We start from the raw sequence: 44989 nt of genomic DNA, 5'->3' as shown, positions 1-44989 counted from the left end.
ATAAGGAACTTATGGTGGAGCTACCTTTACGACAAATCTTCCAAACACCTACTATAAAAGGAATTGGAGAATATATTGACTCTACGAAAGAAAGTGTATATGCATCGATCAAAAAAGTAGAAGAACAGGATTATTATCCGCTCTCATCTGCCCAAAGAAGACTCTACATTTTAAACAAAATAGAGGGTAGCGGAGTATCTTATAATATGCCTTTCGCTATGAAAATAAAAGGTGATTTGGATGTTCATCAGCTTGAGAATGCATTCTATAAACTAATCGAAAGACATGAGGCTTTAAGAACTTCTTTCGTAATGGTAGATGGTGAACCAGTTCAAAAGATTGAAAAAGAGATAGATTTCCAAGTGACGTATAGAGAAATGGGTACCAATAAGCTAGATGATATGATTAATGGATTTGTTAAACCATTTGATTTGGAGAAAGCTCCTCTTTTACGGGTTGAAATCATACATGTTACAGATGATGAGCACGTGGTGGTATTAGATATGCATCATATCATTTCAGATGGAGTTTCAATGAACATTTTAAATAGAGAGCTCTGTAAACTGTATGAAGGGAAAGAGTTATCCCCATTGGACCTACAGTATAAAGATTATGCAGTATGGCAAAAAGACTTGTTTACTCAAGAGGAAATGAAGAAGCAAGAAGAATATTGGATAAATGTTTTTAAAGAAGAAGTACCTATTTTAAATATGCCAACAGATTATAAAAGGCCGCCGACACAAAGTGTTGAAGGGGCCCGAAGAAGTTTTGAAATAGATAGTGAGTTGACAAAGAAGCTTAATAGAATTGCAAAAGAAAATGGGGTTACCATGTATATGCTTCTGTTAGCTGGATATACAACTTTACTTTCAAGATATACGGGTCAAGATGATATTGTGGTAGGATCTCCAATTGCAGGAAGAGGCCATCATGATTTTGAAAATATTGTCGGAATGTTTGTGAATACCCTTGCGATGAGAAATTATCCAAATGAAGATAAAACATTTCGTAATTATTTAAGAGAAGTAAAAGAAAATGCATTAAAGGCTTATGAAAATCAAGATTATCCTTTGGATGAATTGGTTGAAAAGCTGGACTTACAAAGAGATATGAGTAGAAGTGCATTATTTGATACGATGTTTGTGCTACAAAACTTAGATACCTCTAATGAAGAGATTAAAGGGTTAAGTTTTGAAACATATGATAGTGAACTTAATATAGCAAATTTTGATTTGACATTATCAGCAGTAGAAACTAATAACATCATAAAATTTGATTTAGAATATTGTACAAAATTGTTTAAGAAAGAGACAATAGCTAAAATATCAGAGCACTTTGTTAGTATTTTAAGAGAAATTACTAATAATCTGGAAGTTTGTTTAGGTCAAATAGATATGCTTTCGGGAGAAGAAAAGCACATTCTTTTGAATAAATTTAATGAAACTGATATAGATTATCCAAAGAATAAAACCATTTATCAATTATTTGAGGAGCAGGTAGAGAGAACTCCAAACAAGGTTGCCGTAGAATTTGAGGGGCAACAAGTTACTTATAAGGAGCTCAATGAAAAATCCAATCAAGTAGCTAGATTACTTTATGATAAGGATGTTCATCCAGAAATGATTGTAGGAATTATGGTGGAACGTTCTTTAGATATGATTGTCGGTATCATGGGGATATTAAAATCAGGGGCAGCGTATTTACCAATAGACCCTGAATATCCTGAAGAGCGAATTAAATATATGGTAGAAGATAGTAACACAAAGTTCGTATTAACGCAGACTCATTTATACGATAAACTTCATTTTATCAATAATGAATGTATAACTAAAATCTCAATTGATGATGAAACAATAAAAAATCAAGAGCAAATTAATATGGAAAGGCGTAATAATAGAAATGATTTAGCCTATGTCATTTATACGTCTGGTTCCACGGGTTTACCAAAAGGGGTGTTAGTGGAACATCATTCCTTAGTCAATTTATGTAATTGGTATGTAGATTTTCATAAAATAACAGAAAGAGATCGAATTACAAACTATTTGAAAGTCTCATTTGATGCATCTATTGGAGAAATTTTCCCTTGCTTAATCACCGGAGCTACTTTGCATGTTTTAGGCAAAGATATTAGGCTTGATCTAGATAAATTAAATGAATATATGAATAGTAAAGACATAACAGTTGCAACATTCCCATCTAAGGTAAGTGAACAATTTATATTACAAGATAATCATTCTTTAAGAATGTTAGTATCCGGTGGCGAAAAGTTAATTTTAAATAAGAATACCCGCTATCAGCTTGTAAATGCCTACGGTCCAACCGAAAATACAGTAGTAACTACAAGTTTCTTAATGAATAAAAATGATGATAATATTCCAATTGGAAAACCGGTGTATAATACTAAAGTTTATATAGTTAATAAGTATAATCAGCTTTGTCCAATTGGAGTAACAGGAGAGTTATGTATATCTGGAGTTGGATTGGCAAGAGGTTATTTAAATAATCCAGCTTTAACTGCCGAGAAATTTGTGGAAAATCCTTTCGTCAGTGGGGAAAAAATGTATCGTACAGGTGATCTTGTAAGATGGATGCCTGATGGAAATGTTGAATTCATAGGAAGAATTGACCATCAAGTAAAAATACGTGGGTATAGAATAGAACTTGGTGAAATAGAGATCCAGTTGTTAAAACATCAAGATATAAAAGAGGTCGTAGTAGTAGCAAAAGAGGATAAGGAAAATCATACGTATCTAAGTGCTTATATTGTGTCTGAAAAAGCAATATCTTCAGCCAAGATAAGAGAATTTTTAGAAAAGGAACTCCCTGATTACATGATTCCCTCTTATTTTGTTCAACTTGACCAGTTACCACTTACATCAAACGATAAAGTGGATCGAAAAGCACTTCCAGAACCAGATAGAAGTAGTCAATCAGGGGTAGAATATGAGGCACCAAGAAATGAAGTTGAAACACATCTTGTTGAGATTTGGAGGGATATCCTAGGCATAGAGGATATAGGGATAAATCATCATTTCTTTGTATCAGGTGGGGATTCTATTAAGGCTCTGCAAATTGTGTCCAGGTTGTCTAGAATAAATCTTAAGTTAGAAGTGAAAGATCTATTTGCAAACCCTAAAATTAAAGATCTTAGTAAGTATGTAAAAAAGCAAAACAAACGGTTAAAACCTTATGAAATAGTTACAGGAGAAGTAATATTATCTCCAATTCAAAAATGGTATTTTGAGAAAAATAAAGAAGAACTAGATCATTTTAATCAATCATTTATGCTATTTAGGGAAGATGGATTTGATCAAAAGAGAATAGAGAGAGTCTTTAATAAGATATTAGAGCAACATGATGCCCTTAGAATGATTTATAGAGAAAATGATGGAAAGATCATTCAGTATAATAGAGGCTATAAGGATAACCTCTTTGATTTATACGTTCATGATGTTGAGGGAGTAGAGAATAAGGAAGAGAAAATATATGAATTAGCGACAAATATCCAAAAGAAATCTTCCATCAAAAATGGTAAACTTGTTAATCTTTGTTTATTTAAAACGAATCAAGGTGATCATCTGCTTATTACCATTCATCATCTTGTAGTAGATGGAGTATCATGGAGAATAATATTAGAAGATTTTGAAACTCTATATTCTCAGGATTTAAGAGGTGAGAAGTTAAACGTTGGATTCAAAACTGAATCCTTTAAAGAATTTTCCTCTAAGCTGAGGGAGTATGCTAGTAGCAATAAATTATTAAAGGAAAAAGAGTATTGGCAAGAGATAGCAAATACTGAAGTTGCATTTATACCTAGAAAAAAAGAGCTCAAAAGTGACACATTCGAAAATAGTAAAACAGTTAGTATTTCTTTAAATAAGGAAAAGACTATAAGTTTATTAAGAAAATCCAATAGAGCATACAATACAGAAATAAATGACATATTGTTAACTTCCTTATTATTAGGTGCTAGAGAGATAACAAGTGAAAATTGTATAAAAATAAATATGGAGGGACATGGAAGAGAAGATATCTTAGAAAATGTAGATATTAGTAGGACTGTAGGTTGGTTTACAACTATGTATCCAGTACTTATAGATTTAGGCAATGAGACCGATCTTGCTACTAATATAAAAATGGTAAAAGAAATTTTAAGGAAAATTCCTAACAAGGGAATCGGATTTGGTATACTAAAATATTTATCAAAAGAGAAGTATCTATTAAATGAACAAAAAGCACCAATTTCATTTAACTATTTAGGTGAAATGGATAATGATGTTAACAGAAATGAATTTTCTGAATCAAAATTTTCTTATGGGGAAACAATTGGAGGAAAGATTTCAAGAAATAATTCGATAGAAATCAATTCGATAATTATTAATAATGAATTGGTTATAAATACTACCTTTAATGAGCTAGAGTTTGATGAACTAACAATCAGGAAATTAAATGATAAGTTTAAAGAAAGTCTTGAAACTATAATTGATCATTGTGTTAGTCAAATAGAGGTGGAAAAGACGCCTTATGACTATGGGGATACTAAATTAACTCTAAGTGAACTTAAGGATATTAAAGAGAAGTATAAAGATTTTGAAATTGAAAAGATTTACCCGTTAGCAAATATGCAAAAGGGAATGCTGTTCCATGCTTTGGAAAACAAAAATTCAAAAGCATATTTTGAACAAACTGTCATGGATATAACAGGATACATTGATGTAGAGATATTAAAAACAAGTTTTAATAAAATCATGCAAAGATACGAAATACTAAGAGCATCATTTGAATATGAAATAGTTGAGGAGCCTAGACAAATAATAATAGCGGATAGAGAAATAGGTTTTCAATATTGCGATATAAGTGAAAGAGGAACTATAGAAAAAGAGTTATTCATAAAAAATTATAGAGAAGAAGATACAGAAAAGGGATTTAACTTAAGTAAAGATACTTTAATGAGAGTATGTTTGATTAGAACAGATGAAAACTTATATAAATTGGTATGGAGTCATCACCATATTTTATTGGACGGTTGGTGTCTTGGCATCGTATTAGGTGAGTTATTCACTGTATATGGAAAATTAATAAATGGTGAAGAATATGAGTTAGAAGAAACGAAACCTTATAGCGATTATATAAAATGGCTGGAAGAGCAAGATAAAGAAGAAGGTAAAAGTTATTGGGAGCAATATTTAGATGGTTATGAAGAGAAAGCGCAAATACCAAAATTACAGATTACTAAGAATAATAGTGAGTATTTAAGAAGAGAAAAAGTAATTGAATTTTCGAACGAACTAACAAATAAGATTACACAGCTTGCTAATAGGAATAGCGTAACCTTTAATACAGTATTCCAGAGTATTTGGGGTATTATTTTGGCGAAGTATAACAATACAGACGAAGTAGTATTTGGAACTATTGTATCGGGAAGGGAAGCACCAGTAGACGGAATTGAAAAGATGATTGGTTTATTTATTAATGCCATTCCAACTAGAATAAATCTTGGAAAGAATCAGAAGTTTAAAGAGGTTTTAACGGTTGTACAGAGTGAAGCTATAGCTAGCAATAATTATAACTATATGAATTTAGCTGAAGTTCAAGCAATGAGTAAATTAAAGAATGATCTTATTGATCATATAATTGTGTTTGAGAACTATGCTGTTGATAAACGTATTGCCGGAAATGAAAAAATGGATATAGGTTTTGAGGTAGAAGATATACATGCAGAAGAGCAGAGCAATTATAGTTTTAGTATTGCTGCAACTCCAGGTGAGAAGTTAAATTTAGTTTTAACTTATGATGGCAATATTTATGATGACAAAATAATAGATAATATCGAAATGCACATTAAAAAAGTAACTGAACAAGTGATTGCAGATGAGAATAAGAAAATAAATGAAATAGACATAATTGCAGAAGAAGAAAGAACAACTTTATTGTATGAATTTAATGATACAAAAGTAGATTACCCAAAAGAGAAGACGATCCATCAATTGTTCCAAGAACAGGTAGAAAGGACACCTGAAAATATTGCAGTTGTGTTTGAAAATAAACAATTGACTTATTGGGAACTTAACGAAAAATCTAATCAAGTCGCTGCTCTGCTAAGAGAAAAAGGTGTGAAATCTAATACTGTGGTTGGTATTATGGTTGAACGTTCGATTGAAATGATAGTTGGTATGATGGCGATATTAAAAGCCGGGGGAGCATACCTTCCAATTGATCCTGAGTATCCAGAGGATAGAAGAAGATATATGTTAGAAGACAGTGGTATAGAAATATTGTTAAAACAAGAAAATAAACATGTAGATTATGATTTAACTTGTATTGATATAAATGTACAAAAGATTAAGGATAGATTTACAGAAAACTTGCCTAGTCTAAATAAGTCCTCTGACATGGCTTATATAATATACACTTCAGGTTCAACTGGAAAACCAAAGGGTGTTATGGTGAATCATAAATCTATTCTCAATACGTTATGTTGGAGAATAGAATCATATCAATATAGTGAAAGTGATATTACGTTACAGATGCCTTCTTTCTCTTTTGACAGCTCTGTTGAAGATATTTTTACTACTTTGCTTTCTGGAGGTAAATTAATTTTAATAGAAGATATAAGAATGAATTTCAGTAAATTTATAAATATTATTCAAAATAATAAAGTAACTAATTTGTTAGCTGTTCCAAGTTATTATAATAATCTATTAAACACTATTGATAAGCCTTTAGTAGATTTGAGATTTGTGACAATTGCAGGTGAAGGTTTTAATGAAAATCTAATTACAAAACATTTTCAGAAAATGCCTCACGTAAAATTGTTTAATGAATATGGTCCAACAGAAAATAGTGTTTGTTCTACAATATGTGAATTAAAACAGGAAGATCAGAAGGTACTTATTGGTAAACCAATAAGTAATAACAGGGTTTATATCCTTGATATGGAAAATAATTTAGTGCCATTAGGAGTTGCAGGTGAACTTTGTGTAAGTGGGGAAGGTTTGGCACGTGGTTATTTAAACAGACCAGAGCTCACAGCGGAGAAGTTTGTTCCAAATCCATTCATTCCAGGGGAAAGGATGTACCGGACAGGAGATCTTGCAAGGTTATTGCCTAATGGGAATATCGAATTTTTAGGTAGAATTGACCATCAAGTGAAAATTCGAGGTTTCAGGATTGAACTTGGTGAGGTAGAGAATCAACTTTTGAAACAGAAAGAGATTAAAGAAGCCGTTGTCATCGCAAGAGAGGATAATAATGGTCAACCATATTTATGTGCTTATTTTACGTCTGAAACACGTAAGAAAGAATCTAAATTACAAGAAATTCGGAAGGATTTGGCGCAAGAGCTTCCAGAGTATATGATTCCTGCGTTTTTCGTTCAGTTGGATAAACTACCACTTACAGCAAATGGAAAAGTGGACCGAAAGGCCTTACCAGAACCTGATGAAAGTGCAGTTGTGGGAGTAGAGTATGAGGCACCAAGGAATGAAGTCGAAGAAAGACTTGTATCCATTTGGCAGGAAATTTTAGGAGTAGAAAAAATCGGTATCAACCAGCATTTTTTTGAAATAGGAGGTCATTCTCTTAAAGCAACTACGATGGTTTCTAAAATCCATAAGGAACTTATGGTGGAGATACCTTTACGACAAATCTTCCAAACACCTACTATAAAAGGGATTGGAGAATTTATTGACTCTACAAAAGAAAGTGTATATGCATCCATCAAAAAAGTAGAAGAACAAGATTATTATCCACTTTCATCTGCACAAAAAAGACTCTATATTTTAAACAAAATAGAGGGTAGCGGAGTATCTTACAATATACCGTTCGCCATGAAGATAAAAGGTGATTTGGATGTTCAGCAACTTGAGAAGGCTTTCCATAAATTAATCGAAAGACATGAAGCTTTAAGAACTTCTTTTGTAATGGTAGATGGTGAACCAGTTCAAAAGATTGAAAAAGACATAGATTTCCAAGTGACGTATAGAGAAATGGGTACCAATAAGCTAGATGATATGATCAATGGATTTGTTAAACCGTTTGATTTGGAGAAGGCTCCTCTTTTACGGGTTGAAATCATACATGTTACAGATGATGAGCACGTGATTGTATTAGATATGCACCATATCATATCAGATGGTGTATCAATGGGGATCTTTACACAGGAATTAGCTGAGTTATACAACGGGAAAGAATTATCTCCATTAAGCATTCAATATAAGGATTATTCTGTATGGCAAAGAGAATTGTTTACTCAAGAAGAAATGAAAAAACAAGAAGAGTATTGGATGCATGTATTTAAAGAAGAAGTACCAGTACTAAATATGCCGACAGATTATAAAAGACCGCCAATTCAAAGTACAGAAGGTGACCTTGTACATTTTGAAATCGATAGTGACATATATGTTAATCTTAAGAAGATGGCGAAGGAACATGGTGTGACGCTGTATATGCTTCTGTTAGCTGGATATACAACTTTACTTTCAAAATATACGGGGCAAGAGGAAATCGTAGTGGGATCTCCAATCGCAGGAAGACCTCATGATGATTTGAAACAGATTATGGGTATTTTTGTTAATACTCTTGCAATGAGAAATTATCCAAAACGAGACGTTTCATTCCAGGATTATTTAAAAGAAGTTAAAGAGAATGCTTTAAAAGCCTATGAAAATCAGGATTATCCATTTGATGAATTAGTTGAAAAATTAGATTTAAAGAGAGATATGAGCAGAAGTGCTTTGTTTGATACAATGCTCGTCTTACAAAACTTTGACTATGATGATTTTGAAATACAAGGTTTAACTTTCTCACCATATCAAATGAAGGCGCATGTTTCTAAATTTGATTTAACACTTACCGCTGTTGAAGAAGAGCGTAGTATCACATGTGTATTAAATTACAGAACTAAATTATTTAAGAAGGAAACTGTAGAAAGATTAGCTAAACATTTAATCCAGGTTTTTAAAGAAATTATTGAGAAGCCAGAACAAAGCATTCAGGATATTATGTTGCTTTCAGAAGAAGAAGTGCAGATGCTATTGCAGGATGATAAAGATACAAAAGCTGATTATCCGAAAGATAAAACAATTTCACAATTATTTGAGGAACAGGTGAAACGAACACCTCACCATGTAGCCGTGGTATTTAAAAATCAGAAACTTACGTATCTGGAACTGAATGAAAGAGCGAATCAAATGGCAAGGTTGCTTCAAGAAAAAGGAGCAAAGCCAGGGATAACAGTAGGTATGTTAGTGGAAGAATCTCTTGAAATGATTATTGGAATTATGGCCGTATTAAAAGCAGGAGCTACTTACTTACCAATAGATCCTGAACAACTGGATAAAAGAACGAATGTCATTTTAAAGGACAGTAATGCTAGCCTATTGATAGTAAAAGGAGAAAGGAAAGAAACTCTCCAATTTAATGGAGAAGTAATCTCCATGGAAGATGATTCTATAAAAGAGAGGGATACATCAAATTTATTAGTCAATTATAAATGGAATCATAATGCGTATATCATCTATACATCAGGTTCGACTGGTACACCTAAAGGTGTATGTGTTCAGCACAACAACGTTGTAAACTACATGACTTGGTTTACAAAGGAAGCGAATCTAAAAGAAACAGATAAGGCAATGTTAGTATCTTCCTATGCATTTGACTTGGGCTATACAAGTCTATATTCATCACTTTTAAATGGATGTGAACTGCATCTCGTTACAAAAGAAGTATATACTAATGCTCAGAAAGCATTACAGTATATAGAAGAACAAGGGATTTCTTATTTGAAATTAACACCGTCTCTCTTTAACGTCTTGGTGAATGATCCGAGTTTCTCAAATAATCAGAGCTGTAAAACTTTGAGATTAGTCGTGTTAGGTGGAGAGAAAATCAATCCAATAGATGTTGAAACATTCTATACACATTACCCAAATCATGCGGTAATGAATCACTATGGACCTACAGAGGCGACAATTGGTTCGGTATATCAAGTTATTGACTATGATACAATGGTAGCTTTCAAAGAATGCCCTGTGATTGGAAGACCAATTCAGAATATGAAGGCTTACGTAGTGGATCAACAAATGAAACTTGTCCCAGAAGGTGTTTATGGTGAATTATGCTTATCAGGAGATGGCGTAGCAAGTGGATATTTAAACAGAGCAGATTTGACAGAAGAAAAATTTGTTCAAAATCCGTTTGAACCAAATAAAAAAATGTATCGGACAGGGGATCTTGCTCGAAGACTATCAGATGGTAGAATTGAGCTTGCAGGTAGGATTGACGGTCAAGTGAAAATAAGAGGTTATCGAATTGAAACAGAAGAGATTAAGCGTCATTTAGTTAAACACGAACAAATTAAAGAAGCATTCGTGATTGACCGAGAAGGTCAGGACGGAAGAAGATATCTATGTGCATATATTACGTCCCAGAGGGACCTATCATTTGAAGAATTAAGAGCGTACTTAAAAGTAGAAATCCCTGAATACATGATTCCATCTTATTTTGTTCAGATGGAGCGTATTCCACTTACGGCAAATGGAAAAATAGACGAAAAAGCCTTACCAGAGCCTGATGTGAGTAAGGGAGTAGATTATGAAAAACCAAGAAATCAGGTAGAAGAAAGACTTGTGAAGGTATGGGAAGATATATTAGGAGTCAAGCCAATTGGGATTAGCCATAACTTTTTTGCTTCGGGTGGAGATTCTATTAAAGCTTTACAAATTATCTCACGTTTATCACGAGAAGGTATCACGTTAGAGATGAAAGATCTATTTACCTATCCGGAAATCAAGTTTTTAAGCAACTATGTCAATATTGAGACCATACAAGAAGGCTCTTATGAAATTGAAACAGGAGATGTGTTGCTCACTCCAATCCAAAAAGCGTATTTTATGAATGGAAAAGAAGATGTAAATCATTATAATCATGCAGTTATGTTGTATAGGAAAGATGGATTCCGAGAGGAAATGATACAAGAAGTTATGGAAGCAATTTTTGTACATCATGATGCTTTACGAATGATTTATAAAGAGGAGAATAATGAAGTACTTCAATTTAATCGAGAAGTGGAAAAGAATCAATTTGGTTTTTATGTTTATGACGTTTCGAGAGAAGATAATCCAGATGTGAAAATTCAAGAACTTGCGACAATATTACAGAAGAAAATTGATATACAAGAAGGACCTCTTGTAAATGTAGCACAGTTTAAGACGAATGTTGGAGACCATCTGTTACTTATTATTCATCACCTTGTGGTGGATGGAATCTCTTGGAGAATCCTATTTGAAGATTTTGCACTTGGATACAGCCAGCTAATGAAAGGCGAACCAATAGCGTTTTATCCAAAAACGACTTCTTATAAAGAGTATGCTACTCAGCTCAACGAGTATGCTAAGAGTGCAAAAATCCTTAGAGAAAAGCAATATTGGGTGAACACATTAAAGGATAATGTTAACTTTTTAGAGAAAAAAGAGGAAGTTGGACTATTCCGATATGAGGATAGTGATACTTTTAGTACCGCTCTCGGAATAGAGGAAACAAGCCGATTGTTAAGAGAAACAAATCAAGCATATCATACTGAAATCAATGATTTACTGATTAGTGCTCTTTTAATAGCTACAAGGAGAGTAACTGGTGAAAATAAAATTAGGATTAGTCTAGAGGGCCATGGTAGAGAACGGATTATAAAAAATGTAGATATTAGCCGAACAGTTGGATGGTTTACAACCAAATATCCTGTATACATCAATTTAGGAGATGAAAAGGACCTTTCAATGACTATTAAAACAGTGAAAGAGTCTCTTAGAAGAATTCCGAATAAGGGAATAGGCTATGGGGTTTTAAAACAATTGAGTGGAGATTCAGATTTATGGAATATTGAACAGCCACCTATTCTGTTTAATTACTTAGGTCAAATGGATGCAGATCTCAATAATACAATCTTTTCTTCTTCTTGGATATCGGCAGGAGAGTCGATTGGGGGTAAACATACAAGAGAAACACCTATAGAAATGAATGCTATTGTCTTAGATGGAAAGCTCACTATTGATACGACTTATAATACAAAAGTATATGCAGAGGATGTCGTAGTGGAGTTTACAGAAGCTTTCAAGGCTGCTCTTCGTGATGTAATCCATCATTGCATTTCTAAGGAACAGGCTGAAAAAACACCATTTGACTACGGAGACAAAGAATTAAGCTTCGAACAACTAGAGGAAATCAAGGCGAAAAATAGGTGGGGAGAAATAGAAAAGATTTATCCATTAGCTAATATGCAGCAGGGTATGCTATTCCATGCATTAGAAGATCCACAATCAGGTGCATACTTTGAACAACTTGTCATTGATGTCAAAGGGTTTATTGATGTCAATTTATTCGAGGAAAGCTTGAACGATATTATGAAAAGACATGAAATCCTTCGGACAGCAATTGAATATGAAATTACAGAAAAACCAAAAAATGTAATTATAAAAGGTCGAAAGATTGGCTTTAGATACCGAGATATTAGACAGCAAGGAATAGATCAGCAAAAAGAAAGTATAACAACCTACATTGAACAAGATCGAGAAAAAGGTTTTGATTTTAGTAAAGATGTCTTAATTAGACTGGAACTTATTCAAACTGATGATAAGGCTTATACAATTATATGGAGTAATCATCACATCTTGTTCGATGGATGGGGCAGAGGTATTATTTTGGGAGAATTGTTCCATATCTATGGAAACAAACAAGTAGGACAGTATCCTAATTTAGAAGAGCCAAGACCATATAGTGATTATATTAGATGGTTAGGAGAACAGGAAAAAGAAGAGGGAATTCAATATTGGAAACAATATTTAGCAGGATATCAAAAACCTGCGAAAGTTCCATCGTTCAAAATTGATAGTACAAGAGAGTACCATGGACAAGAGACGCTCATTGAATTTTCAAGGGAATTTACGAAAAAAATGACTGAATTGGCTAATCAAAATAATGTTACGTTAAACACTGTGCTACAAACTTTATGGGGGATTATTTTAGCCAAGTATAATCATACAGACGATGTTGTATTTGGTTCTGTCGTTTCTGGTAGAGATGCCAAAGTAGCTGGAATTGAAAAAATGGTTGGATTATTCATTAATGCAATTCCAACGAGAATTAATATAAAAGAACAGAAGAGCTTTAAAAATATTTTAAAAGAGGTACAGCAACAAGCAATAGAAAGCCAAGCATACAACTATATGAATCTTTCAGATATACAGTCTCTTAGTGATTTGAAAAGGGATTTAATTGATCATGTAATGATTTTTGAGAATTATGCACTTGATGAACGTTTACTTCAGGAAGAAGAAAGTAAGAGTAGTTTCGTGTTTAAGGATATTAAAGGGATTGAACAAACCAACTATGGATTTACAATAGTTGTCGTTCCTGGTGAACAGCTTGTTCTCAAAATATCATATGATGGAAATCTCTATTCAGAAAAACTCATCCAGAACATAGCAAATCATCTGAAAAATGTTATAGACCAAGTTGTGCAGGATGAACATAAAAATGTGAATCAATTAGAAATCCTTTCAAAAGAAGAAAAGCATTATTTCTTGAATGAGTTTAATGAAACAAAGGCAGAGTATCCAAAAGAAAAAACAATTCATCGCTTATTTGAAGAACAGGTAGAACGGACTCCAAATAAGGTAGCTGTGGTATTTGATAAGCAGCAACTTACTTATAAAGAACTTAATGAAAAATCTAACCAAATAGCTAGGATACTCCAGAATAAAGGAGTTCAACCAGACACAGTTGTAGGTATCATGCTTGAACGTTCTCTAGAGATGATTATAGGAATTATGGGGATTTTAAAATCTGGAGCAGCATATTTACCAATAGATCCTGAATATCCTGAAGAGCGAATTAAGTATATAGTAGAGGATAGTGGAACAAATATAATACTTACAAAAGGTAAAGATGCAGTGAGGTTAAGCAAAGAAATAGTATTTTTAGATGAAGAGTATAATCATTATTCTACTGAAAATATAAAAGTAACAAGTAATACTAACAATCTAGCTTATATGATTTATACTTCGGGTTCTACAGGTATGCCAAAGGGAACTATGCTGAAGCAACGAGGCCTAGTCAATTATATAACATGGGCAAATAAGGAATATGTCAAAGGAGAGGCCTTAGATTTTGCCTTGTATTCATCTTTCTCATTTGACCTTACAATTACATCATTATTCACACCATTAATTTCTGGAAATAAAATAGTTATTTACAATAATGATGGGGATGAACCAATTATAAGAAAAATCTTTAAGGATAATAGAGTAGGTATAGTAAAATTGACACCATCCCATTTAAGGTTGATAAGAGATATTGATAACTGCAATTCAAGTATAAAACGATTAATAGTGGGTGGAGAAGATTTAAAGACTGAGTTAGCAAGAGAAATTTCAAAAAGTTTCAATCATAATATTGAAATCTATAATGAGTATGGTCCGACAGAAACAACAATTGGCTGTATGATTTATAAATATAGCCTTAATGACGATAAACACATATCGGTACCTATTGGGAAGCCAATTGATAATGTTCAAATTTATATATTGGATGATAATCAAAAGATATTACCAGTAGGAATAGAAGGAGAACTTTATATAAGTGGAGATGGTGTTGCTACAGGTTATTTAAATAGACCTGAATTGACAGCAGAAAAATTTATATCAAATCCATATGTACCTGGAGCAAAGATGTATCGAACAGGGGATCTTGCAAGATGGTTGCCTAGTGGAAATATCGAATTTATAGGGAGAACTGACCATCAAGTAAAAATTCGTGGTTATAGAATTGAATTAGGAGAAATAGAGAATCAAATTCTAAAATTAGATAATATAAAAGAAACAAAAGTTGTTGCAAGAATAGACGGTGAGAATAGTCAGTATCTTTGTGCATATGTTGTTTTAGAGAATAAAGAAAAAGCAATTACTGTTACAGAGATGCGAAGATATTTATCAAAAGAACTTCCAAATTATATGATACCGGCATTTTTTACACAGCTTAAGGAATTACCGTTGACAACAAATGGTAAAATAGATATAAATTCATTACCAGCACCAGATGGAAATGTCAAATATGAATTAGAATACGAACCGCCAAGAAATGATTTAGAAGAAAAAATTGTTAGCATATGGGAAGAGATTTTAAATATCAAAAAAATAGGTATGAATACTAATTTATTTGATATCGGAGCGAACTCTTTAAACGTTATGACATTTGTTTCAAGGATAGTTGCAGAGTTAAACTTTAGAGTACCGTTTAAAGATGTATTTGATAAACCTACAGTCCGAAGTTTTTCAGCGTTCTTAGAAGGTGCAAAAGAAATGTTAAAGGATTATACAGAGGATTGTATTCAACTTAGTAGCTCAACAAGCACCAATAAAAAACTATTTTGTTTCCCACCTGCTGCTTCAATAGGAATAGCATATATGGGGTTAGCAAAGCATATTGAGTCATATTCGGTTTACAGTTTTAATTTTATTAAATCTGAAAATAGAATTGCACAATATGTTAAAATAATAAAAGATATTCAATCAGAAGGACCATACACATTAGTGGGATATTCAGCTGGTGGAATTCTTGCATTCGATGTGGCAAAAGAATTGAATAGACAAGGTTTTGAAGTAGAAAATCTTATTCTTATTGATTCAAAATACCGTACGATTGTAGAACAGAATCTTTATACAGAGGAAGAGTGTAAGAGAGAACTTCATGAAAAATTCAATCTGAAAAAATATAAAGATTTAGAAAAATTAGCTAGTGATTATTTGATAGAATTAATTATGAAGTCTTATATGTATGTACAGAGTACAACAACAAATGGCAGTATTGATGGAAATATAAGTTATATAAAATCAGTAAAAGAAAAAGAAGATGAAAATAATTTACTGTGGGAGAATGCTACTACGAAGAATTTCAGGATAATTCAAGGGTACGGAACCCATATGGAAATGTTATCAAATTCAAAGCTAGATATTCTTAAAAAGAATGCTAATATAATAAACGACATATTGGCGTTTGAAACAGTTTAATTTTTGAGAATTGGCATTTCTTTAAAGAAATGCCAATTTTCTTATTTTGATGACTTATAAATTAAAGAGAATAAGCGCAATAATTTTGGACATGTATAATAGAAATTATGAAAGCAGGTGTTATTTTGCGAGAAATTAAAATTCTTATAGCAGATGATGAAAAAGAAATTAGAGATTTATTAAAAAAATATATGGAGCGAGAATTATATAAGGTTGATGTTGCTATAGATGGCGAGCACGCTCTTTCGTTATTTAATAAAAACAAATATGATCTGTTTATATTAGATCTTATGATGCCAAAAATTGATGGGATTGAGGTCTGCAGAAAATTAAGAGAAAAAACGAATGTTCCTATTCTAATGCTCACTGCTAAAAATCATGAAACTGATAAGATATTAGGTTTAAGTATGGGCGCAGATGATTATATTACAAAACCTTTTAGTATAAATGAGGTAGTGGCTAGAGTTAAAGCTCTTATGAGGAGATTTTTAGTTTTAGGAAGTGAAGCAGGGGATGGAGAACAAACACGTATAGAGTTTAAAGAAATCTCAATTGATATGAAAAAATATACTGTTTTCAAAGAGGGGGAAGAGATTCCTTTAACTGCAAAAGAGATGGAACTACTAAGGTTTTTTGCTTCAAATCCGGAGCAAGTGTTTACAAAATCTCAGTTGTTCCGTAATGTTTGGGGGGACAACTATTTAGAAGATGATAATACTGTCATGGTCCATATTCGAAAACTTAGAAAAAAAATAGAAGTGGATCCCTCTAATCCTCAATTAATACAAACAGTTTGGGGAATAGGATATAAGTTTGTAGGTGACCAAAATGTATAGCGATAAAATTATCTTACTTAATATTCTTCAATTATTATGTATTATAGGACTTTTTTTTACAGATTTAAATAATCAGCTATTAGGAATAAATAAACTTGTTTTGTACATAGTACTATTTTTCTTTACGACTTTTCTCTTACTTATAAGGTTTCACTTCGTTAATCGTTTGAAAATAATGATTGAGGAGTTACAACGTGTAATTAAAGGGAATTTAACAACAAGGTTAATTGTAAATGAAGATAATGTATTTAATAAAATGATATTTTCTGTGAATGAATTAATTGAACAGTTAGAGAGAGTTCAAATCGAATCCATTAAAGCTCAAAATGCGAGAAAAAGGCTCTTATCAAGTATTTCTCATGATATCAGAACTCCTCTTACATCTATTATAGGATATATTGATGCTTTAAAAGATGATATAGCTGTTTCTCGAGAAGAGAAAAAAGAGTATCTTGAAATTATTTCAAAAAAATCCAGCAACTTAAAGCAATTAATCAATGAAATATTTAATATGGCAAAGCTAGATGCAGATGAAGTTTTAATAAATCCTGAATCTCTAGAGTTAACTGAAATTACCAGAGAAGTATTAATTGAGCATTTGCCTGAAATCAAGAAGAATAATTTGGAGTTAAAGCTTAGTTTACCAAAAACAAAATGTTTTATCACGGCTGATTATCTAAGTATTATAAGAATTATAGATAACCTAATAAAAAATGCTATTTTATATGGGAAAGAAGGAAAAGTACTTGGAATAGAACTCATGGAATCAAATCAAGAATTCCAATTGCTTGTTTGGGATAAAGGACAGGGAATCGCGGAACATGATTTAGATCATGTATTTGAACGAATGTATCGTGGTGACCAATCAAGAAATTCTATTAATGGAGGTAGCGGATTAGGGCTTGCTATTGCTAAATCCTTAGTAGAAAAAAACCAGGGCAGGATATGGGTTGAAAGTAGTCCATGGAATAAAACAGTTTTTGGTATCTCTTTTCCAAAAACAGAAAAGGTTTAATAAATATAGATAATATAGGGTTTAAATTAAAATTTGTCCCAAATAATGTAGTAAAGTAGTTATACAATATAGGTTTATGTATTAGTGACCTCTTAAAACTAAAGGTTGCAGGCTTGAAAGGGAGTTATATCTTAATGCTTGAAATGAAGAGCGGTAAGCAGTAATGTATCTAGATTACTGCGGCATTAAGAAGGGATTTGTAAATCATATGTATATGCAGACAAAGAATATAGCCTTGCTTATAAAGAAATTTATGTGAATAGAGTTGTTTAATTTACAATAAAGTTGTTTAATTCTTATTGAACTAACGGTGCAGGATAGTTGAATAAGGATGATGATATACTTAAGGGGGAATTTACTTTATTTATTATTTATGAGGTGGAAAATGGACTCTTTAGAATTAAACAAATCTAAATATATTGTCTCTAATATCAAAGAAATTTTGCATAAAAAGCTTATTCTTGATAAACCGTTAACTAAAGATGAGGTGAAAAAATTAAACCTAGTTAATCCCCCTGTATACGAAAATGAGAATTACCTCATTCAAAAACGGTGGTTTTATAGTATTAATATCGGAGAATGGGAAGATGTGGATATTATTATTCAAGGGAATAATGAAAATCCCGATGTGGAGATTATCGAAATGTCAGAAAAAACATTCGATGAACTCCATCTATATATAAGCTGTGCATTAAAATATTTACAGAAATTCTTCCCTAATCAAGAAATGAAGAACTACTATCTATCCACAATATGTTTTGGGAAGATGGTTAATTTTGAAAATTATATATTTTCTGGGTTTAGTTTAGCTTTTATTTATGATGGTCACTTTGAGTTTCAGTATAAAGTAAAATTTAAAGACGATGGATGGCCTATTGGTTTTGAAGGTGGGCCACTTTAATAATAATAGATAATTTTTTCTTATTGAACTAACTGGTGCTTTAGTTCAATAAGATTTAAACAACTTTATTATTAATTTTTGTCTACAAGCACATTTTAAATGAAGAGGATCCAAATGAAACCTTAGCTTATAAAAAGCAAAGAATTCGAAGGTTATTTGTAATGGATGAAATTATTATTGCAAAAGATATTGATACGGATAAAACATTGGGAATAGAGAGTATGAACGTTACACCAGGTAGTTTTTTATCGAAATATCTATATGGTTCTGAAAAACTAACAGGTTTATTATCTAAGAAAGCATTGGAGTATAACAGCAAGCAGCAGAGATATCACAAAAGGTTAACTAGATATCTAAGTTGGCGTTGGCGTATTCAACAATCCTATCAACATCTAACTCATTTATATAGTATTGGTGGTCCTAAAGGGCTATTACAAGTAATGGAGATAAGTATGAATAGAAAACCTAGCCTAATAAGACAAGTTTTCGAAAAGATGTTAGATGATCTTATGAGAGACCAAGTAATTCAAGAGTGGAAATACTCTCCTGAAATTGATGAAGAAAAATGTAAGGGGAAAAACTGGTTTGAGAATTACTGGCTAAAATTAAAAGTAATTATTTCTCCGACAAATGAACTTGTTAAATTACAACAAGAGTTGATTACTAAGAAAAGTAAGCTGCAGTCACCATTAATTATCGAGATTGAAGAAAAGCCACCTGTAATTGAAGAGAAGCCAATAAGTATACCAAATCAAGAAATACCTAATAGTATTGAGTTCTATATTGAAAAAATGAACACGTATAAAGAGAAGAATAATAAAAGTATTCGTGAGTTAGCGAAAGAAATCGATATTTCATATTCAACACTTTCAAGGATGTTATCCGGTAAAAGAAAACGATTAAATGATGATACGAAGAATAAGCTAGATAAGTGGATAGAAAGACAAGAAGTAATGAATTTATTGTAGGATAATACAATGAGTGAACTACTCGCCACTTAGCAAAACTTGAAGTGGGAGCTTCTCAGTTCCACGACGAAAGCAACCTTTCGTCTCCCTAAGCGTTACTTCGGGGTGTTCCACCCCTAGATGTCCAACGCTTGGAAGCTCTTTTGGTATGGTTGATATTTTACGCAGGAATCGAATGGCTTGGTTTTCACACTCTATTTTCTTCCTGCAACCTCATATATCAAGTTATCCAAGAACTTCATATAGCTAGTTTATCAAAAGTTTTTGGCTATGCCAAACCGAAATTCACCTCCCACCTACCGTTGGGGTATCGCCCTTCACATGCTCGAGGAAGGAGAATTCTTTCGGATGATTCGTTAAAAAAATCGAGATTATGGATTAGAGTGGTAAAACGGGAACACAGACATGTTCGATTTATCCCTTCGACGAAGTTGGGGAGTTAAATCAGGACATGTCGGATAAATCCCGCGGATTTATCCGAGCCGGCTCCCTTTCTTAGTTTTTGCTTACTTCTTCTTGTCCTGGTTCTTCTTCGCGCTCTCCTTCCTGTTAATGTTACCTTCACAGTTGGGATCGGGGTGAGCGTAAACAATCTGCACCATTTCGTTAGTCCCATTATAAAAATAGAGACCCATCGTTGTCATTCCCTCCCCGTTGTTGTTTAGTAATTTGAAAATTGTTCAAAAATTGGAACGGTTTAATGCATGATCAGGATTTTAAAATTAAACAAATTTATTGTAATTGCACATAATCAAGCTAAAGCCACCTATAGTTATTCTGGACACAATAATATACAATAACCTTCATCATCCCTGTAATATTGGCAGGGAGGAGGAGCTATGGGGCATGGACGGTAAGGATTAAAAAAATAATAATATGGTCTCATAGGACGAGGATTTGAATTTATAGGATAATAATATGGATTTATAGAGTATTGACGATAAAACAAGCCTATCCCTCCTTATCTTATTCTTCATTACTTAGAATGTATTTGAAAGTTTATGTTCTTGTAGATTGTCTATATATAATTGTGTCTTTACCTATATAACGAAGATAGAAGAAAAAATATTAGACCTGACTCATACCAATCCCTATGGGCGATTATTTGTTCAATTTTTAAATTTTCCTATTATCATCAAGAATTTTGCTCTTGTTTTTCTACTAACTGTACTTGAAAAATGTCAGAGTCTCTTATGTCTAGAACTCACATTTCTTTTTTTAAGATATATTTTCTTCCATTAGCTTGATATTCAGAAAGCCCTTCTAAGCTGCGCATAGTTGATAATAGGCGTTTAATATCCTGGTTCTTTGTTTATATCTATCGGAGCATTATAGAATCCTAGAAAGCTCTTAATACATGTGTATTTTTGTTTTAAAGAAGAAGCAGCATATTTAGATTTACTTGTAAGGGAATCTAAATATTTTTGTATGTCATTGCTAGTTAATGAATTTAGGCTTTCAGATGAGACATCCTGGTGTTTCTCTAGCCATTATAAAAATAGAGCAAGTTCATAAAGGTAGGTAGTGATAGTAGATTGTTTTCGGCCCAATCCACTCATATATAAAGAATATTCATCAATGAGCTCAGTGTGAGACATTTTTATATACTCCTTTTTGGTCAAAATTGCGCACCTCATTATTTTATAAAATAGAAAAATCCTCACAATGGGGGCTTCTTCTCTTTGTTACTTGTATTTTTTATACTTAATCATTGTGGTAAGAACTAGCACTTATATTACCTTGTTGTATAACAAATGATAGGCATGGGTAGATTTCACTACTCTTAATAAAGTTGTATTTTCTAAAATTTCTTACAAAGGAAGGAATTATATGGATCAAAAAGTAAAAGAACTTATAGATATTAAAAGAGCCAACGAAAATGTACTACTAAGCAAGCCCAATGTCATAGGTGTCGATGTAGGATTTAAATATGTGGAGGGAAAGCGAACTGACGAGATTACCATACGTACATTTGTAAAAAAGAAGGAAAACGTGAATCCAGAAGATGAAGTTCCTCGAACAATTGATGGGGTAAAAACAGATGTTATTGAAGAGAAAGAGGTAGTATTACAAGTGTTAGAGGTTCCAGTGGATACACCCGTTCTTGAAGTTGAAACAGGCAGGTTTGAACCTTTAATCGGTGGAACTAGCGTAGGTCCGTGTAGAACCTTTACTAATGAAGAAGGCAATCAAGTTACCTATGTTGGTACACTTGGAGCTATTGTTCAGAAAGAAGATAACAAGTTTTACGCATTAAGTAATTTTCACGTCATGTGCGTTGACAGTTCATTTGCCCGAGGGGATGAAATGACACAACCAGGTAGACCTGACGGTGGTAGATGTTCAAATGATTTAATCGGAAAATTAGATAATGCATGTCTTAGTAATAAATTCAACTGTCAAAACCAGCAAGTTGATGCCGCTATTTCTACTATTGAAAATAGGTCAGTATCATCAGAAATTCTAAATATTGGTAAGGTAAAAGGGAAAGCCTCGCCAGCTCTCGGCACGGCTGTTCGTAAGCATGGTCGTACGACTAAATTGACCTTTGGAACTGTAACTGGTCTTGATCGTACTGTTTCAATTCCTTATGGACATAGTATTGGTGTAGTGACATTAACAAATCAAATTACCATTGCACCGGATACTACCAGAAATCCTAGATTTTCTGATCGAGGGGACTCAGGTTCAGTCATTGTCGATGAGCAAAATCGCGTCATAGGATTATTGTTTGGTGGAACTATAGATGGATCAAGAACTTTCGCCAATCATTTTAGTGATGTTGAAGAGGCCCTCGGGATTGCACTCTTTACTGAGGTTCCTGTTCACACGTAACTTAGAAACATAAATAATTATTGGAAATTTAAGGAAATTAAGTTTCTTCTTACAAATCATAACGAGTATGTGTGAAAGCTTAAATGGAGAATATGTATTATTTTATAAAATTAGATTAATTACGGAATGGGACAGTAGATATTATTAAAGAAAAGAAGGTGGATGGGTATATGTCACTTCCGATATATGGTGTATTTAAGGGGAAAGGTAGTACTATAGATGAAATTAGATGTGAAACTCCACGAGAAGGTCCAAATCAAAAGCTAGAAGGACAAGTTATATGTACAAGAGATGAAAAGGATAATCCTCACTACAGCTTTAAGGTTAAAAGCGCATTAGAAGATGACTTTGGAATAGAAATTAAAGTTAATGTAAGGTCTTCGTCGACAGATAATAGATTTACACGTAATTTGTACTGTTATTTTGTAGACGACTTCCAACCACAAAATGCAATGAATTTTTCTTTAGAAAACCTTAAGCAGATAGACTATGGTCTAACTATTTTAGATTTTGATGGCCAAGCTAGAAAAGAAAGTGGGATTGCACTAGATTATCTTCGCAGTAGTATATTTACTCTAAGTCATCCAACTAATTTAAATGAATTATTTGTCGAAGTGCCAACAACTAAAGATAGTGAACAAGGGGAATACAATGATTTAAATGAGTTCATACATGATCGAATTAGAAAGGCACAAAAAAGCGATGCTGATATATATTTTTTTGGAGATGCATATCCACGAACACCCAGAAATTTTAGATATCCAAGAAATATTTCAAATGAAGAAGAAAGAAGGATCAAACTGGAGTTTCTAAACAGAAACGGGCTTAAAGGGATGCATGATGTTCATATGAATCAAGGGAACACTGGCACAGAAGAGTGGATAGAAGATAATGGTGTGTTTCAAGACGGAGCATTGATAATTCATTTTAAACATGAAGATAAATGGTCCGCTATTTTCTTAAGATTCGCTACGCAATGCTTAACAACAGATAATTCTACAGGTGAATGTTTACGTTAAGTTTATAAGGCGTTTCTATTGTAACAACCGCTTTATTTCCTTAATTAAGACGTTATTGGGATATTCACCTAGTCAAATTACAGGCTAGGTGTTTTTTTACTTAATTATCTGATTGAGAGATAATAATAAATCGTCTTTTAAGGTTAGTTAATAACTTCATTTGACCAAGACGCCTCCAAAAATAAACCTTGTTAAGGATTATAACCGCAACTATCTACTCCTTCTTTTTGGGTATTATTTTAATCCGAAGCTATGTATCTTAGACACTCACCCAATTATGCAGAGACAATCATCTAAAGTGGGTATATCAAAATATACTAGTAAGAAATAAAATTTGATAAAGTTAATTAAATTGTTTTAAACGCCTTAGAAAGGTTTGATTTTATGTATTATTATAATTATTTTCCGTTATATAGAACACACGGGGCAATTTTTTTCAATGGAAGGAATTCACCGGAAGAACCTATTTATGCTGGTTTATACGATTTTCCCTTAGGAAGTGTCACAGCTTTATCAAGAATCCCAGGGAGCATGGAAATATGGTGGATTGGAAAAGACGGTTCCATACAAAACGCCTCTTGGTATGAAGGTAGACGATGGACCCGGCAGGAAATCGCCCCAGCTGAGAGTGCTTCCATTCATGGAAGTATCACAGCTGTGTCAAGATTTCCTGGCAACATGGAAATATGGTGGATTAAGAAGGATGGTTCCATACAAAATGCCTCTTGGTATGAAGGCGGACGATGGACCCGGCAGGAAATCGCCCCAGCTGGCAGTGCTTCCAATCAAGGAGCTATTACTGCTGTGTCAAGAACCCCAGGGAGTATGGAAATATGGTGGCTTGGGAGAGGGACTGGGGTACAAAGTACCATACGCTATGCCTCTTGGTATGAAGGTGGACGATGGACTCAGCAAGAGATTGGACCAGTCGATAGTGCTTCCCCAGATGCAGGTATTAAAGCTGTCTCAAGAATTCCAGGGAGCATAGAAATATGGTGGATTGGTCCACGTGGTTCCATACAAAACGCCTATTGGTATGAAGGAGGACAATGGAATTTGTGGGAGTTCGCCCCAGATCTTAGTGCTTCAAACTCTGGAAGAAGTATCACAGCCGTTTCAAGAATTCCAGGGAGCATAGAAATATGGTGGATTGGGTGGGACGATTCCATACAATACGCCTATTGGTATGGAGGCGGACAATGGAATCGACAGGAAATTGCCCCAGCCGGTAGTGCTTTCCGCAGTGGAAGTATCACAGCTGTGTCAAGAATCCCAGGAAGCATGGAAATATGGTGGATTGGAAAAGACGGTTCCATACAAAACGCCTCTTGGTATGAAGGAGGACAATGGAATCGACAGGAAATCGCGCCAGCCGGTAGTGCTTCCTACAATGGAAGTATCACAGCTGTCTCAAGAATCCCAGGAAGCATGGAAATATGGTGGATTGGAAAAGACGGTTCCATACAAAACGCCTCTTGGCATGAAGGAGGACAATGGAATCGACAGGAAATCGCGCCAGCCGGTAGTGCACCATGCACTTTAAACTGGGAACAGTACTGTCCCTGATATTTTATGTTTGTGAGTGGACCATTTGCAATAGCATTACTATTTTTAAGTTGTTGTAATTCTCTATCAAAAGGTAATTAGGGCACTTTTCTTTTTGAATATTATCTTTCCTTCTTGAATGAATCTTAAGGAAGTTAAGCCTTAAAGTTAGAACGCTCGAGCTCTGTGACTCAATTCATTTTTATTTGCTGTTATTTTGGGTTGTTCTACCTTATACACCGAAACTAATAAGCAAGTAAACAAAAATTAAGAAAATGACCTTGTTCAACTATCAGAAAATTAACTTCTGTTCAGGGGGAAAAAAGCAATACTCAAGTAGACGAAGCTCATTCATTTTTTTATAAACCACCTCTTCTAATTGTCTGTCTTATTAGTCATAAATGTTGTTCCCTTTCTATCCTCCCTTAGTTAAACTATCCTCCTGTTACTTCAATAACCTTTTCCTTACCAATGGGAGGGGACTTAATGCTTCTCACTTTGCTTAATATTGGTCACATCTTGGTCACGAACTAATTATAATTAGATAAATTCATATGGAACTTCCTACTTGGATGAAGCGTCACTGCACTTTTTTTACAAAAATCAATCCATTCGTCCATCAGTTCTATGTCTTCTTGTTTTGCATATGGATAATATAAAAACTCTCGGTATCTTACATTTTAAAGGAGGCATTGTCTCATGGTAAGGACAGAAGGGCTAACCGGGCGTGTAATCCTGCAAGGAGAAGGCGGCTATGACGAGGCAAGATTCAATTACAACGGCCGTTTTAACAAATTCCCCAAAGTGATTGTTTACTGTGAGGTCGTACAGGATGTTGTCAACGCGATCTTATGGGCACGCAAGCAACAGATTCCTTTTCGCGTGCGCGGCGGCGGACATAGCTATGAAGCATTTTCCAACGTCGACGGCGGTCTCGTCATTGATGTTAGTGGGCTGCTACGGTTGGAAATCAATAGAGATGTCGGTACGGCGCAGGTTGGCGCGGGGTTCCGTTTGATGGATTTGTATGAAGCACTTTGGAAGCAAAGAGTGACCATCCCAGGCGGGACTTGTCGGTCGGTTGGTATATCTGGATTAACGCTTGGAGGAGGATACGGGTTGTTGTCCAGGCTTATGGGAATGACCTGTGATAATGTACTCGGATTGGAAATAGTTACAGCGAAAGGCAAGATCATCTATGCCAATGAGGGTCAGCACAGTAACCTGTTTTGGGCTTGCCGTGGTGGGGGAGACGGTAGCTTTGGTGTGATTACATCCTTTACCTTTCGTGTGCATCCGATCAAGAATGTCGCTCGTTACAGAATGACATGGGACTTTTCTGATCTCGAAAAAGTGGTGCGTTATTGGCAGGCGTGGGCTCCCCATGTCGATGCCCGTCTGACATCCCTTCTATCACTTACTGCGAAGGGCAGGCTCCGTTCCAACGGCGTATTTGTCGGCTCGGAACAAGAGCTCAAGCAGATTATGCGCCCTTTGCAAGAGGCGACTCGGCCCAAGACTTGTGAATTCCACTCCACTACTTGGATTGAAGTTGCTCGCCGGTTTGCGGCACTACCGGTAAAGCAAGAAAAATTTAAAAATTCTTCCGCCTATGCCTACGAACCTCTGTCAGATGAGGCACTGGGCGTATTAATCCGTAACTTGCAAGCCGCCCCTGGCCCAACTAATGTGGTCGCATTTGACGCCTATGGTGGTTCAATTAGCGAAGTGCCCACCGACGAAACGCCATTCGTACACCGCAAAGCCTTGTTCGTGATACAATACCTATCGTACTGGTCGGAGGATGCTGAAGCGGATAAAAATATCCGATGGATCGAGAAATTCCGTGAATCTATGCTCCTCTATACCCACGGCGCATATCGCGACTACTGCGATTCAAACATCCCTGATTGGCCTATTGCATATTTTGGAGAAAACTTCGCTAGGCTGAAGAAGGTCAAACGAATGTACGATCCCGAGAATCTATTCCGTTTCGAACAAAGCATTCCGAAATAAAAAATATTAAAAATTCAAGTCGTTTTAATACACTCTAATAGGATAGAGTTAATTCCCAAATAACCCCTAATTCAACTATATCAATAAAAATCCAATAACTTGTTATAATGAGAAAGCCCTTGAAACACAAGTGGTTTCTAGGGCTTGTGATAATGACCCCCGATTGGGTTCGAACCAACGACCTTTACCCTGTTAAAGGGGGTAACATTCCCATTACGATTTCTACCATTAGTTCTGTCTGTAAAAAATTCCATTAATATTGAAATATCACTAATAAAGTAAAATAACATAATTACTGTAAGCATATACTTTTGCATTATTACTTACTCCTAATCCTAAATTTTTATTTTATATTGTAATTACACATTGTTTTTATCCTCGTTATTTTCGTTAGCCTTGCTAACTCTTTAAGGTAATAATGTTCGCATATTCGCTCTACATCCTGGCGATTCGGTTAATTCTGGCTGGACGTGGAAGCGAAGCGACAGGGCCGGCACTCACAAATGTAGCAGGACGGATCTACATGGCTTGGAGAGGTATTGATGACGACGAAGGCATCTACTGGTCAACTCTATAAGTTTTTAGCAGACGATGCCAAGTTCGGTGGGTGTTACTTTGAAATAAAGTCGTATAGTTTTGAATAAAGTTTAACCGTTTATAAAAAAATGTACTGTTTTTAAAAATGTTTGAACAAACATCCTGTATTTCAAGTAGTTCTCGACAACAAGCGAAGATCGATGGTCAATTCCATTTTATTAGACATAAGAAATCACCCCACAGATTTATATAATCAGTGACCTGAATGTGTGATGGTTCTGTTCTATTTCTTCCTTAATACAAAAACTAATTGAGAAAATAATAGTTATAGGGAGGTGATAATTCATGAACAATCAAACGGAAGGTACCAACAAACAGAGCGTCGAACGAGGTGTAATGTGTAAATATGGTGAGGACTTTTATCCAGATGGGGTCATAATTTGTATCAATGGTAAGAATAAGAAATGTCGTAATGGTCATTGGGAATCTTTAGGTACAACCTGTAGAGATATGGATTAATTAAACATTAATTAGGTAATTATGGAGCAATGCATTAGAAAATAATTAAATTTTTTTATAAAAAATGATTCAATTGAATTATTAAAATCGTGTTTTGATTAAACTTTTTTCAATACACGATTTTTCTTTCTATTCATTTATCCGGTTTATTAGTATCATTTTGATCAAACTTTATTAAAAATAACAGCTGACCATATATCAAATTCTTAGCGGCTGTGAGGTTGCTTTTATTTGAACTTTCTTTCAAACCAACAGCTGCTTGTATAGAAAAAAATCCATTATTTATGGAAGCGTATGTAGAATTAATCAATCATAAGTTTGTTATTTCTGAATTAGTTGTAGAGATCTCCTCTGTTCTAATAGAATTAAAATATTTTATTCAATTATCTTTGCCACTGCTTCAAAATAGGATTTATTCCCAAGAACCTTATTCTGCTTCTCTTTAGCAAGCGAGTTTAGTTCTTGTTTTATCATTTAATTATTATATATAATTTAATTATTATCTGAATAATTAGACATACTGTGTGTTCAAGTGAAACTAAGGCTGTTAATATAAGAGTATCTAGTCTTAGGGTATCTCCTTCTTTCTACAATAACTCGACAGGGGAAAGGAGCTTCCTTTTTTGTGATTTGGTAGTGTTTTTATATAATTATATAAACTGATATTTATCAAGTGTGTACGCCTCTCTGAAAGGAAAATAATTACAAATGTATGTATAATATAACCTGAAAAGGGAAAAATGTGTTTTGAGGTTTATATATCTAACTGCAAATTTGTAGAATAGTATTTAAGGAGGATTTGTATGCCATCAATTAAAGATGTTGCCGATCAAATAAATTCGAGACTAAATCTAATTGCCACAAATACTGCCAACATAGCCAAAAATACGTCAGAAAACTTGGTAGTTTCTCAAGACATACGTAAGGAACTAAACCAGACAAATGGCCAATTATTGCAAATTGACAATAAATTGGATGTGGGATTTGCAAGCTTATCCCAGGGGCTTTTCGCAATGCTACAGGTACAACATGCTTCTTTGGAATTACTTGACTATAACCGCCAGCAGAACGACACAATTATCTGCGAACTAGTAAATAATAACAAAATTCTTTGCAACATCATGCGCAAGTTGAGTCACCAGTTACAGATGAGCGAGAAGGGGCTCGAATCAGTTGTACGTATTGAAGGCATCACTGAACGCATTCATAGCAGTGAAGCAGTTGATTACGACCGTCATCACGAACTGAATAAGAAAATTGAACAATGCTGTCCACCTAAACCAATTCCAGAGGAAGAATGCCCAGAGGTTTGTGAGACCCCGATTTATCGGGAGCGTAAGCTAGAGGGTCAGGATTGGAAACCATTGCCGAAACCACAAAGACCGGATCAAGTGAGGTAATGCTATGGCTATGTTCATTTTAAAAGACGCAAAGGGAATCGGTTCAAATGAATTTGATACCAATCAGGGTTTTGTCGACCTCGCTATCATAGCCAACGACGTCGGACTCGGTCTAAACGATCCGGTCAATGGCAAACAACAGGTGACCTACAAACGATCAATGGAAATGGATGGAGCACCTCAGGTGCGCCTTGATGAATTAGTGAATAAAGTATTTACTCCTAACTATGGCAAAGATGGAAAAGGACCGGGAAATGTGGACATCGTTGTAATTCCGGCGTTACCCGGATTTACTCTCAAGAATGGAACTCCAATCCAGAATAACGCATTTGCATTACCACCATCAAACAGTAACTGGGATGGGGCAAATCTGAATCCAACTAAAGACTGCCTAATTATCTACGACATAAAGCAGGATATTTGTGTCGCACGTGCCGGAACAAATGGCGTTACAGATTTACCAATTTCAAATCCGGTCGTACTTTATCATGAATTTTCCCACGCTTTTCGGATCGTTAACAACAAAGTTAAGCAAACGACTTTTGAATGTAAACCGTCATCCCCGGAGGAAGAAGCAGCAATCGTTGACGAGAACGAATTGCGGACGCAAATCGCAAAACGTAATGGAGTAACACCGGAGCTTCGAGACCCTAAGATTTACTGTGGATCTACAGGATGCGGTGGTACATGGATTGGCGGAGGCGGAGGCTGCTGTATTATCGCGACCGTTGCTTCAAAGTCATTGACCTCTCCGCAAGTTCAGTACCTCAGATTCATACGAGACCATTTCGTACGTAACACGGAGGTCGGGTATGCGTTTTTCGAGAAGTTTTTTTATGACTACTACGCGTTTTCACCGCAGGTTTGTACTATCATGGCAGGCCATCCAAACATTTCTGAAATATTGTTGGAGGGTTACATAGATCCTTTGCTGGAGTTCTGGAAGATAATGATCGAAAGGTCCAGTCATCAGTTCAAGGATTTTGATTTAGGTACGGTATTTGTACGTAATCATACGGACCGGGCACAGTCGAAGTCTCGCTTAGAAGCTCTACACCGTACAAACATATACTGGCTGAATCAGCAGGTTTCGGACAACAGTGATGATATATCTCAAGAGCTAATTGCACTCCTGAGTGAGCTCGCATGGCCTAGTGACTATATTCAATGGTCATTAGTTGCTCCTGTCCGAATTTATCATGATTTGTTGACTCTTTTCTTTGATGGTGCCAACGAACAGACTATTGGGCGCGAGTTCAATCGTGCACTGGAGTCTTGGATTCCGGAGGTTCCAATTAATATGGTTTGGGCATCCTTATCAGCGGAACAAGTGGCCAAGGAACTGGAGTTTTGTGACACCGTCTTGCTGCAATCAGCAAGTAACAGAAAGCGTTTTCGTCAACGGCTTAAAGATCAGTTTAGCGATATTACGTCAGTTAAAGTTATTTTGGACAATGAGGAAAATATTAAAGGAGGGGCATAATGACTGATAACAATATCTATCCAGACGCCCTAAAGGCTTCAATCAAATCAGCCAAGCGAACAGACGAAAATATTGAGCTAGTCGTTCGTTTATCGAATACAGCTACTAGAGCGCTACACTACATAGTCGATGTTCGTACTAGAAAATACGATCCGGAAACCAGGACACTTACATTATCCCTTTCGGATGAAGGAAGAGAGGTTATTCCTAGCGCATTCGCTACATTACCGGAGTTTCGTTACATTGACCCTGAAAGTGACGCGGAAATTTTACTGAAAGTGCCAGAAAAGCTGATCATACTGTCAAGTACTGATCCTCTGGGTGAACTGGCATTCGAAGTCCATCAATTATCTGATACCGAGGAGGTTGTAGTCGAAGTCGGTTGTGCTGATGTGCCTTTCTACAAGGACACACGTGTAAAGGTTGATATGCAACTTCCCGCCGCTCGATGGCAGCAGCACAAAGTCCGGGTAACAAAGCGGATGGAAGAGCTATGGCCCAAGAGCTAATACTGTAATTGTAATGTGAAGGTCTTGTCTACTTTGACCTTCCAAGTCGTACCTCTTATAGGTGTGTGAATTGAGATCGTTAGCGCTCCACTTTTAAAGGAATTGTATGGCGTCACGCCTCTAGTAGGTGCATGAATTGAAAGTGTAAAACATTTGATAGTAGTTTATTAAACTTTAACGCATTACTCAAATACCTTGTGACTATTGTCCTTCACAAGTCTGAGGAATAAGGATTCTTTTGGATAATGCGTTAATTTTAATTAATAATTCTTGAAATCTATAATGTTGTTATGTAATATATAGGTATATTGTTAGTTTATTTGATTCCGTTTATTCCCACACCTTTTTGTGTTGTGGTTGAGTTGTAGAAGCAAGTTGCGTCTTGTTTTATTTGTGAAAGGGCTTCTTTGAGCCGATTAGTGTATATATAGCTTATTTTGCTATGCACATTATTAATCGACTTGAAGAAGCCCTTTTTGTGTTGTTTTCAAGTTTGCAGGCAGGGTTATGAATCATAACAAATTACAAAATAGAGGAGATATGAAAATGAAAAAAGATTGTAGACACTTACGACTAGTACCAACAGTAGAGGAACATAAAACACGAATGGAAAAAAATCAGAAGTCATATGCTGCACCAGCCATGTCATCTGAATCCAGAGCAAGAGTAAATCAAATGAGAGGGTGTTTTGAAGCAGAAATTATATTACCAGATGGTAAATTTCAATATTTCAAGCCACATGTTCTTAATGAAAAAGAAGCCATTCAAGAAATCGCATTATATATTGAAGGAATACAGGAAATGAAGGTAGGCTATGTCATCTTATGGCGCTTTGTTGGGCAACGAAGTTTTTATAGTGGTACTAAGATCGTAGCTGAACCAAAGTTTCGTAAAATCATGCGTAAGCTGAAAGATTTTTTCTTCGATTATGAAGAAGTGGTTTATGAAACTGAAAAATAAGAAAGATAGAGGGATATGAAGATGAAAAAGGATAACATTTGGACAATATTAGACGATCCAAAAGAGCAGGAAACAAACGAGCAATCCCAAGAGCCGGATGATATATTCGCTGGTTTGGATGAGCTATCGGAGATTACAGATGATTTACTACCGTTTTAATAAAGTCGAGGTAGTGTATAGAGGGTAAAAGGAAGAACTAAGTGATGTATTTACTTGGATCTTCCTTTTTTTATTGTAAAAAAAGAACTTGGAGGTAACGATTATGCGTTTAGGAAATGATTTAGCGGCGGGATTTTATCCAACACCACTAACAGAAGGGAAACACTTAGTACAACTATTACAAATGGAATCAGAGCGAGCTTATGCTTGCTTTGATCCATGCTGTGGAGAAGGGACAATTTTACGAAGTTTTGCAGATGAAATGAAGCAGGCGGGAATCCAGTTTCATACGTATGGCGTAGAGCTGGATGCAAATCGATATGGCAAAGCAAAAGAGCAATTAGATGTAGTGGTACGCTCAAGTTTTGAAAGCATGATGATTAGTCATGACTACTTTCCGCTTATTTTTTTAAATCCTCCTTATAATACGGAGCTTCGTACAGAAAATACAAAATCAGAGAAAATGGAGTTCAATTTCCTAAAGCGTGCTCATCTTTATTTACAAGAAGGTGGAATTATGGTGTATGTCATTCCATACGACAGATTCGCTAGAGACGATATCAGTTATTACTTAGCAAAGAATTACGAGGAAATAGGATTAATGCGTTTTGGTGATGAAAATGACGAATTTGAGCAATTTAAGCAATGTGTTTTTATCGGCCGTAAGCGTGCAGCTACGAAAAAAGATACATATTTCAATGATAGATTTGCTAATTTTTGTGAAAATATGTCCGATCTTGCTTTCGTAAGAAAACATGTGAATAAATTAGCAGAAATGGTGACTCATAAAAGTTGGGTTATACCTGAATTGCGACATCGAAATAAATTAATTTTCACATCTCGCGTGGATTATAAAGATGCTTATAAAGGTATAGGCAAATCAGAGGGAATCGCATCATTAAAGAAGCGTTTAAATAGAGGGAATGGCTACTCACTTCAAGGTGAGAAAACAGCTGCTGAAAGAGCAAAGATGCCGATTGCTTCCGGACAATTAGGACTATTGCTGATAACAGGTGTGGCAGATGGTTTGCTTGGTGAAGGTGATACACTCCATGCAGTTCGTGGATCTGAAAATGTGTATTATGAACATTCATTTGAGCAATTGGAAAAAACAACGAAAGAAGTTGTTTTACAAAAACGTCGCGCTAAATTTATCATTGCAACACCAACTGGTGTAGTCAAAGAACTTGTCTAGGAAAGGAAGAAGGCTATGTCTGTACTATTAGGAATAGGAGCATTATTTATCGTATGGGAATTTAGTAATCGTATGTTTCGTATTGCTATTGTACTTACAGTCATTTGTTTATGTGCTTCTCAATTAGTTGCAGGTACATATTTGGAAGTATTAGAGCAATTCTCTGTCTTTCAAGGTGCAGGTGATATGCTACATGCGGCTGAACAGTCATTACCAGAGTGGAAACAGTTTATAGATTTTTAGCCAATAAATTGAATGAGTAGGACATGAAACGTATCGAATAAGATGCGTTTTTTATTTTAGGAGGGAAACTTATGTTACAAGAAATGATTCAACAAGATACATTTGATCAGGAACAAACACCAGCGATGTTGCAATTAGAGACGGGAACTGCCTCACATACAGCTTTTTGTTTTGCAATGGCAGTAAATCGTCATCATCAAATCCAATTTGTAGTACTAGGTGGGAATGACAGTACATTAAAGTCATTTCGTGCTGCCATATCAATGGGAACTAGTCGCTTGTATTTTGGAGAAGGAAAAAAAGAAGAATTACATTACATAGTAGATAAAAAAGTGAATGTAAATTCAAAAGGTCAGTTTGAATTTATTAATACGCAAACAATAAATAAAAAGAAGGCAATTATTGCATTTTCTAGAGAATTAGAAGAAAAGTATATTGTTGCAATTGATGAAGCACCAGAAATGCAAGTAAGAGATTTCTTAATGGCTCCTCCATACGGTCTCCCAATCTTAGAAGAATGGGCGAAGCCAATATACGAGGAGATGCTAACTAGAAAGTTATTACAACCGTTAGAGGTGTATTTCGATAAGAATGAGTTTTCTGCTCTAACGATTGCACAAGTCTTACTAAAAGAAAAGGATTGTAAAGAGTTTTTATCAGAAATGATTCGCTCTGGAAAATGTCAATTTTCAAAAGAGGGTACAGGTGAAAAAATCAATGAAATACAAGATTTAAATGAATACCTATTGGAATATTCGCCTGTCATGCTTGATAAGGTAACGAAATTAGATGAGCCTTTACATCAACCGATGAAAGAACAGGCATTATCTCATTTTGATACGTACCAAAGACCATTATTCCCTGTACAGGCACATGTAGCAACAGGTGCAGCAAAAGCATTACAAGTACAAAAAGGAATCATTATACAGGGGGAAATGTCGTCCGGAAAAAGCGCAATCATGACAGCGACAGTAGATGGATATTTCCATTTAACCGGAAAAAAAGGGTATCGTACCTGCGTATTTGTTCCACCGACTCTTACTGAGAAGTGGGCAAAAGAAGAAATACGACACTTAATACCAGACGCAGACGTACATCTGATTAAACGTACAGAGGATTTAATTTGCATTCATCAATCTTGGATTCAGGCAGGAAGACCAAAACCAGAAAAACCAACCTTCTTTGTCATTAGTTTTACAACGATGCGAGGGGATGCTATTAAACAAATGCCATTACCTTATAAACAAATTGTACTTTCCAAGAAATCGAAGGAAGAGGTGCAAAGATATTATAAGAATGGCTACTACTGTCCAGATTGTGGTGCTAAGTTACGTAAAAAAACGTCTTCTATTATGGTTCAACAAGCTAATGGTGATCAGAAAGAAGTCTGCCAGTATAAAGATTTCACAGGAAGTGACTTAGATTCGAAAACAAATAAAAACAGTGTATGTGCTGATTGTAATTCAAACATTTGGAGTCCAAAAGTAAAAACGAAATATGCGAGTTTTAAAGATTGGACCAAATATGAAAATAAATTAGTGCAAGCAATAAAAGAGGGAAATAAACCGCTGCAAAAGCAACTAGAGCTAGAGAATCGTGTGAAGCCATATGATGCGAAACAATCAGGACGAGCATATCGAAAGGTAGCTACTGTTGAGTATATTCGTAGAAAAATGAAACACTTCTTTGATGCTTTAATTTGTGACGAAGTCCACGAATTAAAAAGTGAAACAGCACAAGGAACTGCACTAGGAAGTTTAGCAAAGGTTTGTAAGAAAGTTGTAGCTGGAACAGGTACATTATTCGGTGGGCGCGCGAGCGACGTATTCTATACTTTATGGCGTTTATTCCCACAAAAGATGGTGAAAAGTGGCTTTGAATATAGTTCTTTAATGGAATGGAATGAAACCTACGGAAACATAGAGAGAACGTATTATCATGACGGTGAAGTGGTATCCAACGTTGCTTCACGTGGTGCACAAGGGATGCTAGATAAAACAAAAGTTGTTCCTGGTATTTCACCATATGTGTTTACTCAATTCTTAATGGATACAACCATTAATGTACGCTTAAAAGATGTTTGGCCAAATCCTGTAGAGTTAATTAATGTACCTACGATTCTTGTCGAGATGTCGGAAGAACAAAAAAAGGCTTATGAGCATATGAAAGGGTCTTTTGAGAAGGCGATTGAAGGGGCGAAAGGTACACCAGATGTTGGGAAGCTATGGCTCTCTTATATTCGTACAGGAAATTCGTATCCAGATAATATGAACCACTATCCAAACTATCACTTAGATAACGCGGAAAAAGAATTGGTTTGGTCCAACGAGGAATTCAGATTTGATGAGGATTGTATACAGCCGAAGGAGAAGAAGTTACAAGAAATATTGCAAACTGAAATCTCTGAAGGCCGTCCAACCATCATTTATGTATCTGATACAGGATCTACAGTGAAAGAACGAGACATTCAGCCTCGTTTACAGAAGGTTGCAGAGCAAGTACCTGGTGCAAAAGTATCTATTCTTCGCACGAATACAGTTGCTCCGCCAAAGCGCAGTGCATGGTTAAAAGAGCAAGTAAGTAGCGGTGTGAATGTAATCATCTGTTCACAAGAATTAGTTAAGGTAGGGTTGGACTGTGCGACAAGAAGTCGCTAATAAATAGTGCTTCATTATGAAGTCACCTTAGTCATGAAAGGTGTTCCCGCTCGAAGCTGCTATCTGAGTAATCGGATTGTTGGGTTGCATGAGAGTTAAGTGTCCAACGGATAACGTTACACAGACGTTTGAAGGGGCTAGGGAAAGTTTAAGAATGTGTAAGCGTAATGCTGAATCTTTGTAATCTTCGTCACCTACAACGAGTGTACTGTGATTGAACAAGCTCGTAGATGCAGATAGGAAAGGCTCGACGGTCAAAGAGTCGTATAATGACCCATAGATCTGCCGGAGTAAAGAAGGACACTTACCTTAAACGAATCTATTATTAGTGGAACTTGTTAAGCCCTATGAAGTCCTCATAAATCGTGTGAATCGTTTTAGCCGAGAACACTATGAATAAGGTAATCAAACCGTAAGGTGCGACTAATTCTTCAGAGGGTATAGGAGGTTGGAGAAAGCGAATGCCGCTATATCGAAAGATAGCAGGAAATCATAACTGAGCGGATAGTGTCTTTTGACATAACTTGAAAAAGTGCTGAATTCCAACTGGTCTTCAACACGAAAGAAAGCGGAAAGAGGAATCTTATAAAGGAGGAACATGTTATGAATACTGTCAATATGAAGTCGGCTGTTTCTCCACAGGTAACTCAATGGAACTCCATACAATGGAAGGAAATTGAAAACTATGTGAAGAAACTTCGACAACGAATCTATCGTGCCGAACAATTCGGTAATAAACGTAAGGTGAGAAAACTTCAACGTCTAATGTTGAGAAGTAAGGCGAACCTGTTATTAAGTATTAAGAGAGTAACGCAAATCAATCAAGGAAAACGTACTGCTGGAATTGATGGGATTACTACTAACACACCAGAGGATAGAGTTAAATTGTTCCACTTATTAAAAGGGTATAGTGTTAGAAACATTAAGGCATTTCCAGTGAAAAGAGCTTATATTCCTAAGAAGAATGGAAAGAAAAGACCTTTAGGGATTCCAGTTATCAAAGATAGGATATTTCAAAATATGGTTAAAAATGCACTAGAACCTCAATGGGAATGTCGCTTTGAGTCTATGTCTTATGGATTTAGACCCAAACGAAGTGCTCATGACGCTATGGCAAACCTTTTCCTTAAATTAAGTAGAGGAACTAATAGAGCATGGATATTCGAAGGTGATTTTCAAGGTTGTTTTGATAATCTGAATCATGAGCATATTTTGTCCTGTATAGAAGGTTTTCCTTATAGTAATGCAATTAACCAATGGTTAAACGCAGGATGTATAGATAATAAAACCTTCTACAAAACAGAAACTGGTACTCCACAAGGGGGAATTATTTCACCTTTATTAGCTAATATCGCTTTACATGGAATGGAAAAGGAATTAGGAGTAAGATACCATTTCCCAAAAAGGGATGGAGCTATGTTATATCCCGATTCAATTGGGATAGTAAGATATGCAGATGACTTTGTTATAACGTGTAATTCTAAAGAAGAAGCTGAAAGTATGTATGCTAAACTTCAACCTTATCTTGATAAAAGAGGGTTAAAATTGGCAGAGGAAAAAACCAGAGTAGTACACATTACTGATGGTTTTGATTTCTTAGGCTTTAATTTTAGACAATATCCTACTAAAGAAGGGTCACAACTCTTCATTAAACCATCCAACCAAAGTGTCAAAAAAGCTAAAGAAAAGATAAGCGAAATATTTAAATCTCATAGAGGACGTTCAATTGGACAATTAATCAGAAAACTAAATCCAGTTATAACAGGTATAGCAAATTACTGGTCACCTGTTGTAGCAAAAGTAATTTATGGCAATATTGACAGCTATATTCATAAGAAGGTAATGCACCATCTTAAATATAAACATCACCGGAAAGGCGCTAGATGGATAAATAAGAAATATTTCCATCCAGACCATACAGGTGTTAGCCAAGATAAATGGTTACTAACGGACCCTGATAATCACAAAAATCAATTGATTCGTATGAGATGGATACCAATTGTAAGACATGTACTGATTAAGTATAAGAATAGTCCAGATGACGCTAATCTTAAAAAATACTTCGCAAAAAGGGATGAAAAGATATTCAATAGGTTCAATACAAATTCCAAGAGAAAATTAGCGAAAAAAACTAAATATAAATGCAGAGTTTGTAACAACTCATTAGTTGGAGATGAACCACTTGAAAGTAATCACATTGTTCCTAAAGTTATAGGTGGAAAAGATGAGTACGATAATCTTGAATTACTTCATTGTAGTTGTCATAAACAGCACCATGCCCTTTTAGAATGGTACGGGAACGGAAAACAGCTACCTAAAGTACATGCTTATTTAAAATCTCAAAAGATACCTATCAACAGCAGAAAAGCAGTTAGAACAATGTTGAACACATATAAAAAGTTTAAATACTAGATTGTTAAGGATAAAGGGAGGCTTGAGCCGTATGTGCTAAAAGGTACAAGTACGGTTCTTAGGGGAGAAAGAGTTGGTAACACCTCTGACTTACCCGACTGCTGGCCACGCCAACAATAATTTTCTACCAACTATCATTTAGCTTATTTACGTTAAACCAAGCTGCAAGAAGACACTGGCGTATTGGACAAACTAAGCAATGTAGAACCTTCTATCTGGGCTACAAAGAAACATTCCAAGCTCAGATGGCACAGTTAATTGCTCAGAAGAATAAAGCTGCTGAAGCAATGAATGGTGATGCAACAAGCGATGGACTGAATGCAATGCTTGGTGATACAGGAGATCTACAGACTCTATTAATTCAAAACATTAAGAGTGGAAATCAATTAAAAGGTTCAACAGAGGAATGGACAAAAGCAGCATCTGATGAATCCAAACGCGTTCTTGAAAATCTTGGTAATGTAATAAAGCCTGTATTTGAACCAATTGAAATTCAATTGACGAATTGGGTGGAAAAATTGCCAAAAACAATGGACGTAGCATTTATGAAAGAGGCTAAATTTATACAAAAAGCTGTTGAATGTATTAACAAAGAGCAAGTACCTGGTGTTCGAATGAAACAGAATGTACTTGAAATAGATGGAGAAATAGAAGATGTGATTCGAACTTTAACAACACTGAATACAGATAAGCGTATGCTTGTACAAAAACAAGATATTACACTGTGGGATGAATTGATTGTGGAAGTAGATACTTCTCAAAAGAAAGGGAAAGGGAAACAAAAAAATAAAGTAATTGAAGGACAATTTGAGTTTGATTTATTTGGTTAAATGAGAGGGGAAAATCATGTTTAAGATGCTTCTTATCGCATTAATTTGCTATATATGTTTTGTAGTTTACAAAACAAAAAGAAATATGTTGATAGAAGAGAAAAATAAAGCAAAAGGACCAGAACCGTTGGAACGACCCGTTTATTGGTGTCCAAGAGAAAATAGGCCTATTGGCAGGGAACAAGAACGTGTTACTGTTCCAACGAAAGAAATTACCTTAGAAAAAGATGTAGCAAATATATATGATCTAGTTGCTGCATCGATTCAAATAAATGTAGGTGAAGAAGAAAATACGTTAGAACAGGACAAGGACGTTGCAAAGGAAGTGGAGTATGTTGAAGTTTTTCACCATACTCCTGCTTCTGAAGCAGTATATGATATTCCTTTTCCTAACGATGAGGATATACCAGAGGAATTGTTAGAATATGAGGAGACATTTCTGGAACTAGGACAGTTGCCGATCCCACAAGAAACAGAGCATATCGTCACTCTTCAACAAGTAGTTTCAGAGGTAGATGATATGGATTTTGTAAAGTGTACTGCAAAAGTAATAGAACAAGAAAAAGGATTGACACGTGTCATAAATATGTCTAATAAGAAGCGTTATTGGATCCATACAGAGGGAGAGATATTACCGAAAAATCAATTACTGTATATGGAATTAGAGGTCGATTCACCTTATTCTTATACACTAGTTGAATGGAGTAATAGACAACTAGGGAATATATAATTTTATTTCCTAGTTGTATTTTCTTAGTTAAATAGCATGAAATACAGCATTTTCCCACTCATTTGTACAGGAATAAAACATTTTTTTATTTTTGTACAAATGAGTGGGACAGAATGATTCACTATATAAGGATATTCGACTATAATGAGACATTGTACGTCATTGTAATATGGAAATGTTTTGAGATTCAAGTGATTAACAGTCTTAAAACAGGAGAATTGAGAACTCTTCGTAATATTACAATGCTTAAAATAGATTAAATCCAAACATGAGGATTATATGAAGTAAAAAATATTTTTGAGTTGAAAAAATAACAATTTTGAAAGGTGAATGTAAATGAATATTAATTCCATAAGTAACAATGTAGTAGAAAAATTAGAACAAACGGTGCGCTATGAAAAGAAACAAGTCCAGGTATTACGTGTAAGTAAAAGTAGTTCTAATATACACGCTTACATGATTTTTCCGGAATTCTCAGAGGTTAAAATTTCAAATACCGAACTGGATGAATATATAGAAAATCTGTCAACAAGCGTGAAGTATGTCATTGATCGCAAGTTGAGTCAACAAGAAATTGAAAAACAAAATCATTCTTTTATTATGACGTGTGAAGTCGAGGAAGATGGTGTGATAGATGATGAAACGATTCATTTTAATACGACGTATGTAAAACCACCAACAATTGCAAATAAAGTATTTAAGTTGGTATGTGGATTAGGGAATCGCTTAGATAGCTTAAAAGAACTACATATTACAGTATTAAATAATAATATTAATCGAATTGAAATTGAGTTTTACAATGAAAATGAAACATATGTGGCAGTAGAAAAAGAAGAAATTGCAAATGCAATTATGGGGGCATATACAAAAGCAAATATCTATTATGCAGCAGATCTTTATTATGCTGCAGAAGGAAATGAAATCAAATTAAAGCGCATCAAACCAAAATTAGCAGGTGATGTGTGATGAAACGAGAAAAAGGAATGATAGGAGTCTTATGCACGCTTGTTTTGATGATTTTATTACTTGTACCCTTACAAGCAGCTCAAGCTTCTGTAAAAGTAGATTTTAATGAGTTAAAAGGAAATGATGTTTCGTCATCATTTAAAGATGGACTAAACAATCGAACGAAAACAACAGAGAAAGATGATTCATTTGGATCATCAATCATTCAAAAGATTGAAGGATTGTATGCGCCGGCTTTTAAAGTAGGAGTCAATATCTTTTCTATTTCATTCGTATTAGGAGTTATTGTCATGGTTATGGCATTAATTACAAAGAATGGTCAATGGATGAAGTGGGCAACCGGAAGTATGATTTTCTCATTTATCAGCATGATGTCGATGAGACTAAGTGTATACTTCTTGTTTAGTTCCGATGTATTTTCGTTTATGAACATCTTTACGGATTTTTTAGACCTGTTTAAAGCAACAGCACTTATTTTCACACCCTTTATGTTAATCGCAGGTATTCGTTTAAGAAGAATTCATGAGAGTACGAAACAGCCGGAATATTACCGTTGGGCCAATCGTGTCATAACGGGATCTTGTTTGTTGTGTATGTTAGCCGTACTCGCTCCATGGCTATTTGCTAATATGTAAAGAACTATATATAAAGAAAGAAAAGGTACTGAATCTACATTCAGTACCTTTTATCTACCCATTAGGTTCTTTCTTTCATATTCTTCAAATACTTCTTCTGAAATTGGAGATAGTATGCCGCTCAAATACACAGCGGTATATAAAAAGTATTGCTCATCCTTTGTTTTAATTGTATGAGTACCGTGTTCCTCATTGTTTGGAATAATTCGTTCAATTTTGAGTTGCTTTTTATCACAAATGATCTCTTTTACTCTATATAAATTATGTATCGGTAAACGATTAATATACAAACAAAGGTACTCTAGTAGAAATAGAATAACAGTCATTTGTAGAATGAAAGCAATTTTTAATAGAGTTGGTATGGATGCAAATAATACTAGAAATATAGAGACCAAGAAAATATTTAACTTTGAAAACCATTTTTCGTGTTGATTTAAGGAAATAATACTTTTCTTATTCTGAAACACCTGGAACCTCGTTAGAAGAAAAATAATTGCAAAGATTCCTTCATAACTAAGCCAGGTTTTCCACTCTGTATCAGTAAGTTCTAACAATATATATATGATACCGGTAGATACGATCAGTGGTACCAGCTGTACCAAACTAAATAGTATGGTATGTTCTAACATTCTTTTCTTGTAGATACGATTAGTAATTGAATCCAAGTTTCTTAACTCCTTCTGCAATTTTCATGATGACACCACCAATAAGAAGATGGTATTCGCCAATTCCTTTTTCATTTACGTACCAACACATATAGTGCCGGATACCTTCTTTTGCTCCATGGTCATGTAAAGGAAAAGGAGATGCGTATTTTTCAGATGACATATTATTATCACCGAAAGGAACCTGTTCTGCAAGTGCAAAACGTTTCTTCGAATCATTTATAATCCAACAACCATAGTTTGCTGCTCCATACCATATTGCGTCTTTATGAATTGGATCAATAGCAGGTTGTGCTGGATAGCTTTCAGCTAGTATTTGCGCTTTTTCTTCACGAAGTTGCTGATGTATGTGTGAATTTAATGGATCTTCCGTTCCGATTTCATAGGTTTCCTCAAAGTTGCCACACTCATAAGGGACAAGGGGATTATTTGAATCAGTTGCTAATTGTAGACTGCAAGAATCTGATTTTGAAAGATAATATACACAGTCTTTGCAGGTGAAATAGTTTGAAAAGGCTGAATCACTTTCTGGTTCTGTTCCGGTATTATTTACTACAAGTTTTAACATGTCTATCACAATCCTTTTTAGGCTAATTCTTAAATTAATATAGACGTATCATATCATGCTTATAAAAAAATGTAAATATTTACCAATTAAAAATAACCTTATTAATTTTGAAAGGACTGTTTGTATTGAATAGAAATCGAGAATATATTGCTTTGCGAAATTCTATATTAATAGGCTGGTTACTGACATGCATCGTAATAGGCCTATCTATTTATTTTTCTTCTGTTGTTTATTTATTAATCGGATGTTTCATTCTATCGTTAAAATACGGATTAATGGGTACCGTGAAAAATGTGGAAAAACGTTTGCCTACCTGGGCCAACTTTGGCGTCATTGAAAAACCAGTAAATAGAAGGGTGATCACACCTTTTCAGTTTCGAGGGGGGCTCCTTGTTTCATTAGCATTAGGATTCGTAGAGATGGTGATAAAAGGCTTATGTATCTCATATTTTATTTTAGGATTAGAAATGCATGTATATCGTTTAATGCGCAGAAACGCAAAGGTGTAAAAAGGAGGACTCTATTATGAAAGTATTGATATTTGAATTAATTCTCATTGCGGTTCTGATTCCGTTGAATATTGTTGTGAAAAAACATGTACCGAGATGGAAAGGAAAAGCCGGAGAAAAATTAGTAAAACGTATATTGAGCAAGTTGGATTCTGAAAGTTATTGCGTGTTACATGATGTTACAGTTTATACGGAGTATGTTGATACAACGCAAATTGACCATATTGTTATCGCGGAAACCGGTGTATTTGTTGTAGAGACAAAGAACTATGAAGGATGGATCTATGGAAGTGAGAAAGCGGCAAGGTGGACACAGGGTATTTTTAGAAAGAAATCCTCTTTTCAAAATCCATTTCGACAAAACTATAAGCATATAAAAGCAATTGAATGAGTGATGGAACAACAGCTGCCGAGCATCTCTATAGCAGCATTTCATCCAAAATGCAGTCTGAAAAGGGTAAATGTTTCTTCTAAAGATAAGCATGTCTTATATTATAACGATCTACAAAATGTATTGAATCCTATACTGACGTGCAACTAACAAATGATGAGGTCCAACATATATATCAAACAATACTGCGAGCGAACATTAATGATAAGGATATTAAAAAGAAACATGTGAAGTATTTACATAATAAGTTCGCTAAACAATAAGAAATGGAGAAAGGGACATGTTATATGTAATACGGTTTATTGTAATCTCTGTAGTAGTTATTCGTCTCAACATGAAGTATTATCGGTTAAAAGGTCATCCGAAGGATTTTATAATAAAAAGAAATGATTAAGTGGGGTCTCGCCACACATCCATCAACTTAA

24 protein-coding genes and 5 pseudogenes are annotated in these 44989 nt (G+C 34.8%); 27 read left to right on the top strand and 2 right to left on the bottom strand.

What is annotated here, in order from left to right:
• The 25 genes and pseudogenes from COL05_RS15845 to COL05_RS30970 form a co-directional block, all read left to right on the top strand.
• A partial coding sequence (locus COL05_RS15845; RefSeq protein WP_098669321.1) for a non-ribosomal peptide synthetase occupies nt 1-16061 on the top strand: 16061 nt, incomplete at its 5' end.
• A 125-nt stretch (nt 16062-16186) separates the two neighbouring features.
• Entirely contained in the window at nt 16187-16897 is a 711-nt protein-coding gene (locus tag COL05_RS15840) for a response regulator transcription factor (RefSeq protein WP_098669317.1), read from the top strand.
• Entirely contained in the window at nt 16890-17912 is a 1023-nt protein-coding gene (locus tag COL05_RS15835; RefSeq protein ID WP_180233461.1) for a sensor histidine kinase, read from the top strand. Before COL05_RS15840 ends, COL05_RS15835 begins: the two co-directional genes overlap by 8 nt.
• A 65-nt stretch (nt 17913-17977) precedes the next feature.
• A pseudogene (locus COL05_RS32345) lies at nt 17978-18165 on the top strand (hypothetical protein); the annotation flags it as partial.
• A gap of 132 nt (nt 18166-18297) precedes the next feature.
• Nucleotides 18298-18813, top strand: a complete 516-nt coding sequence (locus COL05_RS15825) for a hypothetical protein (RefSeq protein ID WP_098669319.1) — start codon at nt 18298-18300, stop codon at nt 18811-18813.
• A 65-nt stretch (nt 18814-18878) separates the two neighbouring features.
• A pseudogene (locus COL05_RS15820) lies at nt 18879-19781 on the top strand (helix-turn-helix domain-containing protein); the annotation flags it as partial.
• 1932 nt (nt 19782-21713) lie between these two features.
• Nucleotides 21714-22616 carry a S1 family peptidase gene (locus COL05_RS15810; RefSeq protein ID WP_257152576.1) on the top strand — a complete coding sequence of 301 codons (903 nt, stop codon included), beginning with the start codon at nt 21714-21716 and terminating at the stop codon, nt 22614-22616.
• Nucleotides 22617-22786: 170 nt separating this feature from the next.
• On the top strand, nt 22787-23635 hold the full coding sequence (locus COL05_RS15805) for a DUF2278 family protein (protein ID WP_098669314.1): 849 nt from the start codon (nt 22787-22789) through the stop codon (nt 23633-23635).
• 531 nt (nt 23636-24166) lie between these two features.
• The gene (locus COL05_RS15800; protein WP_180233460.1) at nt 24167-25201 is read left to right on the top strand and encodes a PLL family lectin; all 1035 of its coding nucleotides are present in this window, start codon (nt 24167-24169) and stop codon (nt 25199-25201) included.
• Between the two features lie 678 nt (nt 25202-25879).
• Entirely contained in the window at nt 25880-27196 is a 1317-nt protein-coding gene (locus COL05_RS15795) for an FAD-binding oxidoreductase (RefSeq protein WP_098669312.1), read from the top strand.
• 882 nt (nt 27197-28078) lie between these two features.
• The gene (locus tag COL05_RS31405) at nt 28079-28252 is read left to right on the top strand and encodes a hypothetical protein (protein WP_180233459.1); all 174 of its coding nucleotides are present in this window, start codon (nt 28079-28081) and stop codon (nt 28250-28252) included.
• Nucleotides 28253-28497: 245 nt separating this feature from the next.
• Nucleotides 28498-28698 (top strand): annotated as a pseudogene (locus COL05_RS31910) (hypothetical protein); the annotation flags it as partial.
• Nucleotides 28699-29055: 357 nt separating this feature from the next.
• On the top strand, nt 29056-29652 hold the full coding sequence (locus COL05_RS15780; RefSeq protein WP_098669310.1) for a hypothetical protein: 597 nt from the start codon (nt 29056-29058) through the stop codon (nt 29650-29652).
• A 4-nt stretch (nt 29653-29656) separates the two neighbouring features.
• The gene (locus tag COL05_RS15775) at nt 29657-31135 is read left to right on the top strand and encodes a CFI-box-CTERM domain-containing protein (RefSeq protein ID WP_098669309.1); all 1479 of its coding nucleotides are present in this window, start codon (nt 29657-29659) and stop codon (nt 31133-31135) included.
• Nucleotides 31135-31644, top strand: a complete 510-nt coding sequence (locus tag COL05_RS15770) for a hypothetical protein (protein WP_098669308.1) — start codon at nt 31135-31137, stop codon at nt 31642-31644. The genes COL05_RS15775 and COL05_RS15770 overlap by 1 nt, the downstream gene beginning before the upstream one ends.
• A gap of 546 nt (nt 31645-32190) precedes the next feature.
• Nucleotides 32191-32604, top strand: a complete 414-nt coding sequence (locus COL05_RS15765) for a DUF6018 family natural product bioysynthesis protein (protein ID WP_098669307.1) — start codon at nt 32191-32193, stop codon at nt 32602-32604.
• Between the two features lie 15 nt (nt 32605-32619).
• Entirely contained in the window at nt 32620-32763 is a 144-nt protein-coding gene (locus tag COL05_RS31400; protein ID WP_180233458.1) for a hypothetical protein, read from the top strand.
• Nucleotides 32764-32866: 103 nt separating this feature from the next.
• The gene (locus tag COL05_RS15760) at nt 32867-33958 is read left to right on the top strand and encodes a DUF6094 domain-containing protein (protein ID WP_098669306.1); all 1092 of its coding nucleotides are present in this window, start codon (nt 32867-32869) and stop codon (nt 33956-33958) included.
• Between the two features lie 15 nt (nt 33959-33973).
• Nucleotides 33974-34201 (top strand): hypothetical protein, encoded by a 228-nt coding sequence (locus COL05_RS15755; RefSeq protein ID WP_098669305.1) that lies wholly within the window; start codon nt 33974-33976, stop codon nt 34199-34201.
• A gap of 71 nt (nt 34202-34272) precedes the next feature.
• Nucleotides 34273-36858 carry a DEAD/DEAH box helicase gene (locus tag COL05_RS15750; protein ID WP_098669304.1) on the top strand — a complete coding sequence of 862 codons (2586 nt, stop codon included), beginning with the start codon at nt 34273-34275 and terminating at the stop codon, nt 36856-36858.
• Between the two features lie 603 nt (nt 36859-37461).
• Complete coding sequence (gene ltrA / locus COL05_RS15745) at nt 37462-39270, top strand: group II intron reverse transcriptase/maturase (protein WP_098669303.1); 1809 nt, start codon at nt 37462-37464, stop codon at nt 39268-39270.
• Between the two features lie 98 nt (nt 39271-39368).
• A pseudogene (locus COL05_RS15740) lies at nt 39369-40100 on the top strand (hypothetical protein); the annotation flags it as partial.
• A gap of 16 nt (nt 40101-40116) precedes the next feature.
• Nucleotides 40117-40830 (top strand): transposase, encoded by a 714-nt coding sequence (locus COL05_RS15735; protein ID WP_098669301.1) that lies wholly within the window; start codon nt 40117-40119, stop codon nt 40828-40830.
• A gap of 336 nt (nt 40831-41166) precedes the next feature.
• Complete coding sequence (locus tag COL05_RS15730; RefSeq protein WP_098669300.1) at nt 41167-41796, top strand: hypothetical protein; 630 nt, start codon at nt 41167-41169, stop codon at nt 41794-41796.
• Nucleotides 41796-42431 carry a hypothetical protein gene (locus COL05_RS30970; protein WP_000817909.1) on the top strand — a complete coding sequence of 212 codons (636 nt, stop codon included), beginning with the start codon at nt 41796-41798 and terminating at the stop codon, nt 42429-42431. Before COL05_RS15730 ends, COL05_RS30970 begins: the two co-directional genes overlap by 1 nt.
• 50 nt (nt 42432-42481) lie before the next feature.
• On the opposite strand, the gene COL05_RS15720 is transcribed toward COL05_RS30970, so the two are convergent.
• Both COL05_RS15720 and COL05_RS15715 read right to left on the bottom strand, forming a co-directional pair.
• Nucleotides 42482-43060: a hypothetical protein gene (locus COL05_RS15720; protein WP_098669318.1), complete on the bottom strand. Its 579-nt coding sequence runs from the start codon at nt 43058-43060 to the stop codon at nt 42482-42484.
• Between the two features lie 19 nt (nt 43061-43079).
• Nucleotides 43080-43664 carry a hypothetical protein gene (locus COL05_RS15715; protein ID WP_098669299.1) on the bottom strand — a complete coding sequence of 195 codons (585 nt, stop codon included), beginning with the start codon at nt 43662-43664 and terminating at the stop codon, nt 43080-43082.
• 125 nt (nt 43665-43789) lie between these two features.
• Here COL05_RS15715 and COL05_RS15710 point away from each other — a divergent pair, with 125 nt between their 5' ends.
• Both COL05_RS15710 and COL05_RS15705 read left to right on the top strand, forming a co-directional pair.
• Nucleotides 43790-44173, top strand: coding sequence for a hypothetical protein (locus COL05_RS15710; RefSeq protein WP_098669298.1), 384 nt, complete (start codon nt 43790-43792; stop codon nt 44171-44173).
• A 16-nt stretch (nt 44174-44189) separates the two neighbouring features.
• Nucleotides 44190-44827, top strand: a pseudogene (locus COL05_RS15705) (nuclease-related domain-containing protein).
• The last annotated feature ends 162 nt before the right edge of the window (nt 44828-44989 follow it).

The sequence above is a fragment of the Bacillus sp. AFS059628 genome, from assembly GCF_002571225.1.
GTDB lineage: Bacteria > Bacillota > Bacilli > Bacillales > Bacillaceae_G > Bacillus_A.
The sequence above is the reverse complement of the archived record's forward strand: the minus strand, read 5'-3'. Positions and strand labels throughout refer to the sequence as shown.

Coding starts and splice junctions, on each gene's coding strand:
- COL05_RS31405 (WP_180233459.1), top strand. CDS start 28,079: ATGAACAATCAAACGGAAGGTACCAACAAACAGAGCGTCGAACGAGGT.
- COL05_RS15730 (WP_098669300.1), top strand. CDS start 41,167: ATGAATATTAATTCCATAAGTAACAATGTAGTAGAAAAATTAGAACAA.
- COL05_RS15825 (WP_098669319.1), top strand. CDS start 18,298: ATGGACTCTTTAGAATTAAACAAATCTAAATATATTGTCTCTAATATC.
- COL05_RS30970 (WP_000817909.1), top strand. CDS start 41,796: ATGAAACGAGAAAAAGGAATGATAGGAGTCTTATGCACGCTTGTTTTG.
- COL05_RS15805 (WP_098669314.1), top strand. CDS start 22,787: ATGTCACTTCCGATATATGGTGTATTTAAGGGGAAAGGTAGTACTATA.
- COL05_RS15760 (WP_098669306.1), top strand. CDS start 32,867: ATGCGTTTAGGAAATGATTTAGCGGCGGGATTTTATCCAACACCACTA.
- COL05_RS15770 (WP_098669308.1), top strand. CDS start 31,135: ATGACTGATAACAATATCTATCCAGACGCCCTAAAGGCTTCAATCAAA.
- COL05_RS15755 (WP_098669305.1), top strand. CDS start 33,974: ATGTCTGTACTATTAGGAATAGGAGCATTATTTATCGTATGGGAATTT.
- COL05_RS15720 (WP_098669318.1), bottom strand. CDS start 43,060: ATGTTAGAACATACCATACTATTTAGTTTGGTACAGCTGGTACCACTG.
- COL05_RS15765 (WP_098669307.1), top strand. CDS start 32,191: ATGAAAAAAGATTGTAGACACTTACGACTAGTACCAACAGTAGAGGAA.
- COL05_RS15800 (WP_180233460.1), top strand. CDS start 24,167: ATGGAAATATGGTGGATTGGAAAAGACGGTTCCATACAAAACGCCTCT.
- ltrA (WP_098669303.1), top strand. CDS start 37,462: ATGAATACTGTCAATATGAAGTCGGCTGTTTCTCCACAGGTAACTCAA.
- COL05_RS15835 (WP_180233461.1), top strand. CDS start 16,890: ATGTATAGCGATAAAATTATCTTACTTAATATTCTTCAATTATTATGT.
- COL05_RS15775 (WP_098669309.1), top strand. CDS start 29,657: ATGGCTATGTTCATTTTAAAAGACGCAAAGGGAATCGGTTCAAATGAA.
- COL05_RS15735 (WP_098669301.1), top strand. CDS start 40,117: ATGTTTAAGATGCTTCTTATCGCATTAATTTGCTATATATGTTTTGTA.
- COL05_RS15780 (WP_098669310.1), top strand. CDS start 29,056: ATGCCATCAATTAAAGATGTTGCCGATCAAATAAATTCGAGACTAAAT.
- COL05_RS15750 (WP_098669304.1), top strand. CDS start 34,273: ATGTTACAAGAAATGATTCAACAAGATACATTTGATCAGGAACAAACA.
- COL05_RS15795 (WP_098669312.1), top strand. CDS start 25,880: ATGGTAAGGACAGAAGGGCTAACCGGGCGTGTAATCCTGCAAGGAGAA.
- COL05_RS15715 (WP_098669299.1), bottom strand. CDS start 43,664: ATGTTAAAACTTGTAGTAAATAATACCGGAACAGAACCAGAAAGTGAT.
- COL05_RS31400 (WP_180233458.1), top strand. CDS start 32,620: ATGAAGATGAAAAAGGATAACATTTGGACAATATTAGACGATCCAAAA.